Annotated in this window: 49 protein-coding genes (1 of these 49 running past the window's edge); 29 read left to right on the forward strand and 20 right to left on the reverse strand. The window is 62.9% G+C overall.

Going from position 1 to position 57,206, the window contains the following annotated elements:
• Window positions 1-522: 522 nt before the first annotated feature.
• Together OIU19_RS04640 and rlmKL are read right to left on the reverse strand one after the other, a co-directional pair.
• Window positions 523-2,916 (reverse strand): diguanylate cyclase, encoded by a 2,394-nt coding sequence (locus OIU19_RS04640; RefSeq protein WP_264233717.1) that lies wholly within the window; start codon window positions 2,914-2,916, stop codon window positions 523-525.
• Window positions 2,917-3,008: 92 nt separating this feature from the next.
• Window positions 3,009-5,201 (reverse strand): bifunctional 23S rRNA (guanine(2069)-N(7))-methyltransferase RlmK/23S rRNA (guanine(2445)-N(2))-methyltransferase RlmL, encoded by a 2,193-nt coding sequence (rlmKL, locus tag OIU19_RS04645; protein ID WP_264233718.1) that lies wholly within the window; start codon window positions 5,199-5,201, stop codon window positions 3,009-3,011.
• A gap of 547 nt (window positions 5,202-5,748) precedes the next feature.
• Between rlmKL and rmf the strand changes: the two genes are divergently transcribed.
• Entirely contained in the window at window positions 5,749-5,964 is a 216-nt protein-coding gene (rmf, locus tag OIU19_RS04650; protein WP_079227119.1) for a ribosome modulation factor, read from the forward strand.
• Between the two features lie 97 nt (window positions 5,965-6,061).
• Here the strand turns inward: rmf and OIU19_RS04655 are convergent, their stop codons facing one another.
• A complete protein-coding gene (locus tag OIU19_RS04655; RefSeq protein ID WP_264233719.1) occupies window positions 6,062-7,087 on the reverse strand; it encodes a quinone-dependent dihydroorotate dehydrogenase in 1,026 nt (341 codons plus the stop codon).
• A gap of 139 nt (window positions 7,088-7,226) precedes the next feature.
• On the opposite strand from OIU19_RS04655, the gene OIU19_RS04660 reads away from it, so the two are divergent.
• The 5 genes from OIU19_RS04660 to cobA all read left to right on the forward strand — a co-directional run bounded on the left by OIU19_RS04660 (window position 7,227) and on the right by cobA (window position 12,922).
• Window positions 7,227-8,441 carry a CmpA/NrtA family ABC transporter substrate-binding protein gene (locus OIU19_RS04660; protein WP_264233721.1) on the forward strand — a complete coding sequence of 405 codons (1,215 nt, stop codon included), beginning with the start codon at window positions 7,227-7,229 and terminating at the stop codon, window positions 8,439-8,441.
• A gap of 11 nt (window positions 8,442-8,452) precedes the next feature.
• Window positions 8,453-9,028 carry an ANTAR domain-containing response regulator gene (locus OIU19_RS04665; RefSeq protein WP_264233723.1) on the forward strand — a complete coding sequence of 192 codons (576 nt, stop codon included), beginning with the start codon at window positions 8,453-8,455 and terminating at the stop codon, window positions 9,026-9,028.
• A 230-nt stretch (window positions 9,029-9,258) separates the two neighbouring features.
• Window positions 9,259-10,470, forward strand: coding sequence for a NarK/NasA family nitrate transporter (locus OIU19_RS04670; RefSeq protein WP_264233725.1), 1,212 nt, complete (start codon window positions 9,259-9,261; stop codon window positions 10,468-10,470).
• A gap of 10 nt (window positions 10,471-10,480) precedes the next feature.
• On the forward strand, window positions 10,481-12,151 hold the full coding sequence (locus tag OIU19_RS04675) for a bifunctional protein-serine/threonine kinase/phosphatase (RefSeq protein WP_264233727.1): 1,671 nt from the start codon (window positions 10,481-10,483) through the stop codon (window positions 12,149-12,151).
• Window positions 12,152-12,178: 27 nt separating this feature from the next.
• Complete coding sequence (gene cobA / locus OIU19_RS04680) at window positions 12,179-12,922, forward strand: uroporphyrinogen-III C-methyltransferase (RefSeq protein WP_264233729.1); 744 nt, start codon at window positions 12,179-12,181, stop codon at window positions 12,920-12,922.
• A gap of 162 nt (window positions 12,923-13,084) precedes the next feature.
• On the opposite strand, the gene OIU19_RS04685 is transcribed toward cobA, so the two are convergent.
• On the reverse strand, window positions 13,085-13,969 hold the full coding sequence (locus OIU19_RS04685; protein WP_264234326.1) for a MerR family transcriptional regulator: 885 nt from the start codon (window positions 13,967-13,969) through the stop codon (window positions 13,085-13,087).
• 154 nt (window positions 13,970-14,123) lie between these two features.
• Here OIU19_RS04685 and OIU19_RS04690 point away from each other — a divergent pair, with 154 nt between their 5' ends.
• The 7 genes from OIU19_RS04690 to OIU19_RS04720 all read left to right on the forward strand — a co-directional run bounded on the left by OIU19_RS04690 (window position 14,124) and on the right by OIU19_RS04720 (window position 19,626).
• Entirely contained in the window at window positions 14,124-14,570 is a 447-nt protein-coding gene (locus OIU19_RS04690) for a PAS domain-containing protein (protein ID WP_264233731.1), read from the forward strand.
• A 99-nt stretch (window positions 14,571-14,669) separates the two neighbouring features.
• Window positions 14,670-15,092 carry a nuclear transport factor 2 family protein gene (locus OIU19_RS04695; protein WP_264233734.1) on the forward strand — a complete coding sequence of 141 codons (423 nt, stop codon included), beginning with the start codon at window positions 14,670-14,672 and terminating at the stop codon, window positions 15,090-15,092.
• Window positions 15,089-15,844, forward strand: coding sequence for an SDR family oxidoreductase (locus OIU19_RS04700; RefSeq protein ID WP_264233736.1), 756 nt, complete (start codon window positions 15,089-15,091; stop codon window positions 15,842-15,844). The genes OIU19_RS04695 and OIU19_RS04700 overlap by 4 nt, the downstream gene beginning before the upstream one ends.
• Before the next feature lie 3 nt (window positions 15,845-15,847).
• Window positions 15,848-17,095: an NAD(P)/FAD-dependent oxidoreductase gene (locus OIU19_RS04705; RefSeq protein ID WP_264233738.1), complete on the forward strand. Its 1,248-nt coding sequence runs from the start codon at window positions 15,848-15,850 to the stop codon at window positions 17,093-17,095.
• Window positions 17,092-17,901, forward strand: coding sequence for a DUF1365 domain-containing protein (locus tag OIU19_RS04710; RefSeq protein ID WP_264233740.1), 810 nt, complete (start codon window positions 17,092-17,094; stop codon window positions 17,899-17,901). Before OIU19_RS04705 ends, OIU19_RS04710 begins: the two co-directional genes overlap by 4 nt.
• Window positions 17,876-19,138, forward strand: a complete 1,263-nt coding sequence (locus OIU19_RS04715) for a cyclopropane-fatty-acyl-phospholipid synthase family protein (RefSeq protein ID WP_264233742.1) — start codon at window positions 17,876-17,878, stop codon at window positions 19,136-19,138. Before OIU19_RS04710 ends, OIU19_RS04715 begins: the two co-directional genes overlap by 26 nt.
• Complete coding sequence (locus tag OIU19_RS04720; RefSeq protein WP_264233744.1) at window positions 19,138-19,626, forward strand: DUF2878 domain-containing protein; 489 nt, start codon at window positions 19,138-19,140, stop codon at window positions 19,624-19,626. The genes OIU19_RS04715 and OIU19_RS04720 overlap by 1 nt, the downstream gene beginning before the upstream one ends.
• Here OIU19_RS04720 and OIU19_RS04725 read toward each other — a convergent pair.
• The 5 genes from OIU19_RS04725 to OIU19_RS04745 are packed head-to-tail and all read right to left on the reverse strand — an operon-like array spanning window position 19,600 to window position 22,655.
• On the reverse strand, window positions 19,600-19,746 hold the full coding sequence (locus OIU19_RS04725) for a DUF2256 domain-containing protein (protein WP_264233746.1): 147 nt from the start codon (window positions 19,744-19,746) through the stop codon (window positions 19,600-19,602). The two genes, OIU19_RS04720 and OIU19_RS04725, sit on opposite strands and share 27 nt — an antisense overlap.
• Entirely contained in the window at window positions 19,743-21,269 is a 1,527-nt protein-coding gene (locus OIU19_RS04730; RefSeq protein WP_264233748.1) for a cryptochrome/photolyase family protein, read from the reverse strand. Before OIU19_RS04730 ends, OIU19_RS04725 begins: the two co-directional genes overlap by 4 nt.
• An 8-nt stretch (window positions 21,270-21,277) precedes the next feature.
• Entirely contained in the window at window positions 21,278-21,583 is a 306-nt protein-coding gene (locus tag OIU19_RS04735) for a DUF6482 family protein (protein ID WP_264233750.1), read from the reverse strand.
• A complete protein-coding gene (locus OIU19_RS04740) occupies window positions 21,580-22,116 on the reverse strand; it encodes a DUF3833 domain-containing protein (RefSeq protein ID WP_264233751.1) in 537 nt (178 codons plus the stop codon). The genes OIU19_RS04735 and OIU19_RS04740 overlap by 4 nt, the downstream gene beginning before the upstream one ends.
• A gap of 2 nt (window positions 22,117-22,118) precedes the next feature.
• Complete coding sequence (locus tag OIU19_RS04745) at window positions 22,119-22,655, reverse strand: chalcone isomerase family protein (RefSeq protein WP_264233753.1); 537 nt, start codon at window positions 22,653-22,655, stop codon at window positions 22,119-22,121.
• A 151-nt stretch (window positions 22,656-22,806) separates the two neighbouring features.
• Between OIU19_RS04745 and OIU19_RS04750 the strand changes: the two genes are divergently transcribed.
• The gene (locus OIU19_RS04750; RefSeq protein WP_264233756.1) at window positions 22,807-23,301 is read left to right on the forward strand and encodes a DUF1543 domain-containing protein; all 495 of its coding nucleotides are present in this window, start codon (window positions 22,807-22,809) and stop codon (window positions 23,299-23,301) included.
• Between the two features lie 92 nt (window positions 23,302-23,393).
• Window positions 23,394-24,164, forward strand: coding sequence for an SDR family NAD(P)-dependent oxidoreductase (locus OIU19_RS04755; protein ID WP_264233758.1), 771 nt, complete (start codon window positions 23,394-23,396; stop codon window positions 24,162-24,164).
• 314 nt (window positions 24,165-24,478) lie between these two features.
• Here OIU19_RS04755 and OIU19_RS04760 read toward each other — a convergent pair whose 3' ends face one another.
• The 8 genes from OIU19_RS04760 to ppsA all read right to left on the reverse strand — a co-directional run bounded on the left by OIU19_RS04760 (window position 24,479) and on the right by ppsA (window position 32,713).
• Window positions 24,479-25,519: an OmpA family protein gene (locus OIU19_RS04760; RefSeq protein ID WP_264233760.1), complete on the reverse strand. Its 1,041-nt coding sequence runs from the start codon at window positions 25,517-25,519 to the stop codon at window positions 24,479-24,481.
• Window positions 25,520-25,628: 109 nt separating this feature from the next.
• A complete protein-coding gene (sigX, locus tag OIU19_RS04765) occupies window positions 25,629-26,195 on the reverse strand; it encodes an RNA polymerase sigma factor SigX (protein ID WP_372353289.1) in 567 nt (188 codons plus the stop codon).
• 114 nt (window positions 26,196-26,309) lie between these two features.
• Entirely contained in the window at window positions 26,310-27,134 is an 825-nt protein-coding gene (locus OIU19_RS04770; RefSeq protein WP_186557262.1) for a mechanosensitive ion channel domain-containing protein, read from the reverse strand.
• Window positions 27,135-27,136: 2 nt separating this feature from the next.
• Window positions 27,137-27,388 carry a CrfX protein gene (locus OIU19_RS04775; protein WP_186557263.1) on the reverse strand — a complete coding sequence of 84 codons (252 nt, stop codon included), beginning with the start codon at window positions 27,386-27,388 and terminating at the stop codon, window positions 27,137-27,139.
• An 88-nt stretch (window positions 27,389-27,476) separates the two neighbouring features.
• Window positions 27,477-28,472 (reverse strand): zinc transporter ZntB, encoded by a 996-nt coding sequence (locus OIU19_RS04780; protein ID WP_264233763.1) that lies wholly within the window; start codon window positions 28,470-28,472, stop codon window positions 27,477-27,479.
• A gap of 27 nt (window positions 28,473-28,499) precedes the next feature.
• Window positions 28,500-28,991, reverse strand: coding sequence for a ribonuclease E activity regulator RraA (gene rraA, locus OIU19_RS04785; RefSeq protein ID WP_264233765.1), 492 nt, complete (start codon window positions 28,989-28,991; stop codon window positions 28,500-28,502).
• 258 nt (window positions 28,992-29,249) lie between these two features.
• On the reverse strand, window positions 29,250-30,242 hold the full coding sequence (locus tag OIU19_RS04790) for an alpha/beta hydrolase (protein ID WP_264233767.1): 993 nt from the start codon (window positions 30,240-30,242) through the stop codon (window positions 29,250-29,252).
• Between the two features lie 95 nt (window positions 30,243-30,337).
• A complete protein-coding gene (gene ppsA, locus OIU19_RS04795) occupies window positions 30,338-32,713 on the reverse strand; it encodes a phosphoenolpyruvate synthase (RefSeq protein WP_186557267.1) in 2,376 nt (791 codons plus the stop codon).
• Between the two features lie 178 nt (window positions 32,714-32,891).
• On the opposite strand from ppsA, the gene OIU19_RS04800 reads away from it, so the two are divergent.
• On the forward strand, window positions 32,892-33,710 hold the full coding sequence (locus tag OIU19_RS04800) for a pyruvate, water dikinase regulatory protein (protein WP_186557268.1): 819 nt from the start codon (window positions 32,892-32,894) through the stop codon (window positions 33,708-33,710).
• 233 nt (window positions 33,711-33,943) lie between these two features.
• On the opposite strand, the gene OIU19_RS04805 is transcribed toward OIU19_RS04800, so the two are convergent.
• Complete coding sequence (locus OIU19_RS04805) at window positions 33,944-38,809, reverse strand: NAD-glutamate dehydrogenase (RefSeq protein WP_186557269.1); 4,866 nt, start codon at window positions 38,807-38,809, stop codon at window positions 33,944-33,946.
• Window positions 38,810-39,144: 335 nt separating this feature from the next.
• Between OIU19_RS04805 and OIU19_RS04810 the strand changes: the two genes are divergently transcribed.
• The 4 genes from OIU19_RS04810 to OIU19_RS04825 all read left to right on the forward strand — a co-directional run bounded on the left by OIU19_RS04810 (window position 39,145) and on the right by OIU19_RS04825 (window position 43,044).
• Window positions 39,145-39,498: a hypothetical protein gene (locus tag OIU19_RS04810; RefSeq protein WP_186557270.1), complete on the forward strand. Its 354-nt coding sequence runs from the start codon at window positions 39,145-39,147 to the stop codon at window positions 39,496-39,498.
• Window positions 39,499-39,664: 166 nt separating this feature from the next.
• On the forward strand, window positions 39,665-40,375 hold the full coding sequence (locus OIU19_RS04815; protein WP_264233770.1) for a FadR/GntR family transcriptional regulator: 711 nt from the start codon (window positions 39,665-39,667) through the stop codon (window positions 40,373-40,375).
• 103 nt (window positions 40,376-40,478) lie between these two features.
• Entirely contained in the window at window positions 40,479-41,672 is a 1,194-nt protein-coding gene (gene lhgO / locus OIU19_RS04820; RefSeq protein ID WP_264233772.1) for an L-2-hydroxyglutarate oxidase, read from the forward strand.
• 43 nt (window positions 41,673-41,715) lie between these two features.
• The gene (locus tag OIU19_RS04825) at window positions 41,716-43,044 is read left to right on the forward strand and encodes an MFS transporter (RefSeq protein WP_186557273.1); all 1,329 of its coding nucleotides are present in this window, start codon (window positions 41,716-41,718) and stop codon (window positions 43,042-43,044) included.
• A gap of 56 nt (window positions 43,045-43,100) precedes the next feature.
• Here OIU19_RS04825 and OIU19_RS04830 read toward each other — a convergent pair whose 3' ends face one another.
• Complete coding sequence (locus OIU19_RS04830) at window positions 43,101-44,444, reverse strand: DUF2235 domain-containing protein (protein WP_264233775.1); 1,344 nt, start codon at window positions 44,442-44,444, stop codon at window positions 43,101-43,103.
• Between the two features lie 234 nt (window positions 44,445-44,678).
• On the opposite strand from OIU19_RS04830, the gene OIU19_RS04835 reads away from it, so the two are divergent.
• From OIU19_RS04835 to OIU19_RS04875, 9 genes are all read left to right on the forward strand, one after another.
• Window positions 44,679-45,638 (forward strand): MoxR family ATPase, encoded by a 960-nt coding sequence (locus OIU19_RS04835; RefSeq protein WP_186557275.1) that lies wholly within the window; start codon window positions 44,679-44,681, stop codon window positions 45,636-45,638.
• A 4-nt stretch (window positions 45,639-45,642) separates the two neighbouring features.
• Window positions 45,643-46,587, forward strand: a complete 945-nt coding sequence (locus tag OIU19_RS04840; protein ID WP_264233777.1) for a DUF58 domain-containing protein — start codon at window positions 45,643-45,645, stop codon at window positions 46,585-46,587.
• Window positions 46,584-47,078 carry a DUF4381 domain-containing protein gene (locus OIU19_RS04845; RefSeq protein ID WP_264233779.1) on the forward strand — a complete coding sequence of 165 codons (495 nt, stop codon included), beginning with the start codon at window positions 46,584-46,586 and terminating at the stop codon, window positions 47,076-47,078. The genes OIU19_RS04840 and OIU19_RS04845 overlap by 4 nt, the downstream gene beginning before the upstream one ends.
• Window positions 47,071-48,147, forward strand: coding sequence for a VWA domain-containing protein (locus tag OIU19_RS04850; RefSeq protein ID WP_264233782.1), 1,077 nt, complete (start codon window positions 47,071-47,073; stop codon window positions 48,145-48,147). Before OIU19_RS04845 ends, OIU19_RS04850 begins: the two co-directional genes overlap by 8 nt.
• Complete coding sequence (locus OIU19_RS04855; protein ID WP_264233785.1) at window positions 48,144-49,859, forward strand: tetratricopeptide repeat protein; 1,716 nt, start codon at window positions 48,144-48,146, stop codon at window positions 49,857-49,859. The genes OIU19_RS04850 and OIU19_RS04855 overlap by 4 nt, the downstream gene beginning before the upstream one ends.
• The gene (locus OIU19_RS04860) at window positions 49,856-51,466 is read left to right on the forward strand and encodes a BatD family protein (protein ID WP_264233787.1); all 1,611 of its coding nucleotides are present in this window, start codon (window positions 49,856-49,858) and stop codon (window positions 51,464-51,466) included. Before OIU19_RS04855 ends, OIU19_RS04860 begins: the two co-directional genes overlap by 4 nt.
• A 143-nt stretch (window positions 51,467-51,609) precedes the next feature.
• Window positions 51,610-52,848 (forward strand): exonuclease SbcCD subunit D C-terminal domain-containing protein, encoded by a 1,239-nt coding sequence (locus OIU19_RS04865; RefSeq protein ID WP_264233789.1) that lies wholly within the window; start codon window positions 51,610-51,612, stop codon window positions 52,846-52,848.
• Window positions 52,845-56,489: an AAA family ATPase gene (locus OIU19_RS04870; protein ID WP_264233791.1), complete on the forward strand. Its 3,645-nt coding sequence runs from the start codon at window positions 52,845-52,847 to the stop codon at window positions 56,487-56,489. The genes OIU19_RS04865 and OIU19_RS04870 overlap by 4 nt, the downstream gene beginning before the upstream one ends.
• Window positions 56,486-57,079, forward strand: a complete 594-nt coding sequence (locus tag OIU19_RS04875) for a glutathione S-transferase (protein WP_264233793.1) — start codon at window positions 56,486-56,488, stop codon at window positions 57,077-57,079. Before OIU19_RS04870 ends, OIU19_RS04875 begins: the two co-directional genes overlap by 4 nt.
• 119 nt (window positions 57,080-57,198) lie before the next feature.
• On the opposite strand, the gene OIU19_RS04880 is transcribed toward OIU19_RS04875, so the two are convergent.
• Window positions 57,199-57,206, reverse strand: partial view of a hypothetical protein gene (locus OIU19_RS04880; RefSeq protein WP_264233795.1) — the end only. 172 nt of this gene lie beyond the right edge of the window; only the last 8 of its 180 coding nucleotides appear in the window; its start codon lies off the right edge, out of view; it ends in the stop codon at window positions 57,199-57,201.

Raw genomic sequence — 57,206 nt, forward strand, 5'->3', positions numbered from 1 at the left:
TCGCGGGCAAGCCCGCTCCCACAGGGTTTGCGGGATTCGCAGCATCTGCGTGGTGTCAGTGCTGGCTCAACGCTGGACTTAAATCTACGCGGTACCTGTGGGAGCGGGCTTGCCCGCGAAGAGGCCAGAGCATCCACCACACCTGTCACTATCGCCAGATAACGCCAGCCCAGTCGCCGCCACTAACTTCGCGACTTCAGGAGGCCGAGCGTAGGTGTCTGAAGGGCCAGGTGCGCAGCACCCTTCGGCGCAGCCGAAGGCGCGAGATGTAGATTTGCGCAGCAAATCGTAGGCCGCGCGGGCCCGGAAGGCACCGAAGCGAGGGGACCCGAAGCGCAGCGTAGGGCCGGATGGTGGAGCGCAGACTTTTTTGGTTACTTTTTGGGGCGTTTGCCAAAAAGTGACCCGCCGTAAGGGCGGAAGGGTGCCGAAATATCACCATCGTGAATGGATAATCACACAAAACACATTGAATCAGACAAATCAGGAAATCAGGAAATCAGGAAATCAGCCACTACCCCCTCAAAGCAACACCACCTCAACCCGATCCCGACCCGCCTGTTTAGCCGCATAAACCCCAGCATCCGCCCGCAACAACAAAGCATCAGCCCCCTCCCCCGCCCGCCACCCAGCCACCCCAAAACTCGCAGTAACCCGCCCACCCCCCTCAATCGTCAAACTCCGCAGCCCCTGCCACAACTCCAACGCCAACCACCGCGCCTGTTCAGCATCACTCCCCGGACACAGCACCATGAACTCCTCCCCACCCAACCTGCAAAACACATCGCTACGGCGCAACCGCTGGCCAATATGCTGGCACAGGCTGCGCAACACATGGTCACCCACCGCATGCCCATGCTCATCGTTGATGCGCTTGAAATGGTCGATATCGAGCATTATCACCGCCAGCTCCAGACCATCACGCTGAGCCCGTTCCAGCTCGCTCTTGAGCCGTTCCTGGAAGTAGCGCCGATAATGAATACCGGTCAGCACATCGGTGATCGACAGCGCTCGCAGCTCTTCCTCAACCCGCTTGGTGTCAGATACATCCGTCAGATAGCCATGCCACAGGGTGCAGCCGTTATCGCCAATCTCCGGCGTCGCCTCGCCCCTCACCCAGCGCAGCCCGGCCCGCGGCAGAATCACGCGATACTCCTCCCGCCACGGCGACAGATGCTCGGCCGAGTAGCGCACCGAACGCCGTACCCGCTCCAGATCGTCCGGATGAATGCGCTCGAATACCACCGTCGCATCTTCGCCCAACAACTGCAGGTCGACCTCGTAGATGTCGTACAAACCCTGGCTGGCATAGGGAAAGCACGAATGTCCATCGGCATCCAGGCGGTACTGGTAGATACCACCGGGCACCTCGGCGCTGAGCTTTTCCAGCAGCCGATCACGCGCAGCGAGCGCCTCATGCACCCGACGCCGCTCGGTCACGTCGATACAAATCGCCAGATAGCCCACCCACAAGCCCTGCTCGTCGAGCACCGCAGTCACCAGCATATTGGCCAACAAGTGGCTGCCGTCCTTGCGCACCAAAGTCCACTCGCCGGGCTCTGCGCTGGGCTCTTGCACGGTTTCGGCGAACATCGCCTGGCCGCCGGCGATCTCCCGCCCGTAACGCACGGTCAAGGCATGCGCTCGCTGGCCGAGTTCTTCAGCTTCGACCAGGTCGGCAAGGTTCAGCTGACCCACCGCCTCACCGGCCGCGTAGCCCAGCATGCGTTCGGCGCCGGCATTGAAGGTGCTGACCACACCCTTGAGGCTGGTAGCGATGATTGCCACCTGGGTCGCGGCATCGAGCACACCGCGTAACTGATTGTGGGTGCCGCGCAGGGATTGTTCACTGATGCGTAATTGCGCCGTGCGCTGTTCGACCAGCCGCAAGGCGCGCTGACGTTGGCTGAACAGGCTGTACAGCAAAGCGCTGAGCAACACGCTGAGCAGACCTCCGAACAATGCCACCGTGTGCACTGCCGAAGAACGGTTGGCCTGCAAAAAAGCCTGGCTGGGCCGTATCGACAGCTGGTAGTGATGATCGGCCAAATGCAGCAAGTGGTTGCTGGCCATCGGGATCTGCGCGACCGGATTCTGCGAGTCGTACAGCACTTCCTGACCATTGCTCCCGGAGGTGTCGAGGATGCGCACCACCAGGTTATCGTCGACCGGCGGCGGCAGGCCCTCGGCGATCAGCTGGCGCATGCTCAGCAGCGCCATGACATAGCCGCTGGGCGCATTGTCTGGCCCGCGCTCGGCGAAGACTGGCGCCACCATCAGCAGGCCACGGGTATACACCGGCTCGACATTGATCATGTCCAACGGGGCCGACACCGCCATGCTCCCCGGCGCCGACGCTCGCGCCAATGTGGCTTCACGCAGTGGCTGGCCGAGCAGATCCAAGCCATAAGGCTGCCCCTGCAACGTGGCCGCTTGGGTATAGAGCACGGGATAAAAACGCTCGCGCGCCGCTGCTGGCTGCAACACGCCTTGCGCGTCCTGGTCGCGGATGTGATAAGGCTGGCCGAGCCAGGCACTGGCCTGACGCTCGAAGCTTTCTCGCTGCCCGGCCTCTACCCTCGGTGCCCAGGAATAGGCTTGGGTGCGATGCAACAGCGGTTTGACGTAGCCATCGAACTCACGCGGGGTGATTTCGCTTGAGTAGCTGAAGAATCGGCGCAGCCCGTCCAGGCGCTGCTCCTGATCATCGAAACGCTCGGCGATGCGGCTGTAGCGCTCATTGGCCAGCAGCTCGAAGCGCTGGCGCAACTGCTGCTTGTAGAAGGTCTGTGCGGCAATGGCCAGGGCGGCCGTGAGCAGGCCGCCAGCCACCAGGGCCACCAGGGCGACCGCCCACGCGGACAGCGCCTGGCTGAACAGGCCGAACACCTTCGCACGCACGCCACACTTGGACATAGAGCATTCTCGTCACGTCAGCGTCCTGCGAATTGTCCGGCCCTAGCTATTTATAGCCATTGGCCACTAGCGACGCAATGTACCTCGTCGCCTCAACGCAGTTGCAAACGCCATGCCCGGTGAATCTTGCTGTTACGCGCAAAGTCCGGGTCGACGGTCTGGGCGCTGATCTCCTCCACGGCGTAGCGTGCGCTCAGGCTCTCGTCGAGCTGGAACTTGCGGAAGTTGTTGGAGAAGTACAGCACGCCACCCGGCGCCAGACGGGCCAGGGCCAGGTCGAGCAACTGCACGTGGTCCCGCTGCACATCGAACACGCCTTCCATACGCTTGGAGTTGGAGAAGGTGGGTGGGTCGATGAAGATCAGGTCGTAGCTCTCGCGGCAGTTCTCCAGCCAGGCCATTACATCGCCCTGCTCCAGGCGATGGCGATCGGAATAGCCATTGAGCGACAGGTTGCGCCGCGCCCAGTCCAGGTAGGTCTTGGACAGGTCGACGCTGGTGGTGTCGCGCGCGCCGCCTTTGGCGGCATGCACAGTGGCAGTGGCGGTGTAGCAGAACAGATTGAGGAAGCGCTTGCCGGCAGCCTCGCGCTGGATGCGCATGCGCATCGGGCGATGGTCGAGGAACAGCCCGGTGTCCAGGTAGTCGGTGAGGTTGACCAGCAGCTTGACGCCACCTTCGTTGACTTCCTGGAAGCGCCCTTCGGTAGCCTGACGCTCATACTGGCGGGTGCCACTCTGGCGCTCGCGACGCTTGAGCACCACACGCTGCGGATCGATGCCAAGCGCCTGGGGAATGGCCGCCAGGGCATCGAGCAGACGGCCTTGAGCCTTGTCCGGGTCGATCGAGCGCGGTGCGGCGTATTCCTGCACGTGCACCCAATCCTGATAGAGATCGACCGCCAGGGCGTACTCGGGCATGTCGGCGTCATACAGGCGGTAGCAATCGACCTGCTCGCGGCGGGCCCACTTGCCCAGTTGCTTGAGGTTTTTCTGCAAGCGGTTGGCGAACATCTGCGCGCCTTCGGACAACCGCGCCGGTTCGCTGGCCACCGCCAGCTGACGCGGGCTGTCGACTTCTTGCGACTCGGACGAGCGTCGCTCGCCAGTGACGAACTGATCTGGTTGAACCTTGAACAGCAGCAATTTGCACGGCAGCGCGCCGTTCCAGAAAGCGTATTGCTTGTGGCTGCGGATCCCCATGCGCTTGCCCAGCTCAGGCGCACCGGTGAACACCGCAGCTTGCCAACCCAGGCAGGCCTGGCGCAGGCGTTCGCCAAGGTTCTGGTAGAGGTAGAGCAAGCTGGCTTCGTCACCCAGGCGCTCGCCATATGGCGGGTTGCTGATGACCAGGCCTTTTTGATTCTGGTCAGGACGCGGCTCGAAGCTGCCGACTTCACCCTGATAGATCTTCACCCAGTCCGCCAGGCCGGCACGCTCGACGTTGTTGCGCCCCGGTTGGATCAGCCGGGGATCGGCTTCATAACCACGAATCCACAGCGGTGGCTTGGCCAAGCCAGCCTCGGCGCGGGCTGCCGCCTCGTCGTGCACCTTGCGCCACAGCGCCGGCACGTGGCCGAGCCAGGCGCTGAAACCCCAACGCTCGCGCTTGAGGTTGGGGGCGATGTCGGCGGCGATCATCGCCGCTTCGACCAGGAAGGTCCCCACACCGCACATCGGGTCGGCCAGGGCGCCGCCTTCAGCGGCAATCCGCGGCCAGCCGGCGCGGATCAGCACGGCAGCCGCGAGGTTTTCTTTCAGCGGCGCGGCGCCTTGCTGCAGGCGGTAGCCACGCTGGTGCAAGCTGTGCCCGGAGAGGTCGAGGGAGAGGATCGCCTCGCCACGGTCCAGGCGCAGGTGCACGCGCAGGTCCGGGTTGAGCTTGTCCACCGAAGGACGCAGCCCTTCACGGTTACGCAGTTTGTCGACAATCGCGTCCTTGACCTTCAAGGCGCCGAAGTGGGTGTTGTCGATCCCCGAACCATGCCCGCTGAACTCCACGGCCAGGGTGCCATCGGCGGTCAGATGATCCTGCCAGTCGACGGCGTTGACGCCGTCGTACAGATCATCGGCGTTCTTCATCGAGAAGCGCTTGAGGACCAGCAGCACGCGGTTGCCCAGGCGCGACCAAAGGCACAGGCGGTAGGCGGTTTCCATGTCGGCCTCGCCACGAATCGCCGAGGTGTGCTCACGCACCTCCTCCAGACCAAGGCCACGGGCCTCTTCGGCAAGCAGGCCTTCCAGGCCCTTGGGGCAGGTGAGATAAAGTTCGAAACGGTCCGACATGAGTAATCCAGAGCCTTTGGCTATTTAAGTGACGGGTCGACGCATCGTCCCGCCGATGTTTACCCGAGCGCCCTTTTCACAGGCGCTCGGGTGGCGCTGCGTGCAGAGCAAGCGCCAGGCCACCCGACAGTTAAACGCTCCACCTGGGTGAAAACGCTTTGATCGTCGGGCAGTGTGAAAATTTCGTGGGTTCGCGGAGAAGGCGTGACCCTTCGTCGCATTACCAATTATTTCAGTCATGTGCCGGAAACAATGGCCAAATGACTGCAACCACCACTAAACCCTGATCATAGCGGGCTAAAGCCTAAACAGGGTTGAGTCGCATTTATTTACTTATCCTTTCATCGGCAGAAAGGTTACGTCCTTATGACAAATCGATCATTCACACTGTGACTCGCATTCGTTAGAACTGAACTCAGGTCGTTTCGCAATGGAACGACACTTCTGCTCGCGACGCCGGCAGCGAGCGCAAAACCGGCAGAAAGATTCTGCCCGGCCTCAGCGAGGCCGACGGGACATTACAGTCAACAAGTGAGGGCAACACCCTATGAGAAGACTTAAGCGTGATCCGTTGGAAAGAGCATATTCACGTGGCTACCAGTATGGGGTCACCGGCAAATCTCGCGAACTTTGCCCCTTCACCCTTCCATCCGTTCGCCAGGCCTGGATCAACGGCTGGCGCGAAGGTCGCGGAGATAACTGGGACGGTATGACCGGCACCGCTGGCATCCATAGACTCAACGAAAATCACGCCGTTGGCTGAACGAGGACATTGAATTCGAGTCACCATGCACGCCCCATCCGGGCGGCGGGCTACGGCCCAGGGGCCCCTTGATGGGGCCCTTTTTTATGCCCCGCCGTTACTGGCGCGGCATCGCAGCGATGGCATCCACCGCCTGGCGAATCAACGCCGGGCCCTTGTAGATGAAGCCCGAATAGATCTGTACCAGGCTCGCACCCGCGGCGATCTTCTCGGCAGCATGCCGGCCTTCGGTAATCCCGCCCGCAGCGATGATCGGCATCCGCCCGGACAGCTCGCCCGCCAGCACCTTCACCGTGTGGGTGCTTTTTTCCAGCACTGGAGCCCCCGACAGCCCACCCGCCTCGCCGCCGAACGGCAGGCCTTCGACGCCTTCGCGAGACAGCGTGGTGTTGGTGGCGATCACTGCGTCCATACCCGAGTCGAGCAAGGCCGCCGCTACCAGGGCGGTTTCTTCATCAGTCATGTCCGGGGCGATCTTGATCGCCAGCGGTACGCGCTTGCCATGCTCGCTGGCCAGTTGCTCGCGGCGCACGGCCAGGGCATCGAGCAGTTGCTTGAGCGAGTCACCGAACTGCAGCGAACGCAGGCCCGGGGTATTCGGCGAGCTGACGTTGACGGTGATATAGCTGGCGTCGTTGTAGACCTTCTCCAGGCCGATCAGGTAGTCGTCAACCGCGCGCTCGACCGGGGTGTCGAAGTTCTTGCCAATATTGATGCCCAGAATGCCGTCATAGCGCGAAGCCCGCACCCGGGTGAGCAAATGATCGACGCCTAGGTTGTTGAAGCCCATGCGGTTGATGATCGCGCTCGCCTCTGGCAGACGGAACAGGCGCGGCTTGGGGTTGCCCGGTTGCGCACGCGGGGTCACGGTACCGATCTCGACGAAGCCAAAACCCAGCTGGGCGAAGCCATCGATGGCCGCGCCATTCTTGTCCAAGCCTGCGGCCAGGCCCACCGGGTTGGCGAAGTTCAAGCCCATGACGGTCACCGGGGTTGCTGCCGGCTGCTTGCACAGCAAGCCATTGAGCCCCAGCCGGCCACCTGCGCCGATCAGGTCGAGGGACAGGTCGTGGGAGGTTTCCGGAGAAAGCTTGAACAACAGCTGGCGGGCCAGGGTATACATGGGCGGGCAAGACTCGGGGGTGAGTGAGGGGGCGATTATAGCCAGCACGCCGCCGCCGCGACAGGCCTTTACCGCACCTGTGGCATATCGCTTGCTTCGCTCAGGCTTCAAAGCCTATTGAGTACGGGCGAGGAGCTTCGTGAATACATTCCCCCGCGCAACACCTCTGGCCTGGGTCAACGGCAGCGATGCACCGGAAAAGCCCAGCCTGGACATTGGCTTCATGGCCCTGACCGATTGTGCTTCGGTAGTGGTCGCAGCCACCCAAGGCTTTGCCCAGCAACAGGGCCTGACCCTCAACCTCAAGCGCCAGGCCTCCTGGGCCGGCCTGCGCGATAAACTGGTCAGCGGCGAACTCGACGCGGCGCACTGCTTATATGGCCTGATCTACGCCGTGCACCTGGGTATCGGCGGCGTAGCGGCCAGCGACATGGCGGTGCTGATGGGCCTCAACCAGAATGCCCAGGCGATCAACCTGTCGCCGGCACTGCAACGCAAGGGCGTGACCAGCCCTGAAGCGCTGGCCAGGCTTGCGCACCAAAATGGCTCACGGCTGACCTTCGCCCAGACCTTCCCCACCGGCACCCACGCGATGTGGTTGTACTACTGGCTGGCCAGCCAAGGCATTCATCCGCTGCGCGACGTGCACAGTGTCGTGGTGCCACCGGCGCAGATGGTCGCTCACGTCCAGGCCGGGCGTATCGATGGCTTTTGCGTCGGCGAGCCCTGGTCGGCCGATGCCGTGGCCCAAGGCCAAGGCTTTACCCTGGCCACCAGCCAGTCGATTTGGCCAGACCATCCGGAAAAAGTCCTCGGTTGCGCGCGTGCCTTTGTCGAGCAATGCCCCAACAGCGCCCGTGCCTTGATCACAGCCATTCTCGCCGCCAGCCGCTTCATCGAGCAGAGCCCGGAAAACCGCCGCAGCACCGCCCAGTTGCTCAGCGGCACGGCGTACCTGGATACGCCGCTGGAAACCATCGAGCCGCGCTTGCTCGGCGACTACCAGGACGGCCTGGGCAACCGCTGGCAAGACCGGCACGCGCTGCGCCTGTTCGACCAAGGCCGGGCCAACCTGCCGTACCTGTCCGACGGCATGTGGTTCATGACTCAATTCCGCCGCTGGGGCCTTTTGCGCGAAGACCCTGATTACCTCGACGTCGCTCGCCAGGTGCAGCAGCTGGCGCTCTACCGGGAAGCTGCGGCAGCACTCGGCGTGCCTTGCGCTGAGCTGCCAATGCGCAGCAGCCTGCTGATCGACGGCATCCGCTGGGATGGCAGCGATCCCCACGGCTATGCGCGCAGCTTTCGCCTGCATGCCATGGCTGAGACACCCAGCGCCCGTGTCGGTCTGTGAGGGGGACGAACATGCTACGCATCCTGCTGATCGACGACACCGAAAAGAAAGTGGGCCGGCTCAAGGCCGCACTGGCCGAAGCCGGCTTCGAAGTCATCGAAGCCGGTGGGCTGACCATCGACCTGCCCGCCTGCGTCGAAACGGTGCGTCCCGATGTGGTGTTGATCGATACCGAGTCACCGGGGCGGGATGTGATGGAGCAAGTTGTGCTGGTCAGCCGTGATCGACCGCGCCCCATCGTGCTGTTTACCGATGAGCACGACCCGCAGGTGATGCGCCAGGCGATCCAGGCTGGGGTCAGCGCCTACATCGTCGAAGGCATCCATAGCGCCCGCCTGCAACCGATCCTCGATGTAGCCATGGCCCGCTTTGAGAGCGACCAGGCGCTCAAGGCCCAGTTGTTGGCGCGCGACCAGCAACTGGCCGAGCGCAAGCGCATCGAGCAGGCCAAGGGCTTGCTGATGAAGATGAAGGACTGCAACGAGGAGCAGGCCTTCACCCTGATGCGCCGCCAGGCCATGAGCAAACAGCAGAAACTGATTCAGGTGGCCGAGCAGATCATCGCCATGCACGAGATGCTGGGCTGAGCCTAACGGCCAGTATGCGCTGGCCGGCACTGACAAGCCAAAACCGCCAGCTCAAGATTGGCCCGGCTCTTGCTGAACAAATACCACAGGTAGCCAACGGCGGTTGCCCAACCCTCCGACAAAGACGTCGCTCTCCCCTCCACTGCGGTGGATCGGGTAGCGGCGTCTTTTTCGTTCCGGCCCTGCGCAGACAGGGTATGACTACCGTTGCAAGCCGCGCGAGGTGTTCGATGAGTACGAGTTTCTGGAAGTCCGGGCATGTGCCTACCCTGTTCGTCGCGTTCCTGTATTTCGACCTGAGCTTCATGGTCTGGTACCTGCTTGGCCCCATGGCGGTGCAGATCGCCGCCGACTTGCAACTGAGCCCGCAACAACGTGGCCTGATGGTCGCGACACCGATCCTGGCTGGCGCGCTGCTGCGCTTCGCGATGGGCATGCTGGTCGATCGCCTGTCGCCAAAAACCGCCGGCCTGCTCGGTCAGGTGGTGGTGATCCTGGCATTGGCCTGTGCCTGGTTGCTGGGTGTGCACAGCTATGAGCAGGCGTTGCTGCTCGGCGTGTTCCTTGGCGTTGCCGGCGCTTCGTTCGCGGTCTCGCTGCCACTGGCTTCGCAGTGGTATCCGCCACAACACCAGGGCAAGGCCATGGGCATCGCGGGTGCCGGCAACTCCGGCACCGTATTCGCCGCCCTGCTGGCCCCGGCGCTGGCGGCAGCCTTTGGTTGGAACAACGTGTTCGGCTTCGCCCTGATCCCGCTGCTGCTGACCCTGGTGCTGTTCGCCTGGCTGGCACGCAACGCCCCACAACGCCCCAAGCCCAAAGCCATGGCCGACTATTTCAAGGCACTGGGTGATCGTGACAGCTGGTGGTTCATGTTCTTCTACAGCGTCACCTTCGGCGGCTTCATCGGCCTGGCCAGCGCCCTGCCCGGCTACTTCAGCGATCAGTACGGGCTGAGCCCGGTGACTGCCGGTTACTACACCGCCGCCTGCGTCTTTGGCGGCAGCATGATGCGCCCACTGGGCGGCGCCCTGGCCGACCGCTTCGGCGGTATCCGTACCCTGCTGGGCATGTACAGCGTAGCCGCAGTGTGCATCGCTGCGGTCGGCTTCAACCTGCCCAGCGCTGCCGCGGCCTTGGCCTTGTTCGTCAGCGCCATGCTCGGTCTTGGTGCGGGCAATGGTGCGGTGTTCCAATTGGTGCCGCAGCGCTTTCGCCAGGAAATCGGCGTGATGACCGGGCTGATCGGCATGGCCGGCGGCATCGGTGGCTTCATCCTGGCCGCAGGCCTGGGCATGATCAAGCAGCACACTGGCGACTATCAGCTGGGGCTGTGGCTGTTCGCCAGCCTCGGCCTGCTGGCCTGGTTCGGCCTGCATGGGGTCAAGCAACGCTGGCGCACCACCTGGGGCTCGGCGGCGGTCACCGCGGCACGGGTCTGAGGCAGCCAACATGAGCCTGCAACTGAGCTTTGCCCAAGCCACGGCCACCGGCCCGCGCGCGGAAAACCAGGACGCTTTGCGCCTGGTCACCCCGGCACCGGAGCTGGCTGCCAGCAAGGGCTACCTGTTCGCCCTCGCCGACGGCGTCAGCCAGTGCGCAGACGGCGGCCTGGCAGCACGAGCCAGCCTGCAGGCGCTGGCGCTGGATTACTACGCCACCCCGGCGACCTGGGCCGTGCCGCAGGCGCTCGATCGCCTGCTGCTGGCGCAAAACCGCTGGCTGCGCGCCCAGGGCAGTGGCCAACCGCTGTTGACCACCTTGAGCGCGCTGGTGATCCGCGGGCGGCGCTTCACCCTGGCCCACGTTGGCGACTGCCGGGTCTATCGCTGGCACCAGGGGCGCTTGCACTGCCTGAGCGAAGACCATGTCTGGGATCAACCCGGCATGCAGCATGTGCTCAAGCGCGCCTTGGGGCTGGATCAGCACCTGCTGGTCGACTACCTCGAAGGCGAGCTGCACAGCGGCGAAAGCTACCTGCTGCTCAGCGACGGCGTGTGGGCCAGCCTGGGCGACCAAGGCATCCTCTCGGTGCTGCGCGAGCACGCAGATCTACAGGAGGCGGCCAATACGCTGGTGGCCAGCGCTCATCTGTGCGGCAGCCAAGACAACGCCAGCGCCCTGCTGGTGCGGGTCGAGCAACTGGGGCCAGCAAACTTGGGAGACACCCTGGCACAACTGCAACAGTGGCCTGTGCCAACAGCGTTGCGCCCAGGGCAACTGATCGATGGCTGGCGGGTCGATGCACAACTGGCGCGTAGCCGCCAGTCATTGCTGTACCGCGTTCACGACAGCCAAGGCCACCCGTGGCTACTGAAGACCTTGCCCACAGGCCAAGAAACACAAGCCGGCGCCGCGCAGCGTTTGCTGCAGGAGGAATGGTTCCTGCGCCGCGTTGCAGGCCGGCATTTCCCCGAGGTGCATGCCGCCAGCCATCGCCAGCACCTGTACTACCTGATGCGCGAATACCCAGGGCAGACCCTGGCGACCCTGCTGACCGAAAGCGGCCCGCTGCCGCTGGTGCAATGGCTGGAGGTCGCCCGCCAGTTGCTGCAAGCGGTAGGCGTGCTGCACCGACGCAACCTGCTGCACCGAGACATCAAACCAGACAACCTGCACCTGGGCGAAGACGGCCAGCTGCGCCTGCTGGACTTCGGCCTGGCCTATTGCCCGGGCCTCTCCGAAGACGCCCCGCATGATCTGCCCGGAACCCCCTCGTTCATCGCCCCGGAAGCGTTCGAAGGGCAACCGCCCAGCCCCCGCCAAGACCTCTACGCGCTGGGCGTAACCCTGTATCAGCTGCTTACCGGGCACTATCCCTATGGCGAAGTCGAAGCGTTCCAGCACCCGCGTTTCAACAACCCGATTAACCCGGCGCGCTATCGCCCAGACCTTCCCGAGTGGCTCCAGCGCAACCTGGAGCAGGCCGTCGCCGCGGACCCTGCGCAGCGTTTCGAAACCGCTGAACAGTGGCTGTTGTTGCTCGAACGCGGTGACCGCCAGGAGCTGACCGGCCGCCCTCGGCCATTGCTTGAGCGCGAACCGGTGAAAGTCTGGCGGACCTTGGCGCTGCTATCGATGCTGTTCAACCTGATTGCGCTGTTCTACCTGTTCAAAGGCTGAGCGGCGCTGCTGATGAGGAACTCCCCAATGCATGCAAAAGTCTGGCTGGTGGGCGCAGGCCCCGGCGACCCTGAGCTTCTGACCCTCAAGGCGGTGCGTGCGCTGCGCCAGGCCCAGGTGGTGATGATCGATGACCTGGTCAATCCGGCGCTGCTCGAGCACTGCCCGCAGGCGCGAGTGATTGCCGTGGGCAAGCGCGGCGGTTGCCGCTCGACGCCGCAAGCGTTCATTCAACGGCTGATGCTGCGCCATGCCCGCCAGGGCCGTTGCGTAGTGCGACTCAAAGGTGGAGATCCGTGCATCTTCGGCCGTGGTGGCGAAGAGGCACTGTGGTTGCAGGGCTACGGCATTGAAGTGGAGGTGGTCAATGGCATTACCGCAGGGCTGGCCGGCGCGACCCAGTGCGGTATCCCGCTGACCTTGCGTGGTGTCAGCCGCGGGGTGACGCTGGTCACTGCACACACCCAGGATGACAGCGAGCTGAACTGGGCAGGACTAGCCCAGGGCGGCACTACGCTCGTGGTGTACATGGGCGTCGCCCGCCTGGAGGAGATCCGCCAAGGCTTGCTCAGCGCCGGCATGCCTGGCGATACGCCTGTGTCGATGATCGAAAATGCCTCGCTGCCCCATCAACGCGAATGCCGCAGCCAGCTAGAGCGAATGGGCTTGGATGCCCGTGCATTCGGCCTGCGAAGCCCGGCGATCCTGGTGATTGGCGAGGTCGTGGCACACACCGCCCAGCAGAGCCTGCTGCAGCAGTTGGCCAGCTAGTTCGCAAGATGATTGCAGGCGTCCCCTCACTCAGATAGGTAAGGGATTGGATTAGCCAGGGTAGGCTGAGCTACGCCCTTTCCGCAGGGATGTTTTGCCCTCTAAAACAGAGCGGCTGTAACCACATCGTATTTCCCATTTGATCCGCAGGATGGCCCTAGATCAAAGGTCAAGAGCCCCACGGTGCAAGGCGTTGAGCATGCGCGCGGGCTCAGCGCCTGTCTCGTCCAGCAGACATAACGGGATTCCCTTCAAGGCCTGTTGCGAATCTGCCAGGCCTTTGCCGATCAAGGCCAGCGGACACACAATTTCCATCTGCAATGAACGCAGACGCTTAGCCAAGGCGGGGCTCACCGGCGTCTGAACTTTTATCACCAATGCCGCTGGTTGCATCGCCGCACACACGATGGGCAGCTCTTCCAGCGGCTGTCCGCAACCGAGCACTTCAATGTGCTGTTGCTCGCTGCTCAACAGTAGCCCGGCGCACAACAGCTGGAGTTCGGCTTGCCCCTCTGTACCTGCTAGCAACACCCGCGGGGCATCGGACTGATTCATTTGCAGGCGCAGCAGCAAGCGGGCGCGCAAGAACGTGTCGAGAAACATCCATTGGCTCCGCTGGCCTGGCGCTGCCCCTGAAGCCAGGTCATACCACACCGGCATTAGCACTTCACATAGCACGGTGGCCTTGGGGAAGAGCGTGAACAACTGACCATGGATCCCTTCCAGTGCCTGCCTATCGAATGCCCTGGATGCGCGCGCCACGGCGGCTCGCCATTGGTCGAAGGCCGAGGGCTGCACAGATACATCAGGCTGGCCTGCGAGCCTATCGCCAACTTTGCTGATGGGCACACCGTTGCCGGTCCAGCGCAAGATGTCGCGGATGCGCTGGACATCCCGCGCCGTGTACAGGCGATGGCCGCCCTCGGTGCGCTGCGGCCGTATCAATCCATGGCGCCGCTCCCAGGCACGCAAGGTTACCGGATTGATGCCGGTCAAGCTGACCACATCGCGCATGGGGAGCAAATCGGGTGGGCTGGCGTCAGTCATAACGAAGGGGGTATCGAGGTGGTGGAACATTCTAAACTCAATGGACCTTCTGCGGCGAACCTGCATGGTTCATCATGCAACAAACAGCACCGAAGCTTTCTGCACAGAAGCGACGCTGCGCCTATCGCATACGAAACGCCTGTAGGTGAGCCCCATGATCAACGCGAAACTCCTGCAACTGATGGTCGAGCATTCAAACGATGGCATCGTCGTCGCCGAGCAGGAAGGCAATGACAGCATCCTAATTTACGTTAACCCCGCCTTCGAGCGCCTGACCGGCTATTTCGCTGACGACATCCTCTATCAGGATTGTCGTTTTCTGCAGGGCGAGCGTCATGACCAGGAGGGCTTGGCAACCATCCGCGAGGCGATCCGGGAAGGCCGCCCCTGCCGCCAGGTGCTGCGCAACTATCGCAAGGACGGAAGCTTGTTCTGGAATGAGTTATCGATCACGCCCGTGCGCAACGAGGCGGACCAGTTGACGTACTACATCGGTATCCAGCGCGACGTCTCAGCACAGATTTTCGCTGAGGAAAAGGTACGCGAGCTAGAGGCTGAAGTGGCTCAATTGCGGCGACAACTGGAACAGCCCGAGCGCTGACAAAACTATACAAGAGCATATTTTTGTATAGATTAATGCCGGAATTTCAGCTATACCTGTACAGCAAACGAGTTTTGTACAGGTTTTCTGGAGCCCAGCATGTCAGCCTACCTACAGCAATTCGCCGAGCGCTTCGCTGGCCTTAATGGGGCGAACCTCGACACGCTGGAAAAACTGTACAGCGAAGATGTCAGCTTTCGCGACCCTCTGCATCATATACAGGGGCTGCAGGCCCTGCGGGCATATTTCGAGCAGTTGTACGCCAATGCCAGCGATATCCGTTATGCCATCACCAGCACCGACGAGGTGAGGCCCGGGCAGGGCTACCTGCGCTGGACACTGCAATTTTGCCACCCACGCCTGTCCCGAGGTCAGCAGATCACCTTGCAAGGGTGCAGTTGCCTGCACTGGCGCGACCGTGTGTATTTTCACCAGGACTACTTCGACGCTGGCGCCCTGCTTTATGAGCACCTTCCCATCATGGGCGGGGCAATCCGCTGGCTCAAAGGTAGGCTGGCATGAGCCGCTGCTGGTTGACCGGCGCAAGTAGCGGTATCGGCGCCGCGCTCGCACACATTCTTCTGGAACAAGGCCACCAGGTTGCCTTGGGTGGTCGCCATGGCGATCGTCTTGCCGCTCTGGCCGAACGGTTTCCCAATCAGGTACTGCTGGCCGTTGGTGACCTTGACCACCCGGAGCAGGTCGCCGGCATCGCTGCCCGGATCGAGCAGGCCTGGGGAGGGCTGGACATGGCCATTCTCAATGCAGGCACCTGCGAATACCTGGAGCCGGGGCATTTCGATCCGCTGTTGGTCGAGCGTGTGATGCGCACCAACCTGCTGGGTGTCAGCTACTGCCTGGCGGCGGCACTACCCTTGCTTCGCGTCGGCCAGCGTCCCCACCTGGTGGTGATGGGCAGCTCGGTGACCTGGCTGGCCTTGCCCCGCGCCGGCGCCTACGGCGCGTCCAAGGCCGCAGTGCGCTATCTGGTGGAGTCACAGCGAATCGACCTGAGTCACGAGGGTATCGCGGTCACGCTGGTCAGTCCTGGCTTCGTCGACACGCCGCTGACCCGTCGCAACGATTTCCCCATGCCGCAGCTGTGGACCGCACAGCGCGCTGCCCAGTATATCGCCAGGCGCCTGCCCCGGCGTCCCTTGGAAATCAACTTCCCCGGGCTTTTCACCTTGCTATTGCGCCTGCTCGGGGCGCTCCCCGCGCGCTTGCGTTTGGCGCTTGGCCAACGCCTCGCCCGCCATCAACAGGAAAGATGATCCATGCGGATAGCCATCATCGGCAGTGGCATCGCGGGGCTGACCTGCGCCCATCTGCTGTCACGCAAGCACGAAGTAACGGTTTTCGAAGCCGAGCAGTGGATCGGAGGTCACACCCACACCCTCGATGTGGTCTGGAAGGGCCAGCGCCATGCAATAGACACCGGCTTCATCGTTTTCAACGACTGGACCTACCCGCACTTCATCCGATTGCTCGACCAGCTCAAGGTCCCCTCGCAGCCGACTGAAATGAGTTTTTCCGTGCATGACCCGAGCACTGGCCTGGAATACAACGGTCACGACCTCAACACACTGTTTGCCCAGCGCCGCAACCTGGTGTCCCCAGGTTTCTGGGGCATGATCCGGGATATTCTGCGCTTCAATCGCCAGGCACTGGCCGACCTGGACACCCAGCGCATCGATAGCAACACCACCTTGGGCGCCTACCTTCAAGCACAGCGTTATGGGCAGCGCTTTATCGAACACTACATCGTGCCGATGGGGTCGGCGATCTGGTCGATGTCCCGGGCAGACATGCTCCACTTCCCCCTTGAGTTCTTCGTGCGCTTCTGTCGCAACCACGGTTTGCTCTCGGTCAATCAACGTCCTCAGTGGCGGGTGATCAAAGGCGGTTCGCGCAGCTACGTCGCGCCGCTGTGCCGACCGTTCGCCGAGCGTATCCGCCTCAACTGCAAGGTTTACCGGGTCAGCCGCGACGAAGGCGGGGTGACCGTCTTGAGCGCGGCTGGCACCGAACGCTTTGACAATGTGGTGTTCGCCTGCCACAGCGATCAAGCCCTGGCGCTGTTGGAAACGCCGAGCATGCAGGAGCGAGAAGTACTTGGGGCCATAGGCTACGCCAGCAACGATGTGGTGCTGCACACCGATACCCGTCTGCTGCCTCGCCGCACAAACGCCTGGGCCAGCTGGAACTATCGCCTGGGCGGCTCGGAGCAGGCTCGCGCCGCACTGACCTACAACATGAACATTCTGCAAGGTATCCAGGCACCGACAACCTTCTGCGTGAGCCTCAACCAAACTGCGCTGATTGACCCCGCGCAAGTGATCGCCCGCTTCCAGTATGCCCATCCGCAGTACAGCCTTGCAGCGTGCGCCGCTCAGGCATGCCAGGCACAACTGCAGGGCCAGCAACACAGTTACTTCTGCGGCGCCTACTGGGGCAACGGCTTTCATGAGGACGGAGTGGTCAGTGCACTGAAGGTGGCCGCCCATTTCGGAGAACAACTGTGAACTGCAGCCTCTGTGTGGGCTGGATCAGCCACCGTCGACTGACGCCGCGGCGCCACGCGTTCCGCTACCGGATCGGCATGTTCTACCTGGACCTGGACGAACAAGCCTGGCTAATGGGCCTGTCCCGCTGGCTGGGACGTTGGCGCCTGGCACCGCTGTGCTGGCGCGAAACCGACTACCTGCCAGCGCAGACCCGCCACGGCGAATCCCTGGCCCAGGCCGCGCGCTTGTTGGTCTCCCAGGCGACGGGGCATATGCCCGAAGGCCCGGTAAGGCTGCTCACGCAACTGCGCTGTTGGGGGCTGTCATTCAACCCAGTGAGTTTTTATTTCTGCCATGACCGCGACGGGCGCCTGACGGCGATCCTGATGGAGGTGCGTAACACCCCGTGGCGAGAACGCTTTCATTATGTGCTACCGGTGCAAGACAACCTTGCCACGCCCTTGATCGTGGCTAAGGCCTTTCATGTATCGCCATTCATGCCACTAGAAATGGACTATCACCTGCGCTTCTTGCTGAGCACGGACCATGTACGCATTCACATGCAGAACTGGCAAGGCGCCAGCAAGGTGTTCGAGGCCGACCTCGCCCTGCACCGTCAGCCACTGAATGCAACCGCGCTACGTCGATATGTACTGACCTTCCCCTGGATGAGCCTGCGAACTCTCTTGGCCATCTACTGGCAAGCGCTAAGTCTTTTGCTCAAGCGCACCCCAGTACATGACCACACCACCAGCCAGGGTGACCTGGCGCTCGGCCAACCTTGCGAGGACCCTGAAGATGTCGAATCCCACCCTGAGCGTTAGTAAGTTTGCAGGTCTTGCGCCATTGCTCGGCGGGCTGGCACGCAGCGCCGTTCTCGCCCAGATGAGCACGCTGCGCCACGGCCACCTGCGCCTGCTCAGCCACGGGCAGCTGTGGAGCTTCGGTGATGCCGACAGCCCGCTGCAGGCCGAGGTGGAGATCCTCGATGATGCAACCTGGAACCTGATTGCCGGCAATGGTTCGATTGGCGCTGGAGAAGCGTACATCCACGGCTATTGGCGCAGCCCCGATCTGGCGCGGGTGACTCGCCTGTTCGTTGCCAACCTCCAAGTGCTCGACGCGCTCGAGGGTGGCCTGGCCCGCTTCGGCCGCCCTGCCCTGCAACTGCTGCACCGACTCAACCGAAACAGCAGGCGTGGCGCCCGGCGCAATATTCTGGCGCATTACGACTTGGGCAATGCACTGTTCGAGCGGCTGCTGGACCCAACCATGATGTATTCGGCAGCCCAATTCGAGCATCCAGGGCAAACACTGGAGCAAGCCCAGATGCACAAGCTGGAGCGCATCTGCCAGAAGCTTGAACTACGCCCTGGCGAGCACCTGCTGGAAATTGGCTGCGGCTGGGGCAGTCTGGCGATCTACGCGGCTACCCGATATGGCTGCCGTGTCACCACCACCACGCTCTCCGAGGCGCAGTACAGCCATACCCAGGCGCGCGTCAAGGATTTGGGGTTGGAGCACTGCGTGACGGTGCTTCGCGAAGACTACCGCGATCTTCAAGGTAGTTTTGACAAACTGGTCTCGATCGAGATGATCGAGGCTGTCGGCCATCGTTACCTGCCGGTGTATTTCCGCCAGTGTGCCTCGCTACTCAAGCCCGAAGGCCTGATGCTGTTGCAAGCAATCACCATCCGCGACCAGCGCTACGCCCAGGCGCGCCGCTCGGTCGACTTCATCCAGCGCTACATCTTCCCCGGTGGCGCCCTGCCTTCGCTGAGCGTGTTGCTCGACACTGCCAGCCGGCACACCGCACTCAACCTCGTGCATATGGAGGACTTCGGGCAGGACTATGCCCACACCCTGCGGCACTGGCGTGAGAATCTGCGCCAGGCGCGCACAGCGCTGATCGACCTGGGCTACGACGACATGTTCCAGCGCTTGTGGGAGTTCTACTTGTGCTACTGCCAGGGTGGTTTCGAAGAACGCACCATCGGCGTTGCGCACCTGCTGTGGGCAGCGCCGAAGGCACGCTGTGCCCCCATGCCTGGCAGTGCCTGATGCCCAACCGCTGGGTGGTTGCCAATGCCGTCTGGTTACAGGCTGCCTGGTGGGGCTGCGTACTGGGCGCCGAACGCCCCTGGCTGTTGCTGCTGGTGCTTGCGGGCGTGGCGGTACACCTGCGCCTGTGCACGGACTTCAACGCCGAGGTCAAGGCGCTGTTGCGCGTAACTTTAGCCGGCTGTGTGCTCGACAGCGCGCTGGGGATATTGGGCGTATTCGCCTTCGACGCCTGGCCGCTACCCCTGTGGCTGGCGCTGCTTTGGCTGGTGCTGGCCAGCGGCATGCGCCACAGCCTGGCATGGGCCGCCAGGCACTGGCAGCTCGCAGCGCTGCTAGGCGCACTTGGCGGCCCACTGGCCTATGTAGGCGGCGCAAGACTTGCGAATGTCGCCTTGCCGTTGGGCACGATGCTAACCGCCCTGCTACTGATGCCGATATGGGCTTTGGCCCTGCCTCTGCTAGCGCGCCTCGCGGCGCGACGCTGACCTGCGGCATCGCTCGGAGCAGTAGCGCACCTGTTGCCAACAGCGAGTCCAGCGCTTGCGCCAGTTGAACGGCCGACCACACACCACGCAGATCTTGCTGGGCAAAAGACTTTTTTTCATAACGCCTGATCTGAATCAAGCCGCGCCAACAGTGACTGGCCACGCTGCCAGACGGCGTCACGGCGGCTAGCCGACATGTTATCGAGACTGCGATAGACCAAGGCCAGACGCGGGTTAGGCGAAAGCACGGGGCGATGGCGGATGAGAAAATGCCAGTACAGGGCATTGAACGGGCAAGCATCCTCCTCGATCACTTGGTCGACCCTGTAACTGCAAGCTTTGCAATGATCGGACATGCGCTGAATGTAACGACCACTGGCACAGTACGGCTTGGACCCCAAATAGCCGCCATCGGCGTGCATCACCATGCCAAGGGTGTTGGGCAGCTCGACCCAATCGAAGGCGTCCATGTAGACCGCCAGGTACCACTGACAAATCGCCGTGGGCATGATACCGGCCAGCAAGGCGAAGTTGCCGGTGACCATCAACCGCTGGATATGGTGAGCGTAGCCCAAGCGCAGGGTCTGCCCGATGGCTTGTTCCATGCAGCGCATACGGGTGTGCCCAGTCCAATAGAATTGCGGCAACGCACGCTGGTTGCCCAAGTGATTGAGCTCTGCATACTCAGGCATGCGCAGCCAATAGATGCCGTGCACATACTCACGCCAGCCGATCAACTGGCGGATGAAACCTTCGGCTGCATTGAGCGGCACCCGCCCCTCACGCCAGGCCTTGTCGACCTCATCGCACAGACAACGCACATCCAGTAGCCCGATGTTGAGCGCCGCACTGATGCGCGCGTGGAACAGGTACGGCTCGCCCTCGGCCATGGCGTCCTGGTAGTCACCGAAGGCGGCCAGGCCGAAGTCCAGGAAATGCTGCCAGAGCTGTTGTGCCTGGGCATGCGTGACGGGGTAGTCGAAGCCGTCAATGGCCCCGTAGTGGTCGCTAAAGCGCTGACGCACCATGACCAGCACCGCCGCCGTGATCTCGTCGTGCGGGAAATGCGCAGCAAACGGCCCGCGCAACTGGCGTGGCAATGGCTTGCGATTGTCGCCATCAAAATTCCAGGCCCCCCCTGCCGGGCGGCCGTCAGGCTCCAGCAGCAGGCCGGTTCGCTTGCGCATACCACGGTAGAAGTTCTCCATACGCAGCTGCCGACGCTCCTGGGCCCAGCGTGCAAAGGCTTGGCGAGAGCACAGAAAACGCGTATCGCGATGCCACACAAGCGGCAATTGGGCCTCGCGCAACGCCTGCTCCAGGCGCCACTCACCGCACTCGGTCAGGTGGATGTGCGTGGCACCCAAGGCGTGATGCCAACGATGCAACTCGCCTACGATGCTACCGCTGTTGCCGTCGGCGTCCAGCTCGACATAATGAACTTGCCACCCCCGCTCACGCAGTGCCTGGGCGAAGTGCCGCATGGCACTGAAGATGAGCACGATCTTCTGTGGATGATGCGGCACGTACCGGGCCTCGCCCTCCACTTCCGCCATCAGGACAGCATCGCGTGCAGGGTCAAGGGCCGTAAGACTTGCAAGATCGAACGACAGCTGGTCACCCAGCACCAGGCCCAGGCGCATCGTTCAGGCTACCACTGACTGGCCAGCGCTACTGGTACGCGCAGCGGCGCAATGGGCCCGTCGCGTTGCCCGCACATCTCATCATGCACCACCTGCTGTACCAGCATGCAGGGCACCGGCGGCAAGTCGGCCAGCAACTGCCGCAGCTCGGTAGTGGAGCGCACGCGAACGGGCTGCCCATGGGCATCGCTCAGTGTCACGGGACCGGCGTCGGTCAAGGCGCGCAGTATGTAGAATCCACCCTCCAGCGAGAGCAGTTCCAGCTCCTTTGCAGCGCCGGTAGATACAAGCTGGGTAAGCGCGATCAGGTTCATGGTGTGCCCTCTGGCAGGCGGCGGAAGAACAGGGTGATCTGGCCGATCTCCACGCCCAGTTTGCTCATGCTTGAGCGGTTGATCAGGGTGTCGTCATCGATGAGATACATCCAGTCGTCCAGGTCTACCTGCCAGCGCCGCCCGTCAACCGGCAGGTCTAACTGGTAACGCCAGCGCAGCGCGTTACCCGCCACTTCGCCGCGCGCCTCACCGATCACGTCCCCGGCGGTTCCGCGCCAGCGGCCTGGGCCGTCAGGCACTAGCGTCCAGGTACGCTGCTGGCGTGTGCCATCGCTGTAGAGAAAATGCTCGTCGAGGATCAGCCGCTCGCCTTCGCGGCGGCTGTCGATGCGCACGTGGAAGCGCTTGACCACCTCCCCAGAACGCTTCTGGAACATCCCCCAGGCTTGCACGGGTCGCGAGAAGAACGCCGCCAGGTCCAGCGTTGGTTGCTCCTGGGCATAGTGCTCGACACCGACATTGCCACAACTGCCCAGAAGTAGGCAGACGGCCAGCAGCAGCGCTCGGTACATGTTCAGGTTCCTCGGTTAGCGCCAGCCAGCCCAAGCAGCCGCTGACGCAGTTGTGGGTCCCTGGCCCGCGGATCGAGCCAGATGGCGAAGAACGCCCGGGCAAAGACCGGGTCGGCGATTGCGTGGCTGAGTTTGCCGTCAACGAAGAAACGCACGCCCTGCCCCGGCAGGTACAAGCCAGTGATCCGCATGCCAGGGCGTACGTCCACAAATGCGCGCTCAATTGCCTGGGCCCACGTCGCCCTTCGCTGCGGCGTCATGCTGCCGGCATCCAGGCGCTCCATTTCCGCGAGGCTGGCACCTACCAGCGAGTCCTTGGATAGCTGCCTGTGATACACAATCTCCAGGGCAAAAGGCTGGTTCCAATCATGAACCGGACCCACTGTCCATAATTGGGCGGTGTATAGGCGTAGGCCAAACCAGGTGAAGTCACCCACGCCCAGCTCTCGCCCCTCAGGCAGCTCCGATCTCCAGTCAGCCGCCGTAGCCAGGGCACTGAACAGCAGGCATAGGCAAGTCCATCGAACAGGGTGCGCCATACAGGCCTCGAGCGCCACGAAATACTGTACAATATTATATATTTGTACAACTATTTTACCTTTCTGCATAGATTTTAATGACCAGCGTCTCACCTGAAAATGACGCCGCAGGCATTAGCAGACTCAACAGCGGACAATGGAGAAATCGCTGATGCTGTACATCGTCATGCTCGGAGGTCGACATCCACGAGCCAATATCGAGGTTCACGATGTGCTGTTCGCGCAGGCGGACTCACTCGAGCAGGCGTACCCACAACTGTGCCAGGCTTGGTTCGGCAACCGTGCGGGCCTGCACATCGACTCATGGATGGAAGTCGACGGTATTGACCACTACCGTGTCGAATCCAGTGATGTGGCGCCGGGCCCGGATGACCCACGGCTGTTCTTCATCAATTTTGGTGGCTACGAGGACAGGGTATTTGGCGAAGCCCACCGCTACCTACTGGTGGTGGCCAGGGACAAGGCCGATGCCAAGCAACGAGGTAAACAACGCCTGCAGGCAGCAAGTTGGCTTAAGCCTCATACCGACACGGTGCTGGACGTCGACGACTGCTTGCCGATCGACTGGGTGAACGGCCGATACGTACATTTGATCGAGGGATCGCATAGCGGCTTACGCCAATACAGCGACTATATCCTGCTCTGAGCCATCCCCTGCCCTGCGAACCACGTAGGCAGGCACCAGAGGAGTGAGGCGTGAGCGCGTCACAATCATTGTCCAGTCAAGGGTACAGCTCAATGAGTCTGATCAACGACCTTCACTCACCCGCCAATGTACTGGTCTGCGGGGCTAGCCGAGGAATTGGCCTTGCATTGTGCGCGAACTTGCTGGCACGAGATGACATCGGACTGGTGTTTGCTGTCTCGCGACGTGCAACCCGCAGCCCTGAGCTGGAGACCTTGTTCAAAGACCACCAGCGACGCTTGATTCGCATCGACTGCAACGCCTGTGACGAGCATGCGTTACAAGCACTAGCAGCGCACGTTAGAACCTACTGCGACCAACTGAACTTGGTCTGTTGTACGCTGGGCGTGCTGCAGGAGGCACCGGCACGGGCCGAAAAAGCACTGACCCAACTTGATATGGCGGGGTTGCTAGGTAGTTTCACGACCAACTGTTTCGCCCCTATCCTCCTGCTTAAGCACTTGCTGGCGCTGTTGCGCCGGCAACCGATGACCTTCGTTGCGTTGTCGGCCAGGGTTGGGTCGATCAGCGACAACCAGTTGGGTGGGTGGTACAGCTACCGTGCCAGTAAGGCAGCGCTGAACCAGCTTATGCGTACTGCGAGCATCGAGCTCAAGCGACTAAACCCCGCGTCAACAATACTCGTAGTACATCCCGGCACCACTGACACTCAGCTTTCCCGGCCCTTTCAGAGCAATGTGGCGCCGGGCAGGCTATTTTCTCCCGCCTTTGCCTCCACCTGCATCCTGACGCTGGTTAGCCGTCACGGCCCCACGCAGAGCGGTACGTTTTGGGCCTGGGACGGTACCCCGATCGCTTGGTGACGCTCGCACGCAGGCCTATGGGTAGCAGCATTTCGATGCTTTGATTGCATGCCAGTGTAGGAAGCGATGTGGATATGCGTCAGTTTTCGACGCAGGGCTTGCAGATGCAATTGGCACGATGCTCGGGCAACACGAGCAAAAGGGCATAAAAAAACGCCGACGTTTCCGTCGGCGTTTTTCCTATCGACATAGTGACACATCGATAGCGATGAGGCTGAACAACCCGGCCTAGAGGCTCCTACACCGCTTGGTCACTGCTATGCATGTGTAGGGCATAGGTACCTTTGCCGGGTTGTTCATGAACCTCAAACCAATTACTTGGCCTGAGCTTCTACTTGCGCTTCAACGCGACGGTTAACAGCGCGACCTTCTTCGGTGGCGTTGTCAGCAACCGGACGGGTCTCACCGTAGCCAACCGAATCAACACGGCTGGATTCAACACCGTACTGCTGGGTCAGCACTTGCTTGACAGCGCTGGCACGACGCTCGGACAGCTTCTGGTTGTAAGCGTCTGGACCGACGGAGTCAGTGTGACCTTCAACGGTGGTGGTGGTCGACGGGTACTGCTTCATGAAGTCGGCCAGGTTTTTGATGTCGCCGTAGCTGTTTGGCTTGACGACCGACTTGTCGAAGTCGAACTTCACGTCCAGCTCAACACGTACGACTTCGGCAACTGCCGGGCAGCCGTCGGCGTCAACGGTAACGTTGGCCGGGGTGTCTGGGCACTTGTCGACGTTGTCGCAAACGCCGTCGTTGTCGCTGTCGGAGCAAACTTCAGCAACTGGAGCAGGAGCAGGAGCAGGCTGCTTGCCGCCGCTACCACCGAAGTTCAGACCCAGACCAACGGTTGGGCCCCACTCGGTGTTGCCGTTGTCGATGTTGTACATGGCTTCAACGCCGGCACGGGCGAAGAACATGTCGGTGATGTACCACTTGGCGCCAGCGCCAACGTTGGCGAAGGTGGAGTGGTCGCGGCCGCTACGGGTAGCTTGGCCCAGGCTCTCGTGGGCGAAGCCAGCGGAGACGTACGGACGCAGCGCGTCGCCAACGGTACCGAAGTGGTAGGTGGCGTCCAGCTTGGTTTTGGAACCTTTGATGTCTTTGTTGAAGACTTCGCCACGAGCGTTGTGGGTCTCGTTGTAGCCCAGATCCAGGGAGACGTCGTCGGTCAGGAAGTAACCGAGGCGAACACCAGGATTGGTGCCGTCGTTCTTGAAGTTACGCTCGCTGTCGTAGTACTGCTTGGTGACGTTACCTTCGATTTCGACAGCGCCTTGGCCTTGAGCCAGAGCACCGAACGAAGTAGCAGCTACGAGCGAGCCAATGGCCAAGCCCAAAGTGTTTTTCAATTTCATCCGTTAAATCCCCATCTGGTGATAGTTAAGCGGTCCCACCAAAATCCGGGGGACAACTCGACGGCTAGTCTAGCAGAACTCGCCGGTGGTTAGAGACATTTGCCGGTCACTAAGTTTCAACCTCACCTGCAAATTTCTCTCTAAGCTTGTCGAGCGCACGCTTGTAACGCATTTTGGTTGCGCTCAAGCCCATGTGCATGATATCGGCGATTTCCTGGAATTCCAGCTCTGCGACAAATCGCAGCACCAGGATTTCCCGATCGATCGGATTAACATGCACCAGCCATTTGTCCAGGCCACCCTTCTCTTCGGGCTTTGGAGCCTTGTCTTCAGACGCCTCTTCAACAGGGTCAAGACTAAGGGCATCCATCAGCCTTCGTTTACGACGCTCCTTGCGATACTGGGTGATGCACTCGTTGTAAGTGATGCTGTAGAGCCAGGTCTTGAACTTCGATTTACCTTCGAAGTTCTTCAGGCCGTACAGCACTTTCAACATCACTTCCTGACAGACATCGTCCGCATCCCGGTCGTTCCCAAGGTAACGCGCACAGACGTTGAACAAGGTCCGCTGGTAGCGCCGCATGAGCTCTTCATAGGCGCGAGTAACATGAAACAGCTCCTCATGCGAACGCGCCACCAACTCCTCGTCGGTGAGCTCGCGGGGGTCATAGCGCATGGGCAGCGAGTGAACTTTATTCAAAACGGATCTGGCCGACAGTCAGGTCAATTCGCCGCGCCGCCCCAAAGGGTCGGTTTTTCGCGGCGGCATACATTAACAGCTTTTGTGCGGTTAGCGGCTATCGACTCGCTGCTCGAGCAGTTCTCGATTCGACAACGACACCAGTTCGCCATCATCGGTCAGCAATGTCGTCTTGACCGTGCCGATCTCTTCGATCTGCCCTTCGACCTCTCCAATCCGCACCTGCTGGCCGACTTGATAGAGTTCGCGAACGTAAATTCCGGCCAGGATCTGCCCGGCGATTTCCCGGCTACCCAGCCCCATGGCCAAGGCAACTGCCAGACCAACGGTAATCAAACCGATGACGATGACGTGGTTGAGCAGGTCGGTCTTGACCTCAAGCTGGCTGATGGCCACCGAGATCGCGATCATGATCACCAGGCCCTGGGCAATGCGCCCAACGCCTGCTGCGTATTCCAGGCCAATACCCTCAGCCGCCCCCCGCGTCAGGCCGTTGACCAGTTGCGCCAGGAGCACACCGGCAAGCAGTACCAAGGCTGCGCCAAACACTTTGGGCAGGTACAGCGCAAGCATGTCCAGGGTCGCCGAGACCCGCTCAAGGCCGAGCGACTCCGCCGCCGAGACGAGGAAGATCAGCAGTACGAACCAGTAGACGATCTTGCCGATCAGGGTCGAAATCGGCACCTGGATGCCGACCCGGCTGAGCATCTTGGTCAGGCCGGTGCCACTCATCAAGCGGTCCAGGCCGAACTTGGCCAGCAACTTGGACAGCAACGTGTCGAGCAGCTTGGCCACCACGAAACCGAGCAGCACCACGACCAGCGCGCCGAACAGGTTGGGGATGAAGTTCGCTACCTTGGTCCAAAGGGCGGTCATCGCAGTGACCAGGCTCTGGGTCCAGAGATCGAGTTCCATATTCAATCGGCCTTATCAGCTTTGCTGCCAGCGGCAGCGGTGCGGCGCACCGGCGCAACATGCGCCGAGCCATTGTTCACGGCGATCATCAGCGCCTGGCCCCAACGGCCAAGCAGGCTGAACAGAACGCCGGCACCAACCTGGCGGTTGGCAGTTTTCAGCACGCGCCCCAGGCACGCAGCGTCGTCTCGGTCCTGGCCGGACGGCGACGCGTTGAGCAGGTCGCGCAACGATTGTTCAAACGGATCGTGCATAGGCACCTCGCGCAGTGTCAGTCAAAGACGAGGGCGCCAGGCGATGGGTCACACGGCGCAGCGTGACGATTGTTTCAAAATGCACCATTCACACCCACCGCAGCTTGCGGAACAACCACCACTGGCCCAGCGCCAGGCCCAATACCACCAGGCTGGCGAACAGGAAGCCATAGGGGCTGTCGGCACCGGGGATACCCCCGACGTTGATGCCCAACAAGCCGGTAATGAAGCTCATGGGCAGGAAAATGCAGGTGATGATACCGAAGCGGTACATGGTCCGGTTCATCCGCTCACTGCGCCGCCGGTCTTCGCTTTCCAGGACCAGCGCCGCGCGTTCGCGGGTCAGCTCGAGCTCTTCCAGATAACGGATCAGGCTGTTGTTGAGCTCGTTCCAGTAATCGGCGTCGGCATCGGCGAACCAGCTCCACTTGTTGCGGGAAAGCTGGGCATAGATGTCCCGTTGCGGCGCCAGAAACCGTCGCAAGCCTGCGGCACGTCGACGAATCTGCTGGAGGCTGCCGTGCTCTGGACTATACCGTTCGTCGGATTCGACCTTCTCTTCTTCGATATCGACCAGCTCGGACAGGTCGCTGACCAGGGCCTGGACCTTCTCGGTCAACAGCTCACCCATCAGCAACAGCAGCTCGGACGCCGACTTCGGCCCGCGCCCTTGGTCCAGCAGCTGGAGAATTTCATCGCTGGCACGCAGTGGCCTCAAGCGCAGCGAGATGACCCGCTGCGCCTCGGCGAAGATGCGCACAGACACCATGTCTTCGGGCTCGGCGCCCGGATTGAGGTTGACCCCGCGCAAGAACAGCAACACTTGTTCATTGGCCAACGGCAGCAGACGTGGACGGGTGTTTTCTTCCAGCAGCAGATCGCAGCTGAATTCGCTCAGGCCACTTTCGCGCAGCAACCAGCTGCGGGTCTGCGGATGACTGCGGTCCCAATGCAGCCAGAGGCTTTCCTGCGGCTGCAACTGCAAGCCATCCAACTCGGTCCGAGCGATAGAACGCGCGCCACCTTTGCCATCGAGCACCAGAGCATGGACTAGCCCCCACTGCGCGTTGTCTTCCTCGAACATTCAGGCTCCATCAGCGCGCGCGGCGCATCACTCCGGCATTTTCAGCGGGCTTGGCGAGACCAACACACCGTTGTTGTCGGCATACACGTACTCACCCGGGCGGAAGGTCACCCCGGCAAAGGTCACGTTGACGTTGAGATCACCCAGGCCGCGCTTGTCGGTCTTCATCGGGTGACTGGCCAAGGCCTGGACGCCGAGGTTGGTCTGCGCCAGCACATCGACGTCGCGCACGCAGCCGTAGATCACCAAGCCTTCCCAGCCATTTTTTGCCGCTTTGTCGGCGATCATGTCACCGAGCAGCGCACAGCGCAGCGAACCGCCACCGTCGACTACCAGCACCTTGCCTTTGCCGTCCAGTTCAGCCTGGGCTTTGACCAGCGAGTTGTCTTCGAAGCACTTGATGGTGACGATCTGCCCACCAAAAGAGTCGCGACCACCGAAGTTGCTGAACATCGGCTCCAGCACCTGGACCAGCTCGGGGTAGGCATCGCACAGGTCGGGCGTTACGTAATGCTGCATGGGAAAGCTCCTGTCAGGCACAACGAAAACATGGGTTGAGTGCAAGGCTACACCGGGGACGGTGTCGCAGTCATCCGGGACCGAGCAGTCAGATTGATTGGCGCCGCATCGCGGGGCAAGCCCGCTCCCACGCCAATTGCCTGGCAGGACGATTGTCGTCTCATCGCGAGGCGAGCCCGCTCCCACGCCATTATCCTGCGAGTCTAACCGCGTGGGAGCGGGCTTGCCCCGCGATGAGGCCACAACAGCCACCCCACGCTAAACCGCTGGCACCACCTGCGAAACCGCCACAGCCCCGTGCACCTGCGCCAATGGATCGCGCAGCCACCCCTCCACCAACGGCCACACCTGCTGCTGAGCGGCCTTGCTGACCAGCATGTCGACGTGGCCGAACGGCTCGAAGCCCTCTTCGCGCCCCAACCGCAGAAACTGCTTGCGTTCGCCGCCCAACTGGTCGAACAACTTGCGACAGGCCCACACCGGATCCTGGAAATCGCCCGCCCCGGCCACCGCCAACACCGGCACATCAACCTGCGCCAAGCCGGCCCACCAGTCGCCGTCCTTGCCGCCAAAGCGGCCGAACAAGCCATGCCAGCGCATGCTTTCCAGCGCCAGGCCGATCGGTTCATCTTCCGGACCACGCTTGAGCCGCGAGCCGGAAATCTGCGCAAAGCGCTTGAGCACCAGGCGCGCGCCCCACTCCACCGTCGGCACTTTCAACGGCCAATAGACGCGGCTGACCTGGGTGCCGAAGAACGCCGCACTGGCGACCCGTTCCGGCTCCAGATAACCGCCACCCAAGGCCGCAGCCAAGGTAGTGCCACCCAATGAATGGCCAAGCCAATGCGGTGCCTGGCCGGCTTGTTCCTGCACGAACGCAGCAATCAATGGCAGGTCATAGCGGGCATAGTCGGCCACCCGGTTATGGCGCCACTGGCGGTTGCGTGGCGACAAGCCATGGCCGCGCATCTCCGGAATCCACACATCGAACCCGGCACGCGCCAGAAAGGCGCCCAGGCCCACGCCCTTGGGCGAGAACCAGAAGCGCCGATTGGAAAAACTGCCATGCAGAAGAATCACCGGCACGCCCGGGCCACGGCTATGGTCGGCTAGCCCCAGGCGGGTCACGGCCAGTTCGACGCTCGGGTCGGGGCTGTTGCCGGCCTTGATCCGATATACGTCTTCACTGAGATCGCCGCGGCGCTCGGCACTTTGCAGGGCCACGGGGAAAAGGGTGCTGCTGCTTTGCATAAGGTACTTGTATGAAAAAGGGCGCGAACCATCACTGGAACTCGCCCCGAAGAACACGGGCGCAGGCACGCGAAGGTGCCTGCGCATTGGCTGGATCAGGCTGCGCCTTGGCCTTCGGCCAGGAAGAACCAGGTCTCGAGTACCGAGTCCGGGTTCAGCGACACACTCTCGATGCCCTGCTCCATCAGCCACTTGGCCAGGTCTGGATGGTCCGATGGACCCTGGCCGCAGATACCGATGTACTTGCCAGCCTTGTTGCACGCCTGGATGGCGTTGGCCAGCAGCTTCTTCACGGCGGGGTTACGCTCGTCGAACAGGTGAGCGATGATCCCCGAATCGCGGTCCAGGCCCAGGGTCAGCTGGGTCAGGTCGTTGGAGCCGATGGAGAAGCCGTCGAAGTACTCAAGGAACTCTTCAGCCAGGATGGCGTTGGATGGCAGCTCGCACATCATGATCACGCGCAGGCCGTTGTCGCCACGGGCCAGGCCGTTTTCGGCCAGCAGGTCGACGACCTGGCTGGCTTCGCCCAAGGTGCGCACGAACGGCACCATGATCTCGACGTTGGTCAGGCCCATCTCGTCGCGCACACGCTTGAGTGCACGGCACTCGAGCTCGAAGCAGTCACGGAACGACTCGCTGATGTAACGCGAAGCGCCGCGGAAGCCCAGCATCGGGTTCTCTTCTTCCGGCTCGTACAGCTTGCCGCCGATCAGGTTGGCGTATTCGTTGGACTTGAAGTCCGACAGGCGCACGATGACCTTTTTCGGATAGAAGGCCGCAGCCAGGGTGCTGATGCCCTCGACCAGCTTCTCGACATAGAAACCGACCGGGTCGTTGTAGCCAGCGATACGCTTGTCGACGCTCTCTTTGAGCTCCGCTGGCAAGCCTGCGTAGTTGAGCAGTGCCTTGGGATGCACGCCGATCATGCGGTTAATGATGAACTCCAGGCGCGCCAGGCCGACACCGGCGTTGGGCAGCTGGGCGAAGTCGAAAGCGCGGTCTGGGTTGCCGACGTTCATCATGATCTTGAACGGCAGGTCAGGCATGGCATCGACCGAGTTCTGCTTGATGTCGAAGCCCAGTTCGCCTTCGAAGATGAAACCGGTATCGCCTTCGGCGCAGGAGACGGTAACGCCCTGGCCATCCTTGAGCAGTTGGGTGGCGTTGCCGCAGCCCACTACAGCCGGAATACCCAGCTCACGCGCGATGATCGCCGCGTGGCAAGTACGCCCGCCACGGTTGGTGACGATGGCGCTGGCGCGCTTCATCACCGGCTCCCAGTCTGGGTCGGTCATGTCGGAAACCAACACGTCGCCTGGCTGGACCTTGTCCATCTCGGATACGTCGTTGATCACCCGCACCTTGCCGGCGCCGATGCGTTGACCGATCGCGCGGCCTTCGACCAGCACGGTACCCTTCTCTTTGAGCAGGTAGCGTTCCATGACATTGGCGCTGGCGCGGCTCTTCACGGTCTCAGGACGGGCCTGGACGATGTACAGCTGGCCGTCATCACCATCTTTGGCCCACTCGATGTCCATCGGCCGCTGGTAGTGCTGCTCGATGATCATCGCCTGCTTGGCCAGCTCGCTGACCTCGGCGTCGGTCAGGCAGAAGCGCGCGCGTTCGGCACGGTCGACTTCGACGGTCTTGACCGAGCGACCGGCCTTGGCCTCGTCGCCGTAGATCATCTTGATCGCCTTGCTGCCCAGGTTGCGCCGCAGGATGGCCGGGCGGCCGGCCTGCAAAGTGTTCTTGTGCACGTAGAATTCGTCAGGGTTGACCGCACCCTGCACCACGGTTTCGCCCAGGCCATAGGCGCCAGTGATGAACACCACGTCGCGGAAGCCCGACTCGGTGTCGAGGGTGAACATCACACCGGCAGTGCCCGTTTCCGAGCGGACCATGCGCTGCACACCCGCGGACAAGGCCACCAGCTTGTGGTCGAAGCCCTGGTGCACGCGGTAGGCGATGGCGCGGTCGTTGAACAGCGAGGCGAACACTTCCTTGGCGGCGCGGATCACGTTGTCGACGCCGCGAATGTTCAGGAAGGTTTCCTGCTGGCCGGCAAAAGAGGCGTCCGGCAAGTCTTCGGCAGTCGCCGAGGAACGCACCGCGACCGCCATGTTGTCATTGCCGGCGGCCATGGCAGCGAAGGCTGTTCGGATTTCCGAATCCAGGCGCGCGGGGAACTCAGCTTCCATGACCCACTGGCGAATCTGTGCGCCGGTCTTGGTCAGGGCATTGATGTCATCGACGTCCAGCGCGTCGAGCGCGGCGTGGATGCGGTCGTTCAGCCCGCTCTGCTCGAGAAAATCGCGGTACGCCTGAGCCGTAGTGGCAAAGCCGCCCGGCACCGAAACGCCGGCACCGGCGAGGTTACTGATCATCTCGCCCAGGGATGCGTTCTTGCCCCCCACATGCTCCACATCATGGACGCCGAGCTTATCGAGGGAAACTACGTACTCTACCAAGGTGATCTCTCCACTAACTGTGTTGGAAAAGCTCAAAGGGCGCCCGCCTGCCTGAATTGACTGGGCCGGACGCTTGTGGCCTGGACCTGGAAAATAAGTGAGAATGCCGACAGCCGCATTCGGCAAACCGAACTTATCATATCCAAGAAACGTCATCAGCTTAAGGCCTAGGGTGCAAATGAAACGAACCGCGTTTTTCATCTCCGACGGCACCGGCATCACTGCCGAGACCCTGGGTCAAAGCCTGCTCGCCCAATTCGATAGCATCGGCTTCAATAAATTCACCCGCCCATACATCGACAGCCCTGACAAAGCGCGGACCATGGTCCAGCAAATCAACGCTGCGGCCGAGCGTGACGGCGTGCGCCCGATCATCTTCGACACCATCGTCAACCAGGACATTCGTGAGATCCTGGCGACCTCCAATGGCTTCATGATCGACATCTTTTCGACGTTTTTATCCCCGCTCGAACAAGAATTGACTGCCCATTCGTCGTATTCGGTGGGTAAATCCCATTCGATCGGCGGCAATTCCAACTACATGGAGCGCATCGAAGCGGTCAACTTCGCCCTGGATAACGACGACGGCGCCCGCACCCATTACTACGACAAGGCCGACCTGATTCTGGTGGGTGTCTCGCGCTGCGGCAAGACCCCAACCTGCCTTTACATGGCGATGCAGTTTGGCATTCGTGCGGCCAACTACCCGCTGACCGAGGATGACATGGAGCGCCTGCAGCTGCCGGCGGTGCTGAAGAAGCATCACAACAAGCTGTTTGGCCTGACCATCGACCCCGATCGTTTGACCGCCATTCGCCATGAGCGCAAGCCCAATAGCCGCTATGCCAGCTTTGCCCAGTGCGAGTTCGAGGTGCGCGAGGTGGAGAATCTGTTCCGCCGAGAGAACATTCCCAACATCAACTCGACGCATTTTTCGGTGGAAGAGATTTCGGCGAAGATCTTGGTCGAGAAAGGGGTTGAGCGGCGGTTCAAGTAACCACTGAGGTTGGCGCGACCGCGGGAGAGCAAAGATTCAAGCAAGCCAGCAGGTTTCTCGAAGTTGCGTGGGAGCGGGCTTGTCCCGCGATAGCGTCAGTGAATTCTGCATGGTTATCGCGGGGCAAGCCCGCTCCCACGCAAGCGCAATCTACAACCGCAACAGACAACTGAACTGCGAATGAAAAAGCCCCGGCATCGCTGCCGGGGCTTTGTTTTAGCTCACCTCAGGGCTCAGGAAGGCACCACCGCCGCCTGGCCACTCATGGCCAGATCCACCAGCTCGCGGTTGGCCACCGCGTACATCGCGTAGTCGGTCCCGGTAGCGTTGCGCAGATCATCCAGCATCGCGCGCCAGCGCTCGACCATCACCCGGTGCTGCTCGGCCCACAGGGCCACGCGGGCGTCCATGTCTTCGGGCGCATCGACCATCTGCAACACAGAAATGGTAATGGCCCGCTGCTGCAGGTCGATATCGTCGCGGAACGCCTCGCGGGCCAGGGCCTGCCAGTTGTTCTCCACCGGCAGGTTGCTGATCTCCTGCAGGTACCAGGTCAGGTCCAGCGCACTGCCCACGGCGAAGAACGCCTTGGCGACCTGGGCCGGATCGTGGCCGGTGACATCCGAGGCCTCGATGATCGGCAACAGGGTGTACAGATGGGTCGTGCCAGCGACCATCCGCGCCAGCAACTCCGGCACGCCAGCCTCGACGAAGCCCTGGTAGCGGACCTGCCAGCGTTCGCGGGTCGGCCCTTCGAGCAACTCATCGAGCTTGAGCCCCAGCTGGGCGATCTTCGGCCCGAAGTGGGCGCTGTCACGACCGGCGTCCTGCTCGTTACGCCGGCTGCGCAGGAACCAACGGGTCGCACGGCGGCCCAGGCGCATCAACTCGTCCATCAGGGTCAGCTGGATCTCGGCCGGGACTTGATAGTCGAGGGCCTCGATCTGGCGGAACCAGTGCGGCAAGTGGAAGATGTCGCGCACAATCACATAGGCCCCGGCAACGTTGGCCGGACTCATGCCAGTGGACTCCTTGAGCCGCTGGACGAAGGTGATGCCCATGTTGTTGACCAGGTCGTTGGCGATCTGGGTGCTGACGATCTCGCGCTTGAGGCGATGACGCCGCATGGCCTCGCCGAACTGGCTGAGCAACGACGGCGGGAACGCGGTTTCCATATCACGGGTCAGGTAGTCGTCGTCCGGCACCAGCGATTTGAGCAGTTGTTCCTTGAGGTCGATCTTGCTGTAGGAGATCAATACCGACAACTCAGCACGGGTCAGGCCCTGGCCAGCAGCCAGACGCTCATTGAGCTGCTCTTCCGAAGGCAGGAACTCGATGGCCCGATCGAGCTTGCCGCGCGCCTCAAGGTCAGCCATCAGGCGCTTGTATTCGGCAATCCGCTCGCGGGCCCGACGCGCCGCCAGCGACAGCGCCTGGGTCTGCTTGTAGTTGTTGCCCAGCACCAGCGAGGCCACTTCGTCGGTCATGCTGCCCAGCAGCTGGTTGCGCTGCTTCTCGGTCATGTCGCCGCCCTGCACCACTTCGTTGAGCAGGATCTTGATGTTGACCTCGTGGTCGGAGCAGTCGACGCCGCCGGCGTTATCGATGAAGTCGGTGTTGGTCGCGCCACCATTGAGGCCGAACTCGACCCGGCCAAGCTGGGTCATGCCCAGGTTGCCGCCCTCGCCCACCACCTTGCAGCGCAGCTCGTTGCCGTTGACCCGCAGGGCATCGTTGGCCTTGTCGCCGACATCGGCGTGGCTTTCGCTGCTGGCCTTGACATAAGTGCCGATGCCACCGTTCCACAGCAGGTCGACCGGCGCCTTGAGCAGCGCGTGCAACAGTTCGGTCGGCGTCAGGCGGTCGGCTTCGATGGCGAAGCGCTCCTTCATCTGCGGGCTGATGCTGATGCTCTTGGCACTGCGCGGGAAGATCCCGCCGCCTTCGGACATGATGCTGGTGTCGTAGTCGCTCCAGGCCGAGCGCGGCAGGTCGAACAAGCGCTTGCGCTCGGCGAAGCTGCTGGCCGGGTCCGGGTTGGGGTCGATGAAGATGTGCAGGTGGTTGAACGCCGCCACCAGTTGCAACTTATCGGACATCAGCAAGCCGTTACCGAATACGTCACCGGCCATGTCGCCGACACCAATCACGGTGATCGGATCTTGCTGCACGTTGATGCCACGCTCACGGAAGTGGCGCTGCACGCCGACCCAGGCGCCACGGGCAGTGATGCCCATTTTCTTGTGGTCGTAACCGGCCGAACCGCCCGAGGCGAAGGCGTCGCCGAGCCAGAAGCCATAGTCGATGGCGATGCCGTTGGCGATATCGGAGAAGGTTGCCGTGCCCTTGTCTGCGGCCACCACCAGGTACGGATCGTCATCATCGTGGCGAACCACGTTGGCCGGTGGCACCACGCCGCCGTCCTTGAGGTTATCGGTGATGTCGAGCAGGCCAGAGATGAAGATGCGGTAGCAGGCGACCCCTTCAGCCGCGATCTCGTCGCGGCTGCCACCGAGCGGCAACCGCCGTGGCAGGAAGCCGCCCTTGGCGCCGACCGGCACGATCACCGAGTTCTTCACCTGCTGGGCCTTGACCAGGCCGAGCACTTCGGTGCGGAAGTCTTCTTCACGGTCCGACCAGCGCAAACCGCCGCGAGCGACGTTGCCAAAGCGCAGGTGCACGCCCTCGACCCGTGGCGAATAAACGAAGATTTCGAACTTGGGTACCGGCTTGGGCAGCTCGGGGATCAGCTTGGGATTGAACTTGAAGCTGAAGTACGACTTGTTCTGGCCATTGCCATCAGGCTGGTAGAAGTTGGTCCGCAGGGTGGCCTTGATCAGGTCCAGGTAGCGGCGCAGGATGCGGTCTTCGTTGAGCACCTGAACGTCGTCCAGGGCACTGTTGATGGCCTGCTCCAGACGCAATTGCTTGTCGTCCAGATCATCCTGGGTGAGCTTGCGCGCCAGGTAGAAGCGGGTCTTGAACAACCGGGTCAGCTCGCGGGCGATGTCGGTGTGGTTGTTCAGGGTGCTGGCGATGTAGCCCAGGTCGAAGCCCAGGCGAATCTGCTTCATGTAGCGGGCGTAGGCACGCAGCAGCGCCACGTCGCGCCACGGCAGGCCGGCGGTCAGCACCAGGCGGTTGAAGGCGTCGTTCTCGGCGTCGCCCTTGACGATGTGGATGAAGGCGTCTTGCAGGGTGTCGTTGAGCTGCTGCAGATCCAGGCTCAGGCCTTCGCTGTAGGTAAAGGCGAAGTCGTGAATCCAGAACTCGCGACCGCTGGCATGGCGCAGGCGATAGGGAAACTCGCCGAGCACCCGCAGCCCCAGGTTTTCCAGGATCGGCAACACATCCGACAGCGCCAATGGCGTGTCGGCGTGGTACAGCTTGCAATGCAACAGGCGCTCACCCAGTTGGGTCAGCGGCTGGTAGAAGCTCATCGCCAGCGGCTTGCTTTCACTCAAGGCCAACACATGCTGCATGTCGACCACCGCCGAATGGGCGGCGAAGCGCTCGCGGTAGCCGGCCGGGAAGCCTTTGGGGAAGTCGGCCAGGATGTTGGTGCCCTGGGCCTCGCCGAAGTTCTCCACCACCAGGGTCGAGTAGTCGTCATGCCACGAGCGGCAGGCCTGGATCACTTCGTTTTCCAGCTGCTGCGGGTCGATGTCGATCCGATTCTTCGGATCGACCCGCAAGATCAGTTGCACGCGTGCCAGCACCGACTCGGAGAAGAAGGTCCAGAACTCGCAGTCGCTGGCCTTCAGACGCTCCATCAGTACCTGCTGGATCTTCTGCCGCACTTCGGTCGAGTAGATCTCCCGCGGTACATAGGCCAGGCAGTAGCAGAAGCGGCCATAGGGATCCTTGCGCAGGAATACGCGGATCTTGTTGCGCTCCTGGATCTGCACGATCGACATGACGGTACTGAACAGCTCGTCGATCGGCGTCTGGAACAGGTCGTCGCGCGGCAGCACTTCCAGCACCTGGGCCAGTTCCTTGCCCAGGTGCGCCTTCGGATCGAAACCAGAACGTCGCTCGACTTCCGCAACCTTGACCCGGATGTAGGGGATGGCATGCACGCTCTCGCCATACACCGAGGAGGTGTACAGGCCCATGAAGCGGCATTCCTTGATGACCTTGCCGTCGGCATCCAGTTGGCGGATCGACACGTAGTCCGGGTAGGCCGGACGGTGCACGCGGCTGGGCAGCGCGGCCTTGGCAAACGACAGCAGCAGCGGCTCGTTGAGGTAGGTGACGGCGTAATCTTCGATGCGCAGCTCTTCAGGCGTCAGGCCGACCCGCAGACGGCGCGGCAGGCCGAGGAAGGACTGCTCGTCGTAGTCGATCCGACCACCTTCGGCATCGCCCTGGACGGTGAATTCTTCATAGCCGAGGAAGGTGAAGTGGTTGTCCAGCAACCATTCGAGGAAAGCCTTGACCTCGGTCTTCTCGTGTTGCGCCTGCGGGTAGGGGGTCTGCTCGACCAGCGCCACGACCTCGCGCAGCTTGGCTTTCATCGGCTCGAAATCAGCCACGGCAACGCGCACTTCGGCCAGCACCTGCTCGATTTCGCGCGACAGCACGTTGAGCTCGGCGGCATTGGCACAGCGGTCGATCTCCAGGTACATCAGCGATTCATGCCGCACGCCTTCACCCTGGGTGCCCTTGGGCAGCAGCTCGAGCAGCTCGCCCTTTGCCCCGCGACGCACGCTGAGCACGGTGGTCTGCAGGGTGTGGATGCTGTAGCCACGGCGGTTGAGCTCGGTGCGTACCGAGTCGACCAGGAACGGCAGGTCATGGTGCAGCACCTCGACCACGGTGTGGGTCGACTGCCAGCCGTTGCGCTCGTAATCGGGGTTGTACACCCGCACTTGCGGGGTTTGCGGATCGAAGCGCTCGATGATGCGCCAGGCAGAGAGGGTGCAGCCAGCCAGGTCGGAAAGCCTGCGCTGGGTAAGTTCGTCCAGAGAGATGATGCCGAAGAACTGTTCGGCGAACAGCGCCACTTGTGGCAGTGACTGCTCGCTGATGTGCTGCGCCAGGGCCGTTTGCAGTTGATGCTGGAAGTCGGCTTTGCTGGCTGCGGTGAAGAACGCCATCTGTGGTACTCCGCTTGGGCTTTGTTTTGTAAGAGAAGCGTCGTGCGCGTCCGCCTTGCATGGATCAACCATAGCTAACCCACGGCAAAACAGGACGATGAAACCGGGCGTTGAGCGTGATCGGCACACTCATCCATTGCACGATGGGTACCTGCAAAAGCGACTGCCTGCGGCTGTGCCTTTACGCGAATCCATCGACTGGGCAGCTTAACGACTGAGCGGTCATCCCGGCTTGCAGCGCTGCGACATATTCGGTCAATGGCCGGTAACATTCGTTTATGGATTCGCCCAACACTGGCAGAATTCACTTTCACTTCACTTGACCCGAGCTGCCCATGCAACTGAAAACCGCCCTGCTCTTCGCCACCCCTTGCGATGACGAGGAAGACAACATGGCGACCCTGTGCTGCCACAGCGACAAGGGCCAGATGTTCTTGCTCACCCGTTATCCAGACGAAGACACGGTCGACCTGACCCTGGATGATGAGCCCTCGACCCTGGATGGGCTGAAGGTGACGCTCAGTGCCGAACGGCTGCTGCTGGAGGTGGCTGCGGGGGATACCGATGCACTCAAGGGGGATGACACCCTGGAGATCGTGTTGACTAGCCAAGGTACCGACCTGGCTGAGGTCGAGGAGACTCTGCGGATCATCCTCGAAGGCACCGGGACCTACGTCAGCGAGCTCTGAGTGATGGACTGAAGGTGCTGGCCTCATCGCGGGACTAGCGCCAGCCCTGAGCGGGCTTATCCCGCGATGAGGCCAGCACTGTAAACACACCACTCACTGAAACAATTGACAGCCAACCTTCCCGACAGGCATTGTCTGACAACCTGATCAATAGGCATCACCGTCCATGCTAGAGCTCCAGCGCCCAGACACCTTGGTAGAACGGGTCGTCAGCGCCATCCGCGCAGAGATCGATTCCGGCCGCCTGGCCGCCGAATCGCGCCTGCCTACCGAACAGCAACTGGCCGAGCAGCTCAATGTCAGCCGCTCGGTGGTGCGCGAGGCTGTGGCTCAGCTCAAGGCCGACGGTGTATTGATCGCTCGCCGCGGGCTCGGTTCGTACATTTCGCAAACGCCCAATGGCACGGTGTTCCGCTTCCCCGGCAGCAACGGGCGCAAGCCGGACCTGGTGCAGATGTTCGAGATGCGCCTGTGGATCGAAACCCAAGCCGCCGCCATCGCCGCCCGCCGCCGCGACGCCGCGGACCTGGCGAGCATTGCCAAGGCCCTCGAGCAGATGCTCGACAAGCGTAACGATCTGGCCGCCGCTGCCGCCGCCGATGTCGCCTTTCACCGCGCCATCGCCGAAGCCAGCAAAAACGACTACTTCGTGGCCTTCCATGATTTCCTCGGCGGCCAATTGGCCGCCGCGCGCCGCAATGCCTGGGAAAACTCCGCCACTCACTCAGTGGGGGGTTCGGCAGACGCCAATCGCGAACACCAGGCACTGTACCAGGCCATCGCCGACGGCGATCGCCACGCCGCTGCCGCCTGCGCCGAAGCGCACCTGCGCGCTTCGGCCAAACGCCTGAAAATCGACCTGCCCACCCTCGACTGAATCCGGAGAACCCTATCGCGACCTGGCGAGGTTTTCACACGCACTAGTTAGTCTGACAACCTGATAAGCAGATCCACCGACAAGAACACCAAGGTACCCCTGCATGACTTACGACTACCTCATCATTGGTGGCGGCATCGTCGGCCTCGCCACAGCGATGGCCCTGCTCGAACAGCGCCCCGGCGCCTCATTGTTGATTCTGGAAAAGGAATCCAGCCTCGGCCGCCACCAGACCGGGCACAACAGCGGCGTGATCCACGCGGGGATCTACTACGCCCCGGGCAGCCTCAAGGCCGAACTGTGCAAACGCGGCGCCCAGGCTACCAAGGACTTCTGCACCGAACACGGGATTGCCTTCGATGTCTGCGGCAAGCTGCTGGTGGCCTCCAACGAGCTGGAAATGCAGCGCATGCAGGCGCTTTATGAGCGCTCGCAGCAAAACGGCTTGAAGGTCGAGCGCCTGGATGGCGCCGAGCTCAAGCAGCGCGAACCGAATATCGCAGGCTTAGGCGCGCTGTTTGTCGATGCCACCGGCATCGTCGACTACAAGCAGGTCTGCTACGCCATGGCCAAGGTGATCGAGCAAGCCGGCGGCGAAGTGCGCCTGTCGACCAGCGTGCAGGCCATTGCCGAGCACGGTGATTACGTAGAAGTGAGCAGCGCCGAGCACAGCTGGCGCGCCCGTCAACTGGTGGCCTGCGCGGGCCTGCAATCGGACCGCCTGGCGCGCTTGGCCGGGGTCAAGATCGACCACCAGATCATCCCGTTTCGTGGCGAGTACTACCGCCTGCCGGCGAGCAAGAACCAGATCGTCAACCACCTGATCTACCCGATCCCCGACCCTGAGCTGCCGTTTCTCGGCGTGCACCTGACGCGGATGATCGATGGCAGCGTCACCGTTGGCCCCAATGCAGTGCTCGGCTTTGGCCGGGAGAACTACCGCAAGCTCTCGGTGAACTGGGGCGATGTCGCCGAGTACGCGCGCTTCCCGGGCTTTTGGAAAACCATCTGGAACAACCTCGGCTCCGGCACCCGCGAGATGAAGAATTCGCTGTTCAAGCGCGGCTACCTGGAGCAGTGCCGCAAATACTGCCCGTCGCTGCAGGTGGAAGACCTGCTGCCCTATGAAGCCGGCATTCGGGCCCAAGCGGTCATGCGCGACGGCAGCCTGGTGCACGACTTCCTGTTCGCCGAGACCCCGCGCATGGTGCATGTCTGCAATGCCCCCTCGCCGGCTGCCACCTCGGCTATCCCGATCGGCCAGATGATCGCCGAAAAGATCCTCCAGGCCCGCTGAACCTGCTGCACACACAACTACAAAGACAATAAGGAAACCTCAGATGTCGGTACATGAGGCGGCTGTGGCCGCAACGGAAACCCCCGATCAGAAACGCAAACGCCTGCGCAAGGTGGCCGCAGCGACCATCTTCGGCTCGATGCTGGAGTGGTACGACTTCTACCTGTACGCGACCATGGCGGCGATCGTGTTCTCGAAGATCTTCTTCGACGCCAGCAACCCGGCAGTGGCCTCGCTGCTGGCGTTTTCCACCTTCGCCATCGGCTTCATTGCCCGGCCCTTCGGCGGCATCCTGTTCGGCTACCTGGGCGACCGCTTCGGTCGCAAGCACGTACTGGTGATCACCTTCTGCATGATGGGCGTGTGCACCGCGCTGATCGGCCTGATCCCCAGCTACGCCTCGATTGGCATCTGGGCGCCGATCCTGCTGGTGGTGATCCGCATCATCCAGGGCCTGGGCGCTGGCGCGGAACTGTCGGGCGCCGCGGTGACCTCCTACGAGCACGCCAGCGAAGGCAAGCGCGGCAGCCAGGGTGCCTGGCCGGCGCTGGGGCTGAACCTGGGCCTGCTGCTGTCGTCGCTGACCGTGTACCTGCTGACCATGAACGGCAATGACTTCCTGCTCGCCGGCGGCTGGCGTATCCCGTTCATCGCCAGCATCGTGCTGGTCGCTGTCGGCCTGTGGGTGCGCAAGAGCATTCCTGAGACCCCGGACTTCAAGGAACTGGACAAGTCCGACGACAAGCCCAAGGTCTCGCCGCTCAAGCTGCTGTTCAAGAATGACCTCAAGGGCCTGGCCGTGGTGTTCTTCGTGGCCGTCGGCTACAACGCCCTGAGCTACATCTTCAAGACCTTCTCGCTGGCCTACCTGACCCAGTTCAAGGGTGTCGAGGCGCATGTCACCTCGCTGTCGGTGACCATCGCCAGCCTGGTGGCGATTTTCGCCGTGCCGTTCTTTGGCTGGCTGTGCGACCGCTGGAGCAGCAAGACCGTGCTGATGCTCGGCGGGGTGTTGTCGGCGCTGTTCGCCTACCCCTTCCTGCAACTGCTGGGCACTGGCGAGCCGACCATGATCTACATCGCGATCGGCATTGGCACCGGCATCCTGGCGCCGATGATGTTCGCCCCACAGGGCTCGTTCCTCAGCCGCCAGTTCCCGACCCAGACGCGCTCCTCGGGGTTTGGCACCGGTCGCGAGATCGGCACCGCGGTGGCCGGGGGCCTGGCGCCGTTGGGCGGCCTGGCGCTGGTGGCCAACTCCGCGACCCACTCCACCGAAGGTGTGGCGTTGATCCTGACCATCGCTGGCGTGCTGGTGGTGGCGTTCGCCTTGTGTGACCAGGGGCGCAAGCACTCCAACTCGAAAAACTGATCGGCGAAAACCGATCGGCGTATCCAATGCGGGGCCGCCAATGGCCTCGCGTTCGCTCAGCGGTTGGCGTGCACCGCCCGCCCACCTTCTGCGGGACGGTCGATGTAGGCCAGGTCGAGGATACTGTTACGCAGCCCCTTGAGCGGGTTCCAGTGCGCCGAAGCGTGAATGTAGCGGCCCTGCAGCAGTTGCTGTTCCTCCTCGGTCAAGCCCGGCTGTGCAGTACGCCCCAGGGCGAACTCATGCAACTTACGGCTGATTTCATGCAACGCCTGCGGCAATCGCCATGCCTGGCGCGTCTCATCCAGCTCAGCGAACGGCACCCCACTGCGCACCGCCAAGGCGTGCATGATGCGCAGGTAGATGCGCGACAGATGCCCGTACACCTCGCGCTCGCGCTGCAGTGCGGCATACACCTGTTTCTCTGGCAGCTCACGCCGGCCGCCGCCTGCGGGCATTTCCCAAGTGATAATGGTCGGACGCGGCGCTGGGCTATCGCTGTACTCACGTTCCAGCTGGGCCTGGGCCAGGAAATAGGCGCGACTTTGCGTCACCGGGGTGCGCAACGGCAGTCGATTGGACTGCGGCTTGCTCAACAGCACCCGTTCGACGCTGCGTTCAGGGTAACCACCGCCAATGTCTGAATGCACGCCAGGCAGCACGATGTCGTGCTCAGTGCGCACCAGCGGGTAGTTGTAACGTCGCTCATCGCCGGCCACCAGCTGTACCACCTGCTTGGCCACACCCGGCTCAAGGCCCAGGCGCAATCCCGAATAGCGGCCATTGGCCGGGCTGAAATTACCCTTGAGCGGCGCCACGATAGCCGCCACGGTATCGAACAATCCGACGAACTCAATGGTGATCTCGCAGCGTATGGCCAAACTTGCCAGCGCTTGCGCCAACTGGCTTTTTTCGCCCAGATGCAGATCGTTGACCAGATGCCGGGCCGCCGCCGCCCCGCGACTAAAGCCAAACAAATCGAACTCGAGCGTGACGGTGCGTCCGCCTGGATACGCCTGGCGCCAGCCCAGCAACTGCTCAACAATGGCCTGCACGGCTTGCCCCACCCGCGCCTTGACCCCAGTAGAGCCCCGCCCGGTCAGTTGATGATAGAGCGAGTCCTGCGCACCCCGGGTGGTGCCGATGCCTTCGACGTAGAGTGTGAAGCACTCGCGCAACGCGCCGTCAGGCAGTTTGGCCAGACCAGTGGGATACAGCTGGTGTAACAGGGCGACGTTAGTCGGTGCGTTGGCGTAGCTGCCCTGGCGCGTGTCGGCTGCAGCCGGGTTATCGTCAGCCCGCAGGCTGTTGCAGAAATTATTGCCCGTGCCGTCGAAGAACACCCCCAGACGCAGGGGCGTCGGGTGTCGCGGGAATGCCGCCGCCTGATGATCCGCCATGTCACTGCCCGTCCTGATTACCGAGCCTCCATCAAAAAACACAGTCACCGTTGGCGAGAATCAGGGTTTTTCCGCTTGCTCGTCGGAATCGGCCGAGGCCGCTGTCGTCTGTAACCCTTACATAAATTTGCGTGCCGCCATTAGTCGGCATGGGCCCGGATGGATTAAAGTATCACCCCCTGCCCGGGCTGCTCGTTTACCGCACCCCCGGCCCCTTTCCAGGAACCGTCGCCGATGGAACACCGTGAAGCGCTGATCGCGCTGCGCACCTTTCTTTCCTCCCAGATCCTGGGCCAGGAAAAGCTGGTTGAACGCCTACTGATCGTCCTCCTTGCCGACGGCCATATGCTGGTCGAGGGTGCACCGGGCCTGGCCAAGACCAAGGCCATCAAAGAGCTGGCAGAAGGTGTCGAGGCGCAGTTCCATCGCATTCAGTTCACCCCCGACCTGTTGCCTGCCGATATCACCGGCACCGAGATCTATCGCCCGGAAACCGGCAGCTTCGTGTTCCAGCAAGGGCCGATCTTCCATAACCTGGTGCTGGCCGACGAAATCAACCGCGCCCCGGCCAAGGTGCAATCGGCACTGCTCGAGGCCATGGCCGAGCGCCAGGTCAGCGTGGGCCGCAGCACTTACGACCTGTCGCCGCTGTTCTTGGTCATGGCCACGCAGAACCCGATCGAGCAGGAAGGCACCTACCCGCTGCCCGAGGCGCAGCTCGACCGTTTCCTGATGCACGTGAAAATCGGTTTCCCCGACGCCGCCGTGGAGCGGCGCATCCTGCAGCAGGCCCGTGGCGAAGCGCTCAATGGCGAGACCAAGCCGGAACGCCGGGTCAGCCAGCAGGCGATCTTCGCAGCGCGCAAGGAAATTCTCGGCCTGTACATGGCCGATGCAGTGGAGGAGTACCTGGTGCAACTGGTAATGGCCACGCGCACCCCAGCCAAGTTCGACAGCGAGCTGGCCGACTGGATCGCCTACGGCGCCAGCCCCCGTGGCTCGATCGCCCTGGACCGCTGCGCGCGTGCCCACGCCTGGCTGGCCGGACGCGACTTCGTCAGCCCTGAGGATATCCAGGCGGTGCTGTTCGATGTCCTGCGCCACCGGGTGATTCTCTCGTTCGAGGCTGAGGCGGCCGGGGTCGACCAGGACCGCGTGGTCCAACGCATCCTCGACGTCGTCGCAGTCGCCTGAGCCCATGCCCACTGCGACGTTGGCCGAACCCGGTATCCGCACCAGCCTCGGCGAGTTGATCGACATGCGCCACCGCGTGCGCGAGATCCAGCTGTTCTCGCGGCCCGGCCAGCGCAGCCCACTGGTCGGCCTGCACCATTCCAAGCTGCGTGGCCGTGGCGTGGATTTCGACCAGGTGCGGGTGTATCAGGCTGGCGACGATGTGCGCAACATCGACTGGCGCGTTACCGCACGCACCCAGGAGCCGCATACCAAGCTGTTCCACGAAGAGCGCGAGCGGCCGATCTTCATCATGGTCGAGCAAAGCCAGCGGCTGTTCTTCAGCTCCGGATTGATGTTCAAGTCGGTCCTGGCGGCCCAGGCTGCGGCGCTGTTCGGCTGGGCCGCGCTGGGCCATAACGACCGCATCGGCGGCCTGGTGTTTGGCGATAACGAGCACCATGAAGTCAAGCCGCGGCGCAGCAAGCAAAGCCTGTTGCAACTGCTCAACCGGTTGGCCAAGGTCAACCAGGCCCTGCACACCGAAGCGGTGCCGCAGGCCGACAGCCTGGCCCTGGCCCTGCGCCGGGCGCGCGAAGTGCTGCGCCCGGGCAGCCTGGCCATCGTCATTTGCGACGAACGCGCACTCAGCGAGGGCGTCGAGCAGCACCTGTCGATGCTCTCACGCCACTGCGACGTGCTGCTGATGCCGGTCTCCGATCCGCTCGACCATGCCCTGCCCGCTGCCGGCCTGCTGCGCTTCGCCCAGCGCGGGGCCCAGCTGGAACTCGACACCCTCGATGCCAACCTGCGCCGCACCTACCACCAGCAGGCCGAAGCACGGATCGAGCGCTGGGAGCTGCTGGCGCAAAAGCTGCGCGTGGTGCTAATGCCACTGAGCACCCAAAGCGAGATGATCGAGCAGCTGCGCGAGTACCTCAACGCCCAGCGACCAGGGAGCAGCAAATGAACCCGCTGGATTCGCTGCAGCCGTTGATCGCCCCCGCGGCGATTGGCTGGTGGCCGCCTGCACCCGGCTGGGGGGTGCTACTGGCGCTGCTACCACTGCTCGCTTGGGGCTTGTGGCGGGTGCGTAAATGGCGCCCTGGCAAGCGGCGGATCGTGCGCGCCGAACAACCCCTGGACCCGGTACGGGTGGAAGCCCTGGCCGAGCTCGCGCGCCTGCCCCGTCCCTATGACGGTGCACCCGCAGGCGCCTGGTTGCAGCAGATCAACGCCCTGCTCAAACGCCTGTGCCGCAACCACTACCCCGGCGCCAACAGCCACACGCTCAGCGGCCGTCAATGGCTGGCGTTTCTCGATAACCGCTGCCCCGCTGCTGGCCTGACCCGCTGGATGGTACTGGTCGAAGGCACCTACAAACCCGAGTGCAAGCTCGACGACAAAGCGATCGCCGGGCTCAGCCAGGCGGTCGAAACCTGGATTCGCAAGCATGTTTGAGCTGGCCTGGCCGTGGATCTTCCTGCTGCTGCCGCTGCCGTGGCTGGCGCGCTTGCTGCTGCCGGCCGCCGACAGCGGGGAGCCGGTGCTCAAGGTTGGCTTTCTCAATGAGCTCGAAGGCCTGGCCGGCCGGCGCGCGCGACTCAACCTGCCGACCTGGCGCCAGCAGGCACCCTACGTATTGATCTGGCTGCTGCTGCTGATCGCCGCCGCCCGCCCGCAATGGCTCGGCGAACCGGTGCCGGTGGCGGCCAGCGGGCGTGACCTGCTGGTGGCCGTGGATGTCTCCGGGTCGATGGATTTCCCCGACATGCAGTGGAAAGATGAGGAAATCAGCCGCCTGGACCTGGTCAAGGCGCTGCTCGGCGATTTCCTCCAGGACCGCGAGGGCGACCGGGTGGGCCTGATCCTGTTCGGCAGCGAGGCCTACCTGCAAGCGCCGCTGACCTTCGACCGGCGCACCGTACGCACCTTCCTCGATGAAGCGCAGATCGGCATCGCCGGCAAGAACACGGCAATTGGCGATGCCATTGGCCTGGCCGTCAAGCGCCTGCGCCAGCGCCCGGCGCAGAGCCGAGTGCTGGTGCTGATCACTGACGGCGCCAACAACGGCGGGCAGATCCATCCGCTGACCGCCGCCCGTCTGGCCGCCCAGGAAGGCGTGCGCATCTACACCATCGGCATCGGCGCCAACCCCGAGGCCAGCGGCACTCCTGGCCTACTCGGGCTGAACCCGAGCCTGGACCTGGATGAAGCCTCGCTGCGGGAAATCGCCGAGCTGACCCAGGGCACCTATTTCCGCGCCCATGACGGCGCCGAGCTGGACGCGATCGGCGACACCCTCGATCAGTTGGAGCCAGTGGCGCAGCAACCGACCCAGGCGCGCACCGCCAAGGAGCTGTATGCCTGGCCGCTGGCCCTGGCGCTGCTGCTGAGCGTGTTGCTGGTAGTCGCTGTGCAATGGCCGGATAACCTGTTGCAGCGGGTCCTGCGTCGCCCCAGCTTCTTGCAACCGCACCCGCAATGGCGCGAGCGCTTGAAACGCCTACGGCTTAGGAGGCGGCGATGATCGATCTCTGGCCACAATGGTTGCGCCCGCTCTGGCTGCTGGTCGTTCCGCTGCTCGCCTGGCTGCTGTTCAAGCTCTGGCACCGGCGCAAGCGCGCCGGGCGCTGGCAGATGATCCTGCCGCCACAATTTCATGCGGTACTGCTTGGCGGCGGCAGTGGCAGCAACAGCAAGTTGCCGTGGATCGCCTTGGGCCTGGCCTGGTTACTGATCGTCCTGGCCTTGCTCGGCACCAGTTGGCAGCGGGTGGAAGAAACCCGCCAACGCCCCGCCGACCCACTGGTGATCATGCTTGAGCTAACCCCGCAGATGCTCGCCGAAGACAGCCCGCCCAATCGCCTGGAGCAGGCTCGGCGCAAGGTGCTCGACCTGCTCGAACACCGCCGCGACAGCCAGACCGCGTTGATCGTCTATGCCGGTAGCGCCCACACCCTGGTGCCGCTGTCCGACGACCTGGGTACCACGCGCAACCTGCTGGAAGCGATCGACCCGTCGATCATGCCCCAGCCCGGCCAGCGCGCCGACCTGGCAGTGCACAAAGGTCTGGCTTTGCTAGCCCAGAGCGGCTTGGGCCAAGGCCGCCTGTTGCTGATCGGCTCGGCCTTGAGCGATCAGGAGCGCGACGGCATCAAGCAGGCGCTAGGCCGCCAGGGCCCCAGCCTGCTGATGCTCGGCATCGGCAGCAGCGAGGGCGCGCCGGTGCGCCAGGTCAATGGCGAATACCTCAAGGATGAGCAAGGCGGTATCCTCCTCCCCCGATTGGACAGCGCCAGCCTCAAGGCCTTCATCAATGGCACTGGCGGGCGCTATCGCCACGCCCGCATCGACGACCTGGACCTGCGCGGCCTGGGCCTGTTCGATAGTCCGCGCGGCTTGCGCAACGATGGCCAGACCCTGCAGTTGGACAGCTGGGCCGACCAGGGCTACTGGCTACTGCTGCCGCTTTTGTTGCTGGCTGCCTGTGCCGGACGGCGCGGCTGGCTGTTTTGCCTGCCATTGCTGCTGGCGCTGCCGCAACCGAGCCAGGCGTTCGAATTCAACGACCTGTGGCTGCGCCCTGACCAGCAAGGCCAGCGTCTGCTGGAGCAACAACGTCCGGCCGAGGCCGCACGCCACTTCGACGATCCGCAATGGCGTGGCATGGCGCTGTACCAGGCCGGTGACTATGAAGGTGCGGCCAAGGCATTTGCCCAAGGCAGCACGGCCGCCGCCCACTACAATCGAGGCAATGCCCTGGCCCGTGCCGATCAACTGGAAGCAGCCCTGGACGCCTACGAGCAGGCCCTTGAGCGCCAACCGGAACTGCAAGCGGCACTGGACAACCAGGCCCTGGTCCAGCAACTGTTGCTGCAGCGTCAAGCCAAGGCCGAACAGCAACAAGCCAGCAGCGATGCCCAAGGCACCCCAGGCAGCGAAACCGACGGTAACAGCAGCTCAGCGGCCAATCAGGCGCAAGCCACCCCCGGCAACGAGGAGCAAGCGCCCGGCCAGGAGCAAGGCGACAGCAGCAACGGCCAGCCGCCGTCAGGCAATCAGGCCGGCGACGACGACAGCCTTACCCAGCCGCCGCAACGCCCGACTGCCACCAGCCTGGATGCCGAACAACGCCAGGCGTTGGAACAGTGGCTGCGCGAGATCCCGGACAACCCAGCGCAGCTGTTGCGGCGCAAATTCTGGTATGAACAGCAATTGCATCAGGAAAACCCACGATGAGTCGCTTCGGCGTCTTGCTCCTCACCCTGCTCTGGATCGTCCAGGTCCAAGCCCAACCGACCCTGCAAGCCAGCGTCGATCGCAGCCGCCTGCTAGCCGGTGAAACCCTGGAGCTGATCCTCGAAAGCCAGGATGTCACCCAGTTCGGCAAACCCGACCTGCGTGCCCTGGATGCCGACTTCGAAGTGCGCGGCACCCGTCAGCTGAACAGCCTGCACACCCTCGATGGCGAAACCCGCGCCAGCACCCGCTGGATCATCACCCTGCTGCCGCGGCGCAGCGGCAGCTTGAGCATCCCCGCGTTGCAACTGGGCCAGTCGCACAGCCTGCCCATCGACCTGCAAGTGCTCCAAGCCGATGCCAGCCGCCCGGACAGCGCCGCCAAGGTGTTCGTCGAAGCGACCCTGGACAGCACTGAGGTCTACGTCCAGGCCCAGGCCGTGCTGACCCTGCGCATCTACCATTCGGTATCGCTGTACGACGACAGCAGCCTCACCCCGCTGCAGTTGGACAACGCCAAGGTCGAGCCGCTGGGCGAGTCGCGCACCTATGAAAAAGACATCGACGGCGTGCGCCACGGCGTCATCGAAACCCGCTATGCGGTTTATCCGCAGCACAGCGGCAGCCTGGATATCCCCTCGCTGACCTTCACCGCCACCGCCGCCGACAGCGCCGAGCAGCGCGCCGGTCGCCAGGTACAAGTCAGCTCGCTGCCGCTGCGCCTTAGCGTGCGGCCGATCCCGGCCAACTATCCTGCCGACACCCCGTGGCTGCCAGCACGCAGCTTGACCCTGGAAGAACGCTGGAACCCCGACCCCAGCACCCAAACGGTGCAGATCGGCGATTCAATGACCCGCAGCGTCACCCTGCGCGCCGATGGCCTGTCCAGCACTCAGTTGCCGCCACTACCGGCCACCGAAATCCTTGGCCTGCGCCGCTACCCTGACCAGCCGTTGCTGCGTAACGAGATCAACGAGCGCGGCATGACCGCCAACCGTGAAGAACGTGAAGCGCTGGTACCGACCCACAGCGGCGAGCTGACCTTGCCGACCGTCGACGTGACCTGGTGGAACACCCGCGAGGATCACCTGGAACACAGCAGCCTGCCGGCGCGCAGCCTCAACGTGCAGGACAACCCTGCCTTGAGTGCCGAAACCCCGGTGGGTGATAGCAGCTCTGCCAGCACCCTGCTGTGGCCTTGGCAACTGGCGACCCTGGTGTTGGCATTGACCACGCTGCTCGGCTTCGCCTTGTGGTGGCGCGCACGCTCGCAGCCAGCGGTGTTGCGCGCGGCGCAGGCTGGCCCGAGCCCGCGTACCTTGCTCGATGACCTCAAGCGCGCCTGTCAGGCCAATGATCCGCAGGCTACCCGACAGGCGCTGGATGCCTGGGCACGCCAGCAGCCCGAAACCCTGGCCGAAATGGCGGCGCGCTTTGTGCCGTTGTCGGATGCGCTGGATGGATTGAATGGCGCGTTGTATAGCGAGAGCGGCCAGTATTGGCATGGCGATGAGCTGTGGCGGGCGATTGGGGCCATCCCGCCAGCCGAGCAATTGCTCGCGCCGACTGGGGATAGCGGCAGCTTGCCGCCGCTTTATCCCAAGTAGCGTTTCGCTGGTGTGGGTACGGGCCTGGTGCCGCGATGAGGCCCGCACATCCACCGCACATTGCGGATCGCAACTTGGGTTACCATACCCACCCGCAAAAATTCCATCGCAAGCAACCCCGACTCAACACCTACAGGTCACCCATGCGTCTGTTTCACACCTCCGACTGGCACCTGGGCCAAAGCCTGCATGGCCAGGAACGCGATTTCGAACACGCCTGTTTCCTGCACTGGCTGCTCGGCCAGCTGAAACTGCGCCAGCCTGACGCGCTGCTGATCGCTGGCGATATCTTCGACACGGTCAACCCGCCGGTCAAAGCCCAGGAACGCCTCTACGAATTCATCGTCCAGGCCCACGAGCAACAGCCCAAGCTGGACATCGTGATGATCGCCGGCAACCACGACTCCGGCTCGCGTATCGAGCTGCCCGCCGCGCTGATGCGCCGCCTGCGCACCCACGCCCTGGGCCGGGTGCACTGGCTCGACGAAGGCCAGCTGGACGCCGAACGCCTGTTGATTCCCCTGACCAACGCCCGTGGCAAGGTCAGCGCCTGGTGCCTGGCCCTGCCGTTCCTGCGTCCTGCCGAAGTCACCGGCCCGCAGTTGGGCGACGATTACCTGCAAGGCATCACCCAGGTGCATCAGCAACTGATCGCTGCCGGCCAGGCCAAACGCAAGAAAGACCAGGCGCTGATCGCCATCAGCCACGCGCATATGGCAGGCGGCTCGATCTCCGAAGACTCCGAACGCAGCCTGATCATCGGCAACGCCGAGGCGCTGCCGGCCAAGCTGTTCGACAAGGCCATCAGCTACGTCGCCCTGGGCCACTTGCACAAGCCGCAGAAGGTCAATCGCGAAGAACGCATCCGCTACAGCGGCTCGCCGATCCCGCTGTCGTTCGCGGAAATCAACTACCCCCACCAGGTGCTGGAAGTCGAGCTGGACGGTGCCGAGCTGGTCAGCGTCGAACCGCGGCCGGTGCCCCGCGCTGTGGCCCTGCAACGCATGGGCCCGGCGCCGCTGGCCGAGCTGCTCGAACAGCTCGCCGAGCTGCCGGTGATCGACCTGCTCGAAGACCCCAATCGCCAGCCCTGGCTGGAAGTGCGGGTACGCCTGGACGAGCCACAGCCAGACCTGCGCCAGCAGATTGAAACGGCGCTGCAAGGCAAGGCCGTGCGCCTGGTGCGCATCAGCGCCGAATATGCCGGGCGCGGAACGCTGGAGGAGGACGAGCTGGAGTTCGTCGAGCTGAGCCAGATGACCCCGCAGGACTTGTTCAGCCGGGCCTGGGAGCAAGCCTACGGCAATCCCGTCGATGAGCAGGCCCTGAGCGATTTCGCCCTGCTCCTGCAGGATGTCCAGCTGGAGCAGGAGCAGCCATGAAGATCCTTGCCATTCGCCTGAAAAACCTCGCCTCGCTCGCCGGCCCGATCGACATCGACTTTACCGCCGAGCCCTTGGCCAGCGCTGGTCTGTTCGCCATTACCGGCCCCACCGGCGCGGGCAAGAGCACCCTGCTCGATGCCCTGTGCCTGGCCTTGTTCGGCACCGTGCCGCGGCTCAATGCGATCGGCCGCGAGGCCAAGGTGCCAGACGCCGACGGCGACATCCCCACTTACGATCCGCGCAACCTGTTGCGCCGGGGCACCGGCAGCGGCTTTGCCGAGGTCGACTTCGTGGGTATCGACGGCCACCGCTACCGCGCCCGCTGGGAGGCCAACCGCGCCCGCGACAAGGCCAACGGCAAGTTGCAGCACAGTCGCCAGAGCCTCTACGATCTGGACAGCGAGCAGCTGCTGGGCAGCGGCAAGAACGAATACAAGCAATTGGTCGAAGCGCGCCTGGGCCTGAACTTCGAGCAGTTCACCCGCGCGGTGATGTTGGCCCAGAGCGAGTTCAGCGCCTTCCTCAAGGCCGACGACAAAGAGCGCAGCGAACTGCTGGAAAAGCTCACCAATACTGCGATCTATACCCGCCTCGGTCAGCGTGCGTTCAGTAAATCGCGAGAAGCGGGCGATGCCCACAACGCCCTCAAGGAGCGCGCCAGCCACCTGCTGCCGATGGCCGTGGAGGCTCGCGCCGAGCTCGATCAGCGCCTGGAGCAGGCGCAACAAGCGCTCAAGGCCGAGCAGGCGCGCGAGCGCCAACTGCAACAGCATCGCGCCTGGCTCAGTGAACAGCACCAACTGCAAGCCCAGCACAGCGCCGCCAGCCAAGCCTTGCAAAGCGCTGAGCACGACTGGCAACAACTGGCCGGACAGCGCCTGGATCTGCAGCACCTGGAACGCCTGGCGCCGCAGCGCCACCCGTTCCATCGCCAGCAAGCCGTGGCCAGCCAGCTTACGCCGTTGGCTGCTGCGCTTGCGGCGCAGCAAGACCAGCAACAGAGCCTGCAAGCACGCGCCCTGGAGCTGCAACACGCTCTGCAAGCGGCACGCCAGGCGCTGAGCCAGGCCCAGACCGTGCAAAGCGACAGCGCCCCGCGCCTGCGCCAAGCCTTCGCCGCCCAGGACAACCTGGCGCGTCTGGACAGTGAGTCAGCCAAGCTTGGCGACCTCGCCCGAGACGCCGAGCAGGCCGTCAGTGACGCTCAGCAGCAGTTGCAGCAACTCGACGAGCAGCAGCAGCGCAGCCAGCAGCAACTGGCCGCAATCGATGCCGCCCTGGCCGACAGCGCCCCGCTGGCCACATTGGGCAGCGCTTGGCAGGCCTATCGCGGGCAACTGCAGCAGCTGCTGCAAATCGGCAATCGCCTGCGCCAGGGCCGCGATGAACTGCCCGGCCTGCAAGCCCAGGCCAGCCAGGCCAATGCCCAGTTGCAGGAGCAGCGCGACGCCTTCGAGGTGTTGTTCCATGAAGCTGGCGCCGAGCCGCAGGCGCTGGCCGAACAGCTCGACCTGCTCGGCACCATGCTGCAGGAGAACCGCAAGCAGCAGCGCGCAGTGGAAGAACTGTCACGCCTGCACGCCCGCGAGCAAGAGCTGCAACAGAACATCCAGTCGCTGCGCGAACGTCAGCAACAGGGCCTGCACCAACGCCAGCAATTGATCGCCGAAGGCCGGTCGGCCAAGGCCGAGCTGGAAACCGCCGAGCAAGCCCTGACGCTGACCCGCCAGTTGCTCGAACGCCAGCGCCTGGCACGCAATACCAGCGTCGAAGAACTGCGCGCCCAGTTGCGCGATGGCGAGCCATGCCCAGTCTGCGGCAGCGCCGAGCACCCGTTCCATCAGCCCGAGGCGCTGCTCAATAGTCTTGGCCGACATGACCAGGCCGAAGAAGCCGCTGCCTTGGCTCAGGTGGAAAGCCTCAATACGCGCCTGATCGACCTGCGCACCCAGGTCGGTATGGTCAATGGCCAGGTCAAGGAGTACCAGCACCAGCAGGGGCAATTGGTCGAACAGCTGCAACCGCTGCAGCAGCAGTTGCAGGCGCATGCCCTGTGGCCTTCGCTCAGTGCTCAGGACGACAGCAGCCGCAGCAACTGGCTGGAGGGCCAATTGCGCCGTCTGGACGGCGAAATCAGCCGCGACGAACAACGCCAGAGCGCGCTACTGACCCTGCAAAAGGACGCTGCCCGCCTCACCCAGCAATTGCAGGCCGCCAACGAAGCGCAACAGCAGGCGCAGCGGCGTCTCGACCAGCAGCACCAGGCACTCGACGCCGACCAGGAACGCCTGGAGCAGGCATTGGCCGATTTTGCCGGGGTATTGCCTGCTGACATTCTCCAGGCCCTGCGCGACGAACCTGCGCATGCCTTCCTGGCTCTGGATCAGCAGGTGGCCCAGCGCATGCTCCAGCTGGAGCAGCAACAGGACGAACAGCAACAACAGCAGCAGCGCCAGCAACAACTGGAACGCCTGCGCGACCAGCAGCAAGCGCGCCTGCAACGTCAGGGCGAGCTGCAGCAGCAGCTGGCCAGTCTTGCCGAGCAACAGCAACAAGCGCGCGCGACCCTGGCCGAGCTGTTGGCCGAGCACGCCAATGCCGAAGCCTGGCAGCAGCATCTGGAGCAGCAGGTAGAACAGGCGCGCAGCAGCGAAGCCAGTACTGCCCAGGCGCTCCAGGATGCCAACACGCAAAGCCTGCAAGTGGCTGCGGAACTCAAGGCCAATCAACAGCGCCGCGAGGCCCTGGAGCAGGAGCACCAGGCGCTGCAACAGCAAATCAGCCAATGGCGCGCCGATCATCCGGAGCTGGACGACCAAGGCCTGGACCGGCTGCTGGCTATCGACGATGGCGCAGTGGCCGAGCTACGCCAACGCGTACAAGCTGCCGACAAAGCCATCGAACAAGGCCGCGTGCTGCTGCAAGAGCGCCAGCAGCGCCTGCAACAGCACAACCAGCACGCCATCAGCGAAATGCCCACTGAAGAACTGGAGCAGGCCCTCAGCGAGCTGCAGCAACAACTGGCAGTGCATGAACAGCAGTGCGCCGAACTGCGCGCGCAACACGCCGACGACCAGCGTCGCCAACAAGCCCATCAGGCCCTGGCCGCAGAGATCGAGCAGGCCTATCAACAGTGGCAACGCTGGGCGCGCTTGAATGCCCTGATCGGCTCGGCCTCTGGCGATGTGTTCCGCAAGATCGCCCAGGGCTACAACCTCGACTTGCTGCTGCACCACGCCAACAGCCAGCTGCGCCAGTTGGCCAAGCGCTACCGCCTCAAACGCGGCGGCAGTGCCCTTGGCCTGCTGGTGCTGGACACCGAGATGGGCGATGAGCTGCGCTCGGTGCACTCATTGTCTGGTGGCGAGACCTTCCTGGTTTCGCTGGCCCTGGCCTTGGGTCTGGCCTCGATGGCTTCGAGTACCCTGCGCATCGAGTCGCTGTTCATCGACGAAGGTTTTGGCAGCCTTGATCCTGAGTCGCTGCAACTGGCCATGGACGCCCTCGATGGCTTGCAGGCCCAGGGCCGCAAGGTCGCGGTGATCTCGCACGTGCAGGAGATGCACGAGCGGATTCCGGTGCAGATCCAGGTACGCCGTCAGGGCAATGGTTTGAGCGATGTGGAAGTGTGCGGATGATCCTCTACTCGTTCCGCCGCTGCCCCTGGGCCATGCGCGCGCGCCTGGCCCTGCGCTATGCCGGCTGCGCCGTGCAGGTGTGTGAAGTGGCAATGAAGAACAAACCGGCTGAACTGCTGGCACTGTCGCCCAAGGGCACGGTGCCGGTGTTGGCGACTGCCGACGGCGTACTGGAAGAAAGCCTGGATATCATGCGCTGGGCACTGGCGCAGAACGATCCGCAGGACTGGCGGCTGCAAGCAGATCCGGCTGCGGCGCAGCACGCTGAGGTCCTGATCGCACGCAACGATAGCGTGTTCAAGACCCAGGTCAACCTGTACAAGTATGCCGAACGCTACCCCGAGCATTCGCGGGAGCATTACCGCCAGCAGGCCGAGCCCTGGCTGGCGGAGCTTGAAGGACTGCTCGAAGGCCGGCCTTATCTACTTGCCGGGCATCCCAGCCTGGCCGATGCTGCCCTACTCCCCCTTATGCGCCAGTTTGCCGGGGTCGAACCGCAGTGGTTCGCCGAGGCGGCTTATCCGCGCGTGCGGAGCTGGTTGCAGGGGTGGCTGGCTTCAGAGCTGTTCAAGGCCGTTATGGCTAAATAGCTATCAGCCTGGGAGCGGAACCTGTGGGAGCGGGCTTGCCCGCGAACCAGGGCAAAGCCCTGGCCCTACGCCGCAGTGTATGCTTTGCGGGCACAAGCCCGCTCCCACAGGTTCAGTGCTCACACCG

This window comes from Pseudomonas sp. BT-42-2, from assembly GCF_025847435.2.
Taxonomy (GTDB): Bacteria; Pseudomonadota; Gammaproteobacteria; order Pseudomonadales; family Pseudomonadaceae; genus Aquipseudomonas; species Aquipseudomonas urmiensis.

What these genes read in the sequence shown, in the direction of transcription:
- OIU19_RS04725 (WP_264233746.1), bottom strand. Translation starts at nt 19,746, where the DNA reads ATGAAAAAAAGTCTTTTGCCCAGCAAGATCTGCGTGGTGTGTGGTCGG.
- OIU19_RS04805 (WP_186557269.1), bottom strand. Translation starts at nt 38,809, where the DNA reads ATGGCGTTCTTCACCGCAGCCAGCAAAGCCGACTTCCAGCATCAACTG.
- OIU19_RS04825 (WP_186557273.1), top strand. Translation starts at nt 41,716, where the DNA reads ATGTCGGTACATGAGGCGGCTGTGGCCGCAACGGAAACCCCCGATCAG.
- OIU19_RS04740 (WP_264233751.1), bottom strand. Translation starts at nt 22,116, where the DNA reads ATGTACCGAGCGCTGCTGCTGGCCGTCTGCCTACTTCTGGGCAGTTGT.
- OIU19_RS04655 (WP_264233719.1), bottom strand. Translation starts at nt 7,087, where the DNA reads ATGTATACCCTGGCCCGCCAGCTGTTGTTCAAGCTTTCTCCGGAAACC.
- OIU19_RS04865 (WP_264233789.1), top strand. Translation starts at nt 51,610, where the DNA reads ATGCGTCTGTTTCACACCTCCGACTGGCACCTGGGCCAAAGCCTGCAT.
- OIU19_RS04830 (WP_264233775.1), bottom strand. Translation starts at nt 44,444, where the DNA reads ATGGCGGATCATCAGGCGGCGGCATTCCCGCGACACCCGACGCCCCTG.
- OIU19_RS04850 (WP_264233782.1), top strand. Translation starts at nt 47,071, where the DNA reads ATGTTTGAGCTGGCCTGGCCGTGGATCTTCCTGCTGCTGCCGCTGCCG.
- OIU19_RS04790 (WP_264233767.1), bottom strand. Translation starts at nt 30,242, where the DNA reads ATGCAAAGCAGCAGCACCCTTTTCCCCGTGGCCCTGCAAAGTGCCGAG.
- OIU19_RS04870 (WP_264233791.1), top strand. Translation starts at nt 52,845, where the DNA reads ATGAAGATCCTTGCCATTCGCCTGAAAAACCTCGCCTCGCTCGCCGGC.
- OIU19_RS04665 (WP_264233723.1), top strand. Translation starts at nt 8,453, where the DNA reads ATGCTACGCATCCTGCTGATCGACGACACCGAAAAGAAAGTGGGCCGG.
- OIU19_RS04840 (WP_264233777.1), top strand. Translation starts at nt 45,643, where the DNA reads ATGCCCACTGCGACGTTGGCCGAACCCGGTATCCGCACCAGCCTCGGC.
- OIU19_RS04845 (WP_264233779.1), top strand. Translation starts at nt 46,584, where the DNA reads ATGAACCCGCTGGATTCGCTGCAGCCGTTGATCGCCCCCGCGGCGATT.
- OIU19_RS04835 (WP_186557275.1), top strand. Translation starts at nt 44,679, where the DNA reads ATGGAACACCGTGAAGCGCTGATCGCGCTGCGCACCTTTCTTTCCTCC.
- lhgO (WP_264233772.1), top strand. Translation starts at nt 40,479, where the DNA reads ATGACTTACGACTACCTCATCATTGGTGGCGGCATCGTCGGCCTCGCC.
- OIU19_RS04670 (WP_264233725.1), top strand. Translation starts at nt 9,259, where the DNA reads ATGAGTACGAGTTTCTGGAAGTCCGGGCATGTGCCTACCCTGTTCGTC.
- rraA (WP_264233765.1), bottom strand. Translation starts at nt 28,991, where the DNA reads ATGCAGCATTACGTAACGCCCGACCTGTGCGATGCCTACCCCGAGCTG.
- OIU19_RS04720 (WP_264233744.1), top strand. Translation starts at nt 19,138, where the DNA reads ATGCCCAACCGCTGGGTGGTTGCCAATGCCGTCTGGTTACAGGCTGCC.
- OIU19_RS04815 (WP_264233770.1), top strand. Translation starts at nt 39,665, where the DNA reads ATGCTAGAGCTCCAGCGCCCAGACACCTTGGTAGAACGGGTCGTCAGC.
- OIU19_RS04775 (WP_186557263.1), bottom strand. Translation starts at nt 27,388, where the DNA reads ATGCACGATCCGTTTGAACAATCGTTGCGCGACCTGCTCAACGCGTCG.
- OIU19_RS04875 (WP_264233793.1), top strand. Translation starts at nt 56,486, where the DNA reads ATGATCCTCTACTCGTTCCGCCGCTGCCCCTGGGCCATGCGCGCGCGC.
- OIU19_RS04810 (WP_186557270.1), top strand. Translation starts at nt 39,145, where the DNA reads ATGCAACTGAAAACCGCCCTGCTCTTCGCCACCCCTTGCGATGACGAG.
- OIU19_RS04730 (WP_264233748.1), bottom strand. Translation starts at nt 21,269, where the DNA reads ATGCGCCTGGGCCTGGTGCTGGGTGACCAGCTGTCGTTCGATCTTGCA.
- OIU19_RS04690 (WP_264233731.1), top strand. Translation starts at nt 14,124, where the DNA reads ATGATCAACGCGAAACTCCTGCAACTGATGGTCGAGCATTCAAACGAT.
- OIU19_RS04675 (WP_264233727.1), top strand. Translation starts at nt 10,481, where the DNA reads ATGAGCCTGCAACTGAGCTTTGCCCAAGCCACGGCCACCGGCCCGCGC.
- OIU19_RS04735 (WP_264233750.1), bottom strand. Translation starts at nt 21,583, where the DNA reads ATGAACCTGATCGCGCTTACCCAGCTTGTATCTACCGGCGCTGCAAAG.
- OIU19_RS04750 (WP_264233756.1), top strand. Translation starts at nt 22,807, where the DNA reads ATGCTGTACATCGTCATGCTCGGAGGTCGACATCCACGAGCCAATATC.
- sigX (WP_372353289.1), bottom strand. Translation starts at nt 26,195, where the DNA reads ATGCGCTATGACCCCCGCGAGCTCACCGACGAGGAGTTGGTGGCGCGT.
- OIU19_RS04640 (WP_264233717.1), bottom strand. Translation starts at nt 2,916, where the DNA reads ATGTCCAAGTGTGGCGTGCGTGCGAAGGTGTTCGGCCTGTTCAGCCAG.
- OIU19_RS04685 (WP_264234326.1), bottom strand. Translation starts at nt 13,969, where the DNA reads ATGACTGACGCCAGCCCACCCGATTTGCTCCCCATGCGCGATGTGGTC.
- OIU19_RS04745 (WP_264233753.1), bottom strand. Translation starts at nt 22,655, where the DNA reads ATGGCGCACCCTGTTCGATGGACTTGCCTATGCCTGCTGTTCAGTGCC.
- OIU19_RS04695 (WP_264233734.1), top strand. Translation starts at nt 14,670, where the DNA reads ATGTCAGCCTACCTACAGCAATTCGCCGAGCGCTTCGCTGGCCTTAAT.
- OIU19_RS04705 (WP_264233738.1), top strand. Translation starts at nt 15,848, where the DNA reads ATGCGGATAGCCATCATCGGCAGTGGCATCGCGGGGCTGACCTGCGCC.
- OIU19_RS04770 (WP_186557262.1), bottom strand. Translation starts at nt 27,134, where the DNA reads ATGGAACTCGATCTCTGGACCCAGAGCCTGGTCACTGCGATGACCGCC.
- rmf (WP_079227119.1), top strand. Translation starts at nt 5,749, where the DNA reads ATGAGAAGACTTAAGCGTGATCCGTTGGAAAGAGCATATTCACGTGGC.
- OIU19_RS04780 (WP_264233763.1), bottom strand. Translation starts at nt 28,472, where the DNA reads ATGTTCGAGGAAGACAACGCGCAGTGGGGGCTAGTCCATGCTCTGGTG.
- OIU19_RS04855 (WP_264233785.1), top strand. Translation starts at nt 48,144, where the DNA reads ATGATCGATCTCTGGCCACAATGGTTGCGCCCGCTCTGGCTGCTGGTC.
- OIU19_RS04755 (WP_264233758.1), top strand. Translation starts at nt 23,394, where the DNA reads ATGAGTCTGATCAACGACCTTCACTCACCCGCCAATGTACTGGTCTGC.
- OIU19_RS04800 (WP_186557268.1), top strand. Translation starts at nt 32,892, where the DNA reads ATGAAACGAACCGCGTTTTTCATCTCCGACGGCACCGGCATCACTGCC.
- OIU19_RS04700 (WP_264233736.1), top strand. Translation starts at nt 15,089, where the DNA reads ATGAGCCGCTGCTGGTTGACCGGCGCAAGTAGCGGTATCGGCGCCGCG.
- OIU19_RS04860 (WP_264233787.1), top strand. Translation starts at nt 49,856, where the DNA reads ATGAGTCGCTTCGGCGTCTTGCTCCTCACCCTGCTCTGGATCGTCCAG.
- OIU19_RS04760 (WP_264233760.1), bottom strand. Translation starts at nt 25,519, where the DNA reads ATGAAATTGAAAAACACTTTGGGCTTGGCCATTGGCTCGCTCGTAGCT.
- cobA (WP_264233729.1), top strand. Translation starts at nt 12,179, where the DNA reads ATGCATGCAAAAGTCTGGCTGGTGGGCGCAGGCCCCGGCGACCCTGAG.
- rlmKL (WP_264233718.1), bottom strand. Translation starts at nt 5,201, where the DNA reads ATGTCGGACCGTTTCGAACTTTATCTCACCTGCCCCAAGGGCCTGGAA.
- OIU19_RS04715 (WP_264233742.1), top strand. Translation starts at nt 17,876, where the DNA reads ATGTCGAATCCCACCCTGAGCGTTAGTAAGTTTGCAGGTCTTGCGCCA.